Below are 52,995 nucleotides of genomic sequence, written 5' to 3'. Positions count from 1 at the left end.
GTGGATACCGCAATCGGCGAACTGCCCGGAAACCCCTGCCATCGCAGGGTCATAGCGCCAGCGCACGCGCGGATTGTCCGCATCGGTGGCATCCCCATGATGGCCGTGGCTGAAATTGGTCACCACAAGACGCACCTGTCCGATTTCGCCTGAGCGCACCATAGCGCGGGCCTGCCGCACCATCGGATAGGCGGAATAGCAGTAGTTCACCGCGCAGATCTTTCCCGATGCTTCGGCGACGCGGACTATTTCCTCACCCTCTTCTACAGTCATGGTCATCGGTTTTTCACACAAGACATTGAAGCCCGCCTCAAGATAGGCCTTGGCGATCTCGAAATGCGTCGAATTCGGAGTGGCGATTGTCACCAGATCGATCCGGTCTTCACGGTCCTTCTCACCGGCCAGCATCTCTTGCCAGTCGCCATAGGCGCGATCAGCGGCAACACCCAATCGCTGCGCGTATTCCCGGCCCGCTTCGGGCCGGTGATCCAGCGCGCCTGCGGCAAATTCAAACAGCCCGTCAGCCTGTGCCCCCAAGCGGTGCGCGGGGCCAATCTGGCTGCCTTCACCACCACCGATCATGCCCCATCTCAACTTAGCCATGGTCATCGTCTCTCATTAGAACTTTTTTGTTTGAGCGATCAGAAATCGCGGATGTCTTTCCACTGCCGCTGCTCGGACGATGCCAAGGCGGCGGCAAGCACCCGGTTGACCTCATGCCCGTCGCGAAAGGTGGGCCAAGTGGCCGTTCCGGTGTGGACGGCCTGAAGAAAGTCTTTGGCCTCGATAATGATCTGGTCCTGATAGCCCGTTCCGTGGCCCGGACCCTGGCAGAAGGGCTCGTAATCCGGATGCGCCGGTCCGGTCAGGATTTTTGTGAACCCACGGGACGCTTCGGTTCCTTCCCGCTTGTAGAGCCACAGCGCGTTCTGGTCTTCCTGATCGAACCGGATGGCGCCCTTTGTTCCCGATATTTCATAAGCATAGCCCATTTTCCGCCCCGTCGCGACGCGGCTGAAATACAGGTTGCCCATAACCCCGTTTTCAAAACGGCACATCATCTGGGCATGATCATCATTTGTCACTTCACCACCCGGTCGGGTTTTGTGAACCGTTTCAACATCCGCCATCACACGCGCGATCGGTCCAACCAGCGCCAATGCACCGTTGACCATATGCGGTGCCAGATCTCCGATGGTGCCATTGGCCATGCCCGTCGTACGCCAGGAGGCAGAAGCGTGCGGGTCGGCATAGAAATCCTCGGTATGCTCGCCCCGGAACCAGGTGATATCCCCGATTTCACCATTTGCAATAAGCTGGCGTGCGTATTGCGTCGCAGGCGTACGAACATAGTTGAACCCCACCATGTTGACCGCGCCCGACGCTTCGGCAGCAGCAACCATGGCCAGACTGTCCTCAAGCGATGCGCCCAATGGTTTTTCACACAAGACCGGTTTACCCAGTGCAAAAGCTGCTTCGGCAATCTGACGATGTGTCGATTGAGGCGAGGCGATGACAATTGCCTGAACCCTGGGATCCTCAACCAATACCCGCCAATCATCGGTCGCTCGGTCAAAACCGTAGGCCGTCCTGTAACGTTGGGCGCTTTCGGGGCTGGAGGCACAGATGACCTCGAGCCGGGGTCTCAATGCCGTGTTGAACACCGCGCCGACCGCTGACATGGCCACGGAATGGGCCTTGCCCATATAGCCGCCGCCGACGATTCCAATTCCGATTTCAGGCATCTGCAACGGCTCCGAACATATCATTTGCAACCGGTTGCAAAATCAGTATCGTGTGAATCGATTCAACGCAAGGTCCAAACTTTGCCGACCCATTCTGCCGGAGGACAAAACTTGAGCGTTTTGATGGATGGTATCAAAGGAAACCGTTTCGCCGTTCTGGGGCGTGCGGGTATGGACCTTTACGCAGACCCAATTGGCGTCAAAAGCGAGGATGCCAGCACGTTTCATGCCGACCTTGGTGGTTCTTCTGCCAACATTTGTGCCGGGCTGGTCAAGTTGGGCAGCGAGGCGTCGCTGATCACGTCCGTCTCGAACGATGCGATTGGGCGGTTCTGCCTCAACCGGTTGCGGCATTACGGGGTGGACACATCCTATATCCGCATTCTGGGCGGCGAATACCGCATGTCTTTGGCCGTGTACGAAAGCCGGATCGAGGACTTTCAGAATGTGATCTATCGCAACGGGGCCGTTGATTTCCAAGTCACGAAAGAGGATATGGACAGGGTCGATTATTCATCTTTCTCGGCAATCATCTCGGCTGGAACGGTCTTTGCGTCCGAACCGTCGCGCAGCGCCACATTCCGGGCCTTCGAGAACGCCCGAAGCGCAGGCCTGCCGATCATCTTCGACATCGATTACCGCCCATACAGCTGGCCCTCGGCCGAGGTGGCTGCCGAAGTTCTGTCGCGGGCTGGCGAAGCCAGCAACCTGATCGTCGGCAATGACGAAGAGTTCGGATTCATGGCCGGCGGCATCGAAAAGGGTTTTGCCAAAGCGCAGGAACTTGCCCAAAAACCGGGTCGGATCGTCATCTACAAGATGGGCGAAAAAGGTGCTGTCACCTTCGTGGACGGGCAAGAGCTGCGAACCGGTATTTACCCGGTTACGGCTGTCAAACCCAACGGGGCTGGCGACAGTTTCATGGCCGGGCTTCTGGCCTCGATCGCGGCGGGGCACGATCTGAAAGACGCCGTCATGCGCGGTTCGGCCTGCGCGTCGATCGTGGTGTCGCATCCCGGTTGCGCACCCGCCATGCCAACGACACCAGAACTGGACGCGTTCCTCGCTTCGCATCCCGGCCCGACCACATAGGAGAGTACCATGCATATCGCGCCCTATGACAATCGGAACAAACCCATCGTAGACGCCGATGATCCGACCGTTCCGCTGAACTATTTCAACATCGTCAAACTGAACATAGGTGAAGCGTTCGAATACCAGGTGCCGGGCTACGAGACCTGCATCGTGCCCGCCACCGGCAGCGTCGACGTGGACGTCGAAGGCGTGCGCTTTGCCCATCTGGGTAATCGGGGCGAGGATGTCTGGGATGGCGAACCCGAGGGAGCCTATGTCCCGTCGGGAGCACGGGCGCAGATGGTCTGCGTGTCAGAGGCTGCCGAGGTGTTCGTGGCAGGCGCAAAGTATGACAAGGTGCTGGATCCGTTCGACGTGCGCGAGCACGACCTGGTGCAATACGGCAGCGACGACACCAAGACCCACCGCAAAATCAAGCACATCCTCGGCCAGAAACAGCATGACAAGGTCGGTCGCCTATTGGTGAGCGAGCTGTTCACCGTCGGTCAGGGCGGCTGGTCGGGCTTTCCCAGCCACAAGCACGACACCAACCGCCTGCCGGACGAGACCCGGCATGACGAAACCTACAATTTCCGCTTCAAACCCAACTGGGGCTCGGGCCTACAGATGCTGCAACGCGAGGACAACGAGCCGGGCGATGCCTATCACATCGTCGATGGCTCCACGATCTGCATCGACAAGGGCTATCACCCGTGCTGCGTGCTGCCGGGATACGAGATGTATTACTTCACCATCCTCGGCGGGCTGACCCAGCGGTCGCTGGTACAGTATTTCCAACCCACCCATGCCTATCAGATCGAAACGATCCCGGGCATCAAAGACATGATCGCCAAATTCAAATGACCCTCGCTACGCTCAAAGACGTCCTGCAACCCGCCTACGAACAGGGCTATGCCATCGGCGGCCTGGTGACGCTGGGCTGGGAGGACATGCGCGCCTATGTCGCCGCCGCCGAGGCCGAGAACGCCCCGGTGATCCTGCAAGCCGGACCCAGCTGCCGCGAGCACACCCCGCTGCCGATCCTGGGCAAGATGTTCCGGTATCTGGCCGAAAACGCCTCGGTGCCCGTGGTGGCGCATCTGGACCACGGCTATACCTTCGAGGACTGCAAGATCGCGCTGGACAGCGGGTTCACCTCGCTGATGTTCGACGGGTCGCGCAAGCCCTTGCAGCAGAACATCGATGAAACCGCCGCGATTGCCGAAATGGCCCATGCCGCCGGGATCTCGTGCGAGGGCGAGATCGGCTTCGTCGGCTATTCCGGCGGTGAAGGTTCCAACGGCACGGATCCCGAGGAAGCCGCGAAGTTTGCCCGCGACAGCGGCGTGGACGCGATGGCAATCTCGGTCGGAAACGTCCACCTTCAGCAAAAAAAGGAAGGTGGTCTGGACGAAAACCGCATACGCCAGATCGACTCCATGACCGACGTTCCACTGGTCATCCATGGCGGATCGGGTGTGCCGGTCGAACAGCGCGCGCGGCTGGCGCGTGAAACCGCGATCTGCAAATTCAACATCGGGACCGAGCTGCGCATGGCCTTCGGCACCGCCCTGCGCGAGGCCGTAAACCGCGACCCCGACCGGTTCGACCGGGTAACGATCCTGAAGGAAACGCACGACTCGGTTGAGGCTGCTGCCCGCACGGTGATCCGCGCCTTTGGTGCGCCACCGCAGCGGTAACGCTCAGAGCGTGAATGCCGACCGGAAGGCGTTTAGCGCGTCTTCCGGGTCGCCTGCGGCGAAGGCTTCCATCCCGACCGGGCCGCGATAGCCCAATTCGTTCAACGCACGCGCCACGGCGGCATAGTTGATCTCACCGGTTCCGGGCTCGCACAGACCGGGATTGTCGGCCACCTGCACCTCTCCGATCCAGGGCAGGCATTTTTCACACCAGCGGATCAGATCCCCCTCGCCGATCTGGGTATGGTAGAGGTCGAGATTGATCCGCAACTGCGGACGATCAACCGACGAAACCAAGGAAAGCACGTCCGCCGTTGACCCGAACGGACAGCCTGGATGGTCCAGCAGGTTCAGGTTTTCAAGCGTGAACACCACATCTTCGGCCTGGGCCAGATCACAGATCCGGTTCAGGGTGTCCCTGGCCTTGAGCCACATCGGCCCTGTGACCTCGTCATGTTGCCAAATCGGTATGCCACCGTCACCCAACCCGGTGCCGTGCAGATTCAGACGCGCAACGCCCAGGCGCTTGCCGACCTGAATTGTTTCGGCCGCCGAGGCCAGCAGCATCTCGGCCCCGTCATCGTCGGCCAGCCGCCCCTGAAGATAGCCGTTCATGATGGTGAAACTGGCGCCGGTTGCGACCAGTCTGGGAATATCGAGCTCCGGCCAGTTCCACATCCCGACACCGAACCCCATCTCGGCCAGCCGGGCGGCGCGCCAATCCATCGGCCTGTCCAGCCACAGCATCTCGGCACAGGCCGCAAGTTGAAACGGTTGAGGCATTGATTTCTCTTTCGGTATGGAAAGACTTAGATCGACCCGCCTTCGACCATGAAGTTCCCGGCACTGCACATGGCCGCGTCGTTCGAGGCCAGAAACAGCACCATCCGCGCCACATAGACCGGGTCGATCGGGTCGGGCAGGCACTGACGGTCGATCTGCTTGGCCAGAGCCTCGGGGGTGACCCACAGATCTTTCTGGCGCTGGGTCATGATCCAGCCGGGCACGACCGTGTTGACGCGGATACGGTGATCGCCCAGCTCGCGCGCCATGGTGCGGGTCAGTCCATGCACAGCGGATTTGGCGGTGGCATAGGCAGGGAAACCCGCCCCGGCCTCCCACCACGAATTCGAGCCGATATTGATGATCGAACCTGCACCCCTGGCGATCATTCCGGGTGCCACCGACTGAATGGCAAAGAACATGTGGCGGATATTTGTCGCCATGCGCTCATCCCAGTAGTCAGGCGTGACGTCGCGCCAGTCGTGCCGGTCATCCCGGGCCGCGTTGTTCACCAGAACACCCGCCTCGCCCAGCTCTTCAACCAATTGCCCTATTGCGGCGTTCATCTCGTCAATGTCGCGAAGATCGCATTGGGCGAATGCATGCTCTCCGTCCAGTTCGGAAAGCAAAGCAAGCCCGGCATCGGCGTTGAGGTCCAAAAACCCAACCTTTGCCCCCTGTTCGGCAAAGGCCCGAACGGTTTCCGCGCCAATTCCGCCGGCGCCGCCGGTGATGAAAACAGTCTTCCCTGCGAGGCTTGGGTAATTGGCAAAAGTTTGGCTCATCCGTCACGCTCCATGATCCATTCGACCTCGGGGGCCGGCACGAACCGCCATTTCCGCAGCGGTCCGGCCATGACGTTCAGATAATACATCTCGAACCCATAGGGCGCACCGCAAGGGTGATGGCCACGCGGGACAGTCACAACGTCGCCATCGGATACCGCCATCGTCTCATCCAACTGGCCGTCATCGGTGTAAACCCGCTGGATCCCAAATCCGTTCGACGGGTTCAGGCGGTGGTAGTAGGTCTCTTCCAGATAGGTGATGTGGGGATAGTCATCTTCGTCGTGGCGGTGGCTGGGATAGGACGACCAGTGGCCGTTCGGCGTGAACACCTCGGTCACCAGCAGGCTGTCGGCGTAATCCTCGGCCTCCATCGCGATGTTGTTGATATAGCGTGTGTTTGCGCCCTTTCCACGTTCAGTCAGGGTTATCCCGTCCGGACCGATCCGCCGGGCCTCGTGGCCGCCCTTGCCGGGGGCTGAACACACGGCGATCACACAATCGGTTTCGGCCACGGCCTCCCATTCGGTTCCGTTCGGCAGATAAAGGCAATGCGGCGGGGTCTTTTCAAAGACGTTCATCCGCTCGCCCAACACGCCCCAGTCCTGCCCGGCCCCGGTGATCTTTGCCTTGCCTTCGACCATCACCAGAATGACCTCACGATCCGCAGTCACTTCGTTTGCGCGATCCCCGGCCTTCAGATGAAAAAGCCCAAAGCCCACGTATTTCCATCCAGCGCTTGACGGAGTGATGTCATGTACCTTGCCGCGGGTTCCGATCGGTTTCTTCAGCAGGTCTGCCATTCTTGATCTCCTTCTTGGGCGGGCCCCGAGCGCCCGCCTGTGTTGTATTCAGGCAGCTTGCCTTTGGTTCCGGGCCGATAGGGACTTGTCCAGCTGCGCCTGGGTCCATCTTTCCGCAACCGCGCGACGCAGAATATCCGCCTGGCTTTCCGGCGCATTGCCCCCGACCGGGGGGTCCGTGTCCAGATTGGTCGGGAAGGGATAGCCCTCAGCCGTGGCCGCAATTGCAGCCTCCACCTGCGCTGTGTCCAGCGCCCCGCGCTGTTTTAAGGCGATCAGTGACGGGAACACCGCCACGGACATCGCCCGCCGATCCACCGACTCCATCGCGCGCCCGAAGGCAGATGAGATTTGCAGCAGGTTTGCCATGCGATTGATGTTGGCGCTGCTGTTCGCGCCCGCCGAATGGAACAGCGCCGGATTGAAGAACACCGCGTCACCCTTTTCCAATGGCAACTGGATACAGCTGTCTTCGAAATGCGCCCGGTGTGCTTCATCGTGGAACGCCAGATAGCCCGGCGGGTAGAGCTGCGAGAACGGTAACAACTTGGTCGGCCCGCTTTCCACCGGCATGTCACAATGCGCAACCGCCCCTTGCAGGGTCAGCGAGGCCGTCACCAGATGAGCCTGTGCCGGATAACTGGCCGCGCTTTCGGCGCTTTGAAACCCAAGGTGATAATCCCGATGCGCCTGTTGCGCCTTGCCACCGGGGCGCACCTGATTGATCTGAGCGGTCACCTGATAGTTCGGGCCAAGCCATGCCTCGCAAGCCGCTGCAATGGCCACATTCCCGAAATAAAGCGCAAAGCCCTCGGGATCGCGCAAGCACTGTTTCTGCAATGCGTTCCATATCCGGTCATTCGCGCCCGAGGCTGCGAAGTGGTCACCTTCTCCGGCCCCGCCCTGACGTTCTTCCTCGATCATCTGATGGAACACAGCGGTCGCCCGGTCGATCACGGACGTATCCGCAAATGCGCCTTTTAGAACGATCACACCCGCAGATTTGTTCAGCACATACGCCCATTCCGCCAGCAGCGCTTTTCTTTGATCAGCCTTCTCCAACGCCGGGCGCAGCGCATGCATATCATAGATCGGAACGTTCTTTTGCACCGATGCGGCATGAGGCACCGCACCGGTTGTCAGGTTTTGCGAGGTCAACACCTTGAATTCGTCCAGATCACAGGATTCCCGGTCGAAATAGCCGACATATCCAAGGTCCTGTTGTACCATGACGCGCTCCTCTCTGATGGCTTCGGTGTTGCCCCGTTTGGGGTGGTGAACTATGGGGTGATCTTCAGCCCGGCCTTGCCGCAGACCTCGACGATGTGGTCATAGCCCATTTTCGAGTACTCGTAGGGCGGCGCCTTGGCCGGGTCCTGCTCTGCCTCGACCACGATCCAGCCGCTGTAATCCATTGCTTTCAGTGCATTGGCCACGGCCTGAAAGTCGATGCAACCATCGCCCGGCACGGTGAACGCGCCCGCGATCACCGCATCCAAAAAACTGCGATTGTTCTCACGCGTGACCTGTACGATTTCAGGGCGGATATCCTTGAAATGCACGTGATGCACCCGGTCGCCCCAACGGTTCAGCGTGGCCATCACATCGCCGCCGCCAAACAGCAGATGGCCGGTATCGAAACACAGGCTCAATTCGGGGCCTGACCCCTCCATCAGCCAGTTCACCTCATCTTCGCTTTCGATGATCGTGCCCATGTGATGGTGATAGGCCATCGGCATGCCCTGATCTGCCATCCATTTGGCAAGCTCGGTCAGCTTCCCCGCATAGGCCAGAACCTCGTCCCGCGACAGTTTGGGGCGATCATTGACAGGTGTTCCAATCTGTCCCTGGACGGTATTGGAGCATTCGGCATAAACGATGCACGGGCTGTTCAGCGCAACGAATTGTTCGACCTGTTCGCGCACGACGGCGATCTCGGAGTGCAGGTCGTTAACCAGCGTGCTGCCCGAGCACCACCCCCCACACAGCGCGATGTCATTTGCGTCCAGATAGGCCCGCAACCCTTCGGTGTCGGCGGGCATCCTCTGGCCGCGTTCGACACCTGTATAGCCGATCTCGCGCGCTTCTTTCAGCGCCTGCTCCATCGTGTAAGCTGCGGTCAGGTCCGGCAGGTCGTCATTCTGCCAGGCAATCGGAGAGATACCGATCTTCACGCTCATTTCGTGTTTCTTTCCTTGATGGCGACTTCATAGGCCGCGCGTTTTTCATTCACTTCGGGGCGGGTGCTGACCTCGGGCACCGCCACTTCCCACCACGTTCCGCCATACTCGGTCGATGGGTAGGGATCGGTGTCGATCACCACGACATAGGGGCCTTTGACCTCATCGCGTTTGGCCAGCGCGTCTTCAAGCTCGGCAATTGAACTGACCTTGACCGAAGTCGCCCCCATCGCTGCCGCATGGGCGGCAAAATCGATGGCTGATTTTGTCTCGTGCACAGTGTGGTCGAGAAGGTTGTTGAACTCGGCCCCGCCTGTCCCCATTTGCAGACGGTTGATGCACCCAAACCCGCGGTTGTCCGTGACGACAACAGTGAACGAAATCCCCATCATCGCCGCCGTCGCCATTTCCGAGTTGGCCATCATATAAGTGCCGTCACCGGTAAAGCAGATCACGTCGCGGTCGGGCTGGGCTATCTTGATGCCCATGGCACCGGCGATCTCATACCCCATGCAGCTGAAACCATATTCCATGTGATAGGCTCCGGGGCGTGGTGCCTTCCAAAGCTTGTGCAGCTCACCCGGCATCGTTCCGGCAGCGCACATCGCAACAGTGTTTTCCTTGGCGGCCCGCTGCACGGCGCCGATCACCTGCATATCCGTGGGAAGTGCATTGCTGTCCGCAGGGGCATCCGTCAGCGCATCAACTTTGCCGAACCAATCAGATTTCAATGCCGCGGGCAGATCCGGCGCGCGATGGCCGCCCAGCGCTTCACTGAGTTCATCCAGACCAACCCGAGCGTCGGCCTGCAACGGCATCGCTCCGTGCTTCTCGGCGTCATAGGCGGCGGTGTTCAGGCTGATCAATTCCCGCTCGGGGTTCGCAAACAACCCCCATGACCCGGTGGTGAAGTCCTGAAACCGGGTGCCGACGCCCAGCACAAGATCCGCCCTTGCGCATATGTCGTTGGCAGGTTCGCCCCCGGTCACACCAACAGGACCAAGGTTGAGCGGATGATCCCAGGCCAATGCGGACTTGCCGGCCTGTGTCTCGGCCACGGGGATATTGTGTGCCTCGGCAAAACGCTGCAACGTGGCGGTTGCGTCCGAATAATGCACACCTCCGCCGGCAACGATAACGGGGCGCTTGGCGGCCTTGATCGCGGCAACGGCGCGCGCCAGTTCCCCCTCATCCGGGCGAATGCGGCGCTGATACCAGACGCGCGGCTCAAAGAAGCTTTCAGGATAGTCATATGCTTCGGCCTGCACATCCTGACAAAAGGCCAGCGTCGCCGGGCCGCAATCCGCCGGGTCCGTCATCGTGCGGAAAGCGCGCGGCAGAGCCGTCAGCAGATGTTCCGGGCGGGTGATGCGGTCGAAATACCGGCTGACCGGTCTGAAACAATCATTCGCACTGATGGTTCCATCCGAGAACACTTCGGGTTGCTGCAAAACCGGATCGGGGCCACGCGTCGCAAATACATCGCCGGGCAGCAACAAAACAGGCAGACGGTTCACGTGGGCCAGAGCAGCGGCCGTGACCATGTTGGTGGCCCCCGGTCCGATCGACGATGTCACCGCCATGGCGCGTTGCCGACCCAACTGCTTGGCATAAGCAATAGCGCTGTGTGCCATGGTCTGTTCGTTGTGACCGCGATAGGTGGGAAGACTGTCTTTCACCCCATGCAGCGCCTCGCCCAGACCGGCCACGTTGCCATGGCCGAAGATCGCCCACACACCTGCGATGAACGGCTCTCCGGCCTCGTTCATCTGCGCGCCCAGATAGCGCACCAGAGCCTGCGCCGCGGTCAATCGGACTGTTTTGCTCATCATGATCCCTTTCAACTCGGAGCCGCCATCGGCGGTCCGCGGGTTTTCTCATTTGCGAAGGTGTCAGGCCTTTTGCCAGAGCCTGAAATCAGAGTGGCGTCAGGTGCCACCGCCCGATGGATGCCCCCGTGAGGGCATCCGAGTGTCTTGCTTTAGACAGTACCGCCCAGCGATCCCTCAAGCTCGGCCATTTCCTGACCACCGGCCATCAGGTCCTGCAACTCTTCGGGTGTGATTTCACCGCGTTTGGCAGTGCCCAGTGTTTTGCCGCGGTTCAGTACGGTAAAACGATCGCCCACCGCCAGCGCATGGCGCACGTTGTGGCTGATGAAAACCACGCCGACACCCTGGCTGCGCACCCGGTCGATCGTGGCAAGAACATTCGACGTCTGACGCACACCAAGCGCCGAGGTCGGTTCGTCGAGGATCAGGATCTTGGCGCCGAAATACACCGCCCGCGCGATGGCCACCGTCTGACGTTCGCCGCCGGACAATGTCCCAACCGCCTGATCCGGTGCGCGCAGATTGATGCCCATCTTGCGCATCTCTTCCATGCAGACTTCGTTTGCATGATCCACATCGAACCGCTTGAGCAACCCTTTGCCCTTGGTGGGTTCGCGCCCCATGAAGAAATTGCGCGTCACACTCATCAGCGGGATCATCGCAAGATCCTGAAACACGGTCGCGATGCCCGCTTCCATCGCGTCACGCGGCGTGTCGAAATGCAACGGCTGGCCTTCGAACAAAATCTCGCCCTTGGTGGGTTTGTGAACCCCTGACATGGTCTTGATGAAGGTGGACTTGCCCGCGCCGTTGTCGCCCAGCAGGCAATGGCATTCCCCGGGCTTGACGTCAAAGCTGACGCCAGCAAGTGCGATGATATTGCCAAAGTGCTTTTCGATGTCTTTCATCTGAACGATGGGCGCCTGATCGTCGACGGCATCGCCATGGTGGAACTTGGTGTCTTCGGTCATATCAGCGCTCCCCGGTTACGCGCTTGCGGATCGCGTTGTTGAACAGAACGGCAATCAACAGCATGGCACCCAGGAAGACCTGGAACCAATCCTGATCAAAGTCGGTATAGGTCAGTCCGATGACGACCATTCCAAAGATGATCGAGCCGAAGAAAGCCCCGATGGCCGAGCCGTATCCGCCGGTCAGCAGGCAGCCGCCGATCACCGCGGCGATGATCGCCTCGAATTCTTTCTGGAACCCCCGCCGCGCATCGGTCGAGCCTGCGTCCATGACGGTAATGATCGCCACAAGGGCGGCACAGCAGGCCGTCAGCATGAACAGTGAAACCTTGACGCGGTTAACCGGTACACCCGAATTGGATGCAGCCGTGCTGTCACCACCCGAGGCGAAAATCCAATTCCCCACCGGGGTACGCAGCAGCACGTAGGTCGCCGCCAGTGTAATGACGATGAACCACAGGATTTCGACCGGAATACCCGGGACCTTGGGCGCGCCGCTTTTGAATGTATCGATCATGCCGTTGGCGGCCAGCCATGCGAACAGGCTGCCGAATGCTTCGCCCGAAAAGAAGGGGGCCAGCCAGTCGTTTTCGACCGCGTCGCGCACGCCGCGCAGTTGGGTCGAACCGCCTGTCGCCATTTTCAGCCCCACCAGTGACAGGCCACGAAGGATGAACAGAAACGCCAGCGTTACAATGAACGAAGGCAGGCCCGAACGGATCACGATATTGCCGTTGACCGCACCGACACAGGCCGCAAATACGAATGTCATTGGGATGGCAAAGATCAGCGGCAATTGCCAGGTCACGACGCAGACGCCGAAAAACAGCCCCGAGAACGCGACCATCGATCCGATCGACAGGTCGAACTCTCCACCGATCATCAGCAGTGCCGCACCGATCGCCAGGATACCCAACTGTGCCGCAGGGGTCATGAAGTTCATGACACCGGCAAGAGTGAACATCGATTCATCTGCGGTGATCGCAAAGAACACGAATACCAGAACCGCCCCTGCAATGGCGCCCAGCTCGGGTCTTTTCATCAGTTTGGTCAGGAACGGTTCTTTCTTGACCCTTTCGTCCGACAGGACGGGCGCTGATTCACTCATGGTTTCCTCCCAATTCGGTGAGACCGGCGCGTTGGCGCCGATCCTGTTGTTTGTCGGATCGCGCCGAAATCAGCGGATACCCTGCGCGGACAGTTCGATGACCTGTGCGGCCTTGTCCTGAGTGATCAGGTTCGGACCCGAAGGCACGTCGCCGCCCGGCATCAGGCCGTATTTGGCGTGCAGACCCATGAAGTTCACCGACAGGTAGCCCTGAAGGTACTGCTGCTGGTCAATGGCAAAGGCCGCGTCACCATCCACGATTGACTGGAGGAAGTTGGCCGACAGGTCGAACGAGGCAACATTCAAATCCCGCCCCGAGGCTTTGGCCGCGGCGACCGAAGGCTCGCCGGCCGAGCTCGCGCCCAGCGCCATAACGGTATCGACGCTTTCGTCAGCGGCCAGCGCGGCGGCAACTTTGGACTCGATCTCGGACGGATCGTTCGAGGTCGGCAGAACGGTTACTTTACCGCCAAACCCTTCGGTGAAGCCTTCACAGCGCAGGTCAAGTGATACGTTGCCGACCTCGTGGTTGACACAGATCGCATTGGTTCCACCCATCGAGGCCAGCTTTTCACCAGCCGCCTTGCCCGCATCATATTCGTCCTGACCCACATGCAGCAGAGCGCCCAGTTCCTTGGCCACTTCCGCACCCGAGTTGATCGAAATCACCGGGATACCGGCGGCAACCGCACGTTCGATCGAGGGGCCAAGCGCATCGGCATCCGGGATCGAGACGATCAGTCCGTCAGGCTCCTGGTTCACGGCGGCGTCGATCAGCTGCGACATGGCAACCATGTCAAAGGTCTCAGGTGCACGATATTCCACATTCACACCGACATCTTTTCCGGCCTGCTCTACGCCGTTCTTCACGACGTTCCAGAATGCGTCATTGGCCTGGCCATGCGACACGACCACGATTTCCTGCGCAAATGCAGGTGTGGCCAAGGCCAGTGCCCCCGCAGCAAGCGCGCCTTTAACGAATTTCTTCATTTCAGTTTCCTCCCAATGGTTCAGTCTGATCTTCTGTCGGGGTACCGGCCCCAATCATCCGGCTGTGCCGAATCTCAGTGGCTGCGGCGCTGGGCCGAGCTGGTATTAGTTTGAAGAATTTCGATCATTTTGCAACCGGTTTCAAAATCTCTTCCATCCGAACGGGCTTTCCCGTCTGCGCTGACAGGGTCGCGGCCTCGGCCATCGCCAGCGCTGCAACACCGTCCTTCAGCGTGACCGGAACTTCGGATCCACTTTCAACAGCGTCGACAAATGCGGCCCATTCCACACGGTAAGCAGGCATGTAGCGTTCCAGGAAGAAATAGGTCGGCTTGGCCCCCACCACACCGTCCGCCGTTGACTTTACGACAGTGTTTTCCAGCATGTTCTGAGCCTGTAGCAACCCCTCGGACCCCAGCAGTTCGACCCGCTGGTCATAGCCATAGGCCGCGCGCCGCGAATTCTTGATGACCGCGATGCGGCCATCCGCGTAAGTCATTGTAACTGCCGCTGTATCCACATCCCCCGCGGCGCCGATTTCAGCATCCACAAGCGAGGACCCAACCGCCGAGATCGTTTCGGGAACGTCCCCCATCAGGAAGTTAGCCATGTCAAAATCATGGATCATCATGTCCCGAAACAAACCGCCAGACACCTTTACGTAGCTGACTGGTGGTGGCGCCGGGTCAAAAGATGTGATCGACAGGAGCTCTGCCTTGCCGATCTCACCCGCATCCAACCCCGCCTTCAAGGTCGCAAAATTGGGATCAAATCGCCGATTGAACCCTATCATGACCGGCTTGCCGCGTTCCGCGACGGTATTCAGACAATCCGAGGCGCGCTTCAGGTCCAAATCAACGGGCTTTTCACACAGGACGGCTTTTCCTGCGCCTGTCGCTGCTTCAATCAGGTTAGAATGCGTATCTGTTGGAGTTGCAATCAGAACCGCGCCGATTTCCGGATCCGCAATGATCTCTTCGGAACTGCGCGCCTCGGCCCTATAATCACTGGCAAGGCTGGCCGCGGCCTCGGTCAAGGCATCGGAAACAGCAATGAGTTTGCTGCCCGGATGCGATGCAATCGCCTGCGCATGAACACGCCCGATGCGCCCGGCACCCAACAATCCGACGTTCAACATACAGATCTCCCGAATCTTGTTGTTGCGCGCAACAATGATTCTATTTGCAACCGGTTGCAATATTTTTTTCGCTACCTTGGCGCTTTTACGGCCCAGGCCCCAAATCACCCTGAAAAATTCGCGTTATGATCCCGGATCCTGATCCGCCGGCTGCAACCCACACGCTGAAATCCGCGCATTGGCCGTCCTACGGGAATCCCCCAATTTCGGAACATGGTGAATCAGGTTAATGTTTGATTAAGGAACACACACTACCACTCTGTGACCCCTTAGAAGGGCTGGCATGACCCCCTCGTCCAGCCCTTCATACCTCACCCGACAACCGCGAAGAAACAGCCCGCATTGCGGCCTGACGTGTTCATCGAAATCGAAATTCGAGAATGGCGATCCCTGAAGGACTCGAACCCTCAACCTGCTGATTAGAAGTCAGCTGCTCTATCCAGTTGAGCTAAGGGACCGCTGCACCCTTCTTGCGGTTTTTACGAGCGGGGTTCAAGAGCCAAGCGCATGAATGCGCTGTTCGGATCGTCACTGTACCCAAAGATCGGTCCGCAATAGGAATAACCCAACGCTTCGTAAAGCTTGCGGGCGGCATCATACTCTGGAAGATGCTCTGCCCCGGTTTCCAAAACCAAAGTTTTGACGCCTTCTGCGCGCGCCAGATCGGCCAGATGAGCCATCATGACACGCGCCAGTCCGCGCCCCCGTGCCTGTGCGAGGATATGCACCGATTTCACCTCGGCCGTGCCATCGGGCAACAGCTTCAAGGCGCCGCAGCCCAAAGCCTGCTGATCGTCGTAAATCGCACAGAATCGAATGCCCGATCCGGCCAGTGATTCTGCGCTCATCGTATGGTTGCTTTCCGCAGGGCCGGCCGATTCGCTGTGAGCGAAATGAGCTTCCACAATCGGGCGCAACACGTCCGAGGTCGGGTCTGCCTCGCGAATTTCGATCATTCAGTGTGTCCAGGGCCCACGGCGGTCGGTGGCGAAGTTTTCTCCGTATCCGCGTGCGCGCAGGTTGGGTTTGCGCTTGTGCGGCTCGCTGACCTGCGCATCGATGCCATTGTCCCTGGCATAATCCATCGCCTCTTTCTTGGTGTCGAATTTCAGGCGTATCTGGGTTTGCGTGTCATTGGATGATGTCCAGCCCATCAGCGGATCAACCTCACGTGCCGAAGCGGGGGCATATTCCAGAACCCACTTGCGGGTCTTGGCCATTCCTGAAGTCATCGCATTCCTTGCAGGCTGGTAAATCCGTGCGCGCATGTCGCCTCTCCGTACTCACTTGGCTGGACCTGTTTATGCGTCAGAGCGCAGCCCGGGACAAGACAACAATTGTCGCGGATTGTCGAAGCAAGCCAATGACAGAAACTGTCATCAGGGCCAACTATGATCTTCGACAAGTCAGCCGAAGGATAAGCAGATGATCCATCGTGAATGCATTCTGGACGTCAACGCAAACCCCGGGAACAACCGGGCGATGCCCTCGACCGAAGCCCATGCCGTGATCGCCGGCAAACCGATGATGACGAAGGCTCTCATCGGCGACCTTGCCGCGTTGGCCGGCAAGGTTGGCTCGGATCACAATCCGGATGCGTATCTGCCCAGTTTCAAAACTGGGGAATTTGTACCGGATCAGCCCTTGCAGTTGGACAAAATAAGAACAAATGTAGGGGCCTGATCCGGAGCCTGCCCATGCCATACGCCCATTCCGACAAGACTCAAATGACAACCGAAGATGTTCGGGCCCGCCTGAAACTGGAAGGCGGCAAACGGTTTGTCATGCATACGGAGTTCGCCCCCGCAGGAGACCAGCCAACCGCGATCAAGGAACTTGCAGGCGGCATTCTGGATGGAGAGCGCGATCAGGTTCTGTTGGGGGCGACCGGTACGGGCAAAACCTTCACCATGGCCAAGGTGATTGAAGAAACCCAACGCCCGGCCATCATCCTCGCCCCCAACAAGACATTGGCGGCGCAGCTTTACGGAGAGTTCAAGGGGTTTTTCCCGGAAAACGCGGTCGAATATTTCGTCTCCTACTACGACTATTACCAGCCCGAGGCCTATGTCGCGCGATCGGACACGTATATCGAGAAGGAATCGCAGATCAACGAACAGATCGACCGGATGCGCCACTCGGCCACGCGGGCGCTGCTGGAACGCGACGACGTGATCATCGTGGCCTCGGTCTCGTGCATCTATGGCATCGGCTCGGTCGAGACCTACGGGGCGATGACACAGGATCTGAAGGTCGGACACGAATACGACCAGCGGCAGGTGATGGCCGATCTGGTGGCCCAGCAATACCGCCGCAACGATCAGGCCTTCCAGCGCGGCAGCTTCCGGGTGCGGGGCGACAGCCTTGAAATCTGGCCTGCCCACCTTGAGGATCGCGCCTGGAAATTCTCGTTCTTCGGTGAGGAACTGGAAAGCATCACCGAATTCGATCCGCTGACCGGCGAGCGCGCCGCGACGATGGAACAGGTGCGCGTCTATGCGAACTCGCACTATGTCACGCCGAAACCGACGATGCAGCAGGCCATCATCGGCATCAAAAAGGAACTGCGTCAGCGGCTGGATCAACTGGTGGGCGAGGGCAAGCTGCTCGAGGCGCAGCGGCTGGAACAGCGCACCAATTTTGATCTGGAAATGCTCGAGGCCACCGGCGTCTGCAACGGCATCGAGAACTACTCGCGCTATCTGACCGGCCGCGCGCCGGGCGAGCCGCCCCCGACCCTGTTCGAATTCATCCCCGACAATGCCATCGTTTTTGCCGACGAATCCCACGTCAGCGTGCCGCAGATCGGCGGCATGTATCGGGGCGACTATCGCCGCAAGTTCACGCTGGCCGAACACGGGTTCCGCCTGCCCTCCTGCATGGACAACCGCCCCCTCAAATTCGAGGAATGGGACGCCATGCGCCCGCAATCCGTCTTCGTCTCGGCCACCCCCGCGAAGTGGGAGATCGAACAGACCGGCGGCGTCTTTACCGAACAGGTGATCCGCCCAACGGGCCTCTTGGACCCCGAGGTCGAAATCCGCCCCGTCGAGATGCAGGTCGACGACCTGCTGGACGAGGTGCGCAAGGTCGCCGCCAACGGCTTCCGCACGCTGGTCACCACGCTCACCAAACGCATGGCCGAGGACCTGACCGAATATCTGCACGAACAGGGCATCAAGGTCCGCTATATGCATTCGGATATCGACACGCTGGAACGCATCGAGATTCTGCGCGACCTGCGGCTGGGCGCATTCGACGTGCTGGTCGGCATCAACCTGCTGCGCGAGGGGCTGGACATCCCCGAATGCGGGCTGGTCGCCATTCTGGATGCGGATAAAGAGGGCTTCCTGCGGTCCGAGACCTCGCTGATCCAGACCATCGGCCGCGCCGCCCGCAACGCCGAGGGCCGCGTGATCATGTATGCCGACCGTATCACCGGCAGCATGGAGCGCGCGCTGAACGAAACCAACCGCCGCCGCGCCAAGCAGATCGCCTATAACGAAGAACACGGCATCACGCCCGAGACGGTGAAGAAGAATGTCGAGGACGTTCTGGCCGGGCTCTATCAGGGCGACGTGGACATGAACCGCGTCACCGCCACCATCGACAAACCGATGCACGGCGCCAATCTTGAGGCGCATCTGGACGGGTTGCGCGAGAAGATGCGCAAGGCGGCCGAGAACCTGGAATTCGAAGAGGCCGCCAACATCCGGGATGAGATCAAACGTCTGGAAGCGGTCGATCTCGCCGTCGCCGACGACCCCATGGCGCGCCAATGGGCGGTCGAGAAAGCCTCGGAAGACGCGGTGAAGTCGCGCGGGCGGTCAACGGCTGGCAGGCCGGGGCAGCGGGGTGGGAATGTGAAGCGGCGGAAGCGGTAGCACGATCGCTTTGTTCATGCTTGACGAGAAGCTTTCTCATGAGACACAACCATTGCGCCCGGGAAGTCACATGTCTGCCCGCGCCGGTTAATCCGTTCATAAATTGCTACAAATGGTAAAAAATGCTAAAACAACTGGAACCAATTTCACTAGCCGACTCCCCAAATTTTGATGAGCGTGTAGTTCAAGACTTTATCGCAGAGGATCCAAGCGTACTGGGACTTGGACCGCTGCTTTATGTTGGTCGAGAACGCCAACAACATAGCGGCGGTCGGTTAGATTTGCTCCTTTCGGACGAAGAAGGTGAAGACAGGTATTGTGTTGAGGTGCAGCTGGGTAAAACTGATCCGTCTCATATCATTCGAACAATTGAGTATTGGGATTCAGAGCGAAAGAAAAATCGAGCCTACGACCATATTGCTGTGATTATCGCCGAAGATATTACGAACAGATTTTTCAATGTTATTTCCATTCTTGCGAACTCTATTCCACTAATTGCGCTCCAGATGACCGCTACGCGCGGGGAAGGTGCAACCCCAATTTTGTTCTCTACTGTGCTGGACACGACTGAAGAGTATTTTGCGACAGATGAAGACGAAGAAGAAGAACTCGTTACGGATCGAGAATACTGGATAGAGCGAGCTTCTAAGTCCACAGTGGGTGTTGCAGACCGTCTTTTAAGTTTGATGCAAGAGGCAATGCCCAGCGCCGAGTTGAATTACAATAAACACTACATTGGCATTCGAATTGAAGGCAGATCGCGTAATTTTTGTGTTTTTCATCCAAGGAAGACTACCATTGTACTTGAGATAAAGCTGCCACAGGATTCGAGGACAGTGGAAGCAATTGAACACTCCGGCACTAATTACCTTGGGTATAATTCCAGAAATGGAATGTACAAGTTTGGTTTAAAGTCCGGGGATAACGGTAAGAATGACGCTTTTTTTGTTGATTTGATAAGCAAAGCTCACGATTACATGTTGAAATAATACTTGTAGGGTGGGTGCTTGCATCCATCCTACCCGATTGACCTTAAAGCTGCCCCGCACTCCACCCTTGCAGCCCAGCGCGCACTCCTCCACGTTTGAAATCACAGAATGTGATTCCAAACGGTTGCCATGACGAACCCGAACACCCTGCCCAGCACGCATGAGGTCCAAAGCGCCATTCACCGGGTGCGCGGTACCCGTGTGGTGCTGGCCGAGGATCTGGCGCGGTTCTACGGAAAGTCCGTCAGCGCCTTCAATCAGGCCGTCTCGCGCAACAAGGATCTGTTCGAGGGCTATCGCTTTCAGCTGACCGACGACGAGGTGGCCGATTTGATATCACGGAATGTGATCTCAAAGCCCAAAGGCCGCGGTGGGCGGCGGGTCAATCCGTGGGTCTATACCGATTACGGCGTGGCCATCGCCTCGACCCTGTTCAAGGACCCGCGCGCGATCAAGATCACCCGGATGATCACCGAGGCCTTCGTCGACGGCGCCAACGCCCTGACTGAGACCCCGCGCAGCGCGCCCGAGATCCTGCCGCCCGAAGGCACCCCCGCCCCGCTGCTGCCCAATGGCGAGCAGTTGCGGGCGCTGGCCGAAAACATCCTCGATTCCGGGCAGCAAAGCCTTGTCGATTATATCGCCAACCCCACCACCAAGCGCCAACAGGCCGTGGCCGTGATCATGAAGACCCTGGCCGAAACCGCCGGCGAAGAGGTGCGCACCCAGCACGAGCGTCTGCGCCTGCGCATCGCTGAACGGTTGGCTGCGGGCGATTATGCCGATGATGACGACCGCAAGGGGTTGCTGGACCTGCTGAATGCGATGAAAGGCTGACGCAGCCCTTGCCCCGGACCTTTCGGCCGCTAGACTCGGCACCATGCGCGTTGTCCTGTTATCATTGATCCTCGGAACACCCGCCGCCGCGTGGGAAGCAACGGTGGGCCAGATCTGCACCCTGTCACACGTTACGGACACGGCAGAGATATTCCTGACCTATGACCCCGCAAAGCCGCTCTATACCCTGTCCGTTACCCGCAAGACCGAAGGTTGGACCAATACCCCATGGTTCGCGATGCGGTTCCAGGGGCCAAACCCTATCGAAATCGCCACTCCGCATCATGTCCTATCTGACGGTGCATCGATGCTGACGGTTACCGATACCGGATTTGGAAACGTGCTGGACGGGCTGGAGTACAACCTGACCGCCTATGCGTTTACGCAGGACAGGGTGAGTGAATTTCCCTTGGACGGTGCAGCGCCCCAGGTTCGCATTTTCCGCGAATGTGCCGGGGCCCAGCTGTCCTAACCGGGTCAGAAATCGAACAGATCTTCCAGAAAACCGCCACGCTTCTTTTTCTTGCGATAGCCGTGATCCGCCCGGTCATCGTAGCCGGGTTGTGGCGGAGAATACGCTGTCGAACGCTCGATGATCTTGTCCAGTTCGCCCCGATCCAGCCAGACACCTCGGCATTGCGGACAATAGTCGATTTCAACCCCGTTTCTGTCCGTGATGACCAGTTGAGTTCCGTCAATCGGGCATTGCGTCATACGATCTCCTGTTTTGCCATCCATATGAGATGGGGTTGATCCGCTGCATTGCCATCCCACTGTGACATGACGCCCGTTCGCTTGAGGCTAACTGGATGACACAGGCAACCGGCCCCGGCCCGAGCAGATTTTCTGGACTTCGCGATTACAACCGTCAGGGGCGCACGAACTTGGCCGTTCCAAGAGACCGCTGTTGCGGTTCGGGATTGTTGTGAACTGGCGGCGCAGTTGCCCGGGGCGGGCTGGTAGCGCCACAGGCGACCCCGTCGCCATCCGGGTCATTACGCTTGTGATAACCCGCCTGCCCCTCGTAAAACGGCCCCACCCCCAGCGACTGCGTTGCATCGCACCCTGCCAATGCGATCAGGTGGATCACCGCCTCTTCCCGCTCAAATTCGGACAGGCGCAGAAAAACACCCGTGGCGATCAGCACGGTGGTCAGCGGCAACAACAGAACCATGACCAGAATGCGTATCGGAGACAGCGCATGCCTGCGCGTCGCCTCTGCGCGCCGGTGTCGTCTGGACGGCCGCGGCTTCGGATCAGGCGTATCCTGCGAGGGTTTCTTGAACAGCATTGTCTGATCTGTAACGTCGATTTGTGGCAAAGCCGAGGCAATCCCATATCGCTGAGGTAAAACAAATGGCGCAATCCATTTCAGGCACTTAAAATGACAGGGAACCGTCATCTGCCCGATTTTTTGCTGCCGAACCGATATCGTGACCCAATCCGATCCTTATCAGACGCCCGACGCAGCGGCGCGCTTGCAAGCACAGGACCTTCTCTTTCAGGCCAAATTTGCCGCACTGGCCTTTCTGCGCCCTGACACCGGGTTGCCGTCTGTCTCGCGGATCGCGCTGGCCACGGATGAAGCAGGTTGCCCTGTTTCGCTGATTTCAACCCTTGCGGAACACACGCGCGCGCTGAGCGCTTGTCCCAACTGCGCCCTTCTGATCGGAGAGCCCGCAGACAAGGGCGACCCGCTGACCCATCCGCGCCTGACATTGCACGTGATCGCTCAGCCAGTTCACCGGGACATGGCAGGCTATGGTGACTTGCGCGACCGGTACTTGGCGCGACGGCCCAAAGCGAAACTCTATATCGATTTCGCCGATTTCGGACTGGTCCGGTTCGCAATCCAGGGCGGTCTTTTGAACGCCGGATTTGGCAGGGCCTGCCGCCTTACCGCACAGGATTTCTAGCCATCAGCGGACCACATGTACGGCACATCCCGCATGACGAACGACATGAGATGCGGTTGAGCCCAACAGCAGGTCCTGCATCCCCGGCCGGTGGGACGCAATTATGATCAGATCGGGTTTGTTCGCCTCGGCCCAATCCAGAATGGTCCGGCCGGAATGTCCTTCGATCACCAAACCCTTTGCATTCGGCAGCTGCGATGCCAGTTCATCCAGTTCTGCCTGAATCGCCTTGCGCGCCTCTGTCAGGTATTCGGACGGCATGTACGAGATTGCATAGTTGGGAATATGCTCAACCACATGCAACAATGTCACCTGCGCGTCTGGCGTGGCCAGAATCCGGGCCAGCTTCAAAGGCCCGGATGTATCTCTTTCAACATCGAACGAGATGGGGACCAGAATGTTGTGATACATGATGTGAGCCTCCGTTTTTGCAGGCTAACTTTGAAACAGATACGAATTGCAGGCTTTGATTCAGGTCAGGAACTGCCGAATGTCTCAGCGACGTCATACATGACCGGTTCAAAGCTTTTGCAGAGTTCGTTGATCTTGCGGTTGCGATCGCGCATTTCAGGCGTGCGCAGCATGGCAAGGAAATCTTCGCGGCGTTCCCATTGCGAATAGTTTGCTATTCGGGTTTGCGCGTCATTGACGTGCAGCCCGGCGGAAACGAAACCTGGCTGCTTCGAAATGAATTCGGCATAGGCATCCGTCAGAGCTTCCAGAAGGTCCTGACAGGTGCCGGGCGTCATTTCAAAGGTCGTGATAACTGTTTGAACACTGGCGTTTTTGGCGATTTTCAGCATCGGGATTCTCCACTTTCTGTCCCAAGCCTAACACATCAAAATGAAACGTCGCCTTTTTCCTGCCGTCCTTGCAAACCGGGTCTGTTATTTTACGGTCAGATCAGAGTGAAATGGCCACCCGTTTCGGGGTGGCCAGACAGCCTTTTAAAGTTCCATGCGCATCAGAACCGAGGCCGTACCCTTCACATGCTCTGGCCAACGCAACAGAAAACTGTCGCCTGTCGCCCCCTGTTCGACCTCAACATGAGGCGCACTGAAGACGTGGTTGTTGAACACCCCCGAGAGCACACCGATCGTCGCAACCCCATCGCAGCTTCTTGCTTTGCCGTCGAAAGGCAACTGCCCGTTTGCCGAAACAGGCCAAAGATTGGACACCGAGTTCTGCGTATAACGAACCCTCAACGGGTTTGCGGATTTCCTTGTTACGCCATGATACGTATTGTTCTGGAAGGTCACGTTCGAGTGCCTGTCTTTGTTCAAGTCGGCAAAGCTTGTATCCACCCGATCCGCTCGAAAGATTTCACCGCTCGTGGCACGGAACTTGTTGCCGGTCACGACCAGGCCATTGAGAAAATGCCCGGGCCCATAGGGACGAATGACGATGAAACTGAACCAGGACGGGGCCTGACTGGAATAAAAGATGTTGTCCGTGATGCTCATTGCACTGAACGAAAAGCCACTCGTGTAGGTCGGCGACGGGTCGCGTTCATTCGTCCATTCGACGAAACAGTTGTCGACATAATTCTCGGCGATAGTGGAACTGTTGTAGGTGCCGATCATGATCAAACCGGCCGTACGCACACCTTGCGGGATGCTATCGCCCTGAAAGACATGGTTGCCCAGGATCATGTTGTTGTCACCACCCAGAACGGCGAAATGTCTGAAACGCACCGCTCGGTTGTGGCGCAACTTCACATCGTTTGAATTGGTATTCAACGCAATGGAATACCGGTCCGTTACGACAAGGGATTCTTCTGCTGACAGGAACTGGCAATTATCGATCAGCATACCCTTGCACCCCGTTCCGGTCGACGTGATCCCCCGGTTTTTCGGGCGGCTGATAAAACAGTCGCTCAACGAAAACGTACTGCCGGAGGCCGCCAAACGAATTCCGCTGCATCGGCTGTTGCACTGAAATTCGATCTGTTCCATGCCGAATTTCCGAAGCGTGCTGAAGCCGCTGAAATCCAGCAGGTACTTGAGTGAATAGAATGTGAAAGACTGGGTCCCCGAAGCCCCCACAAGAGGCGCACTCAGTGTGATCTCACCCGCACCGACATTCTTTGACCGTACATAGATTTCGCGCCCGACTCCGCTGCCGGCAACGTAGGACCCAACAGGAATGTTGGCGACATTCGCGACATTGGTCAGACGCGTTTTATCCGACGGATCATAGGTTGCAGTCGAGGTGAACGTTTCGGTATCCCACGCCGAACTGCTTTTGACATCAAACTGACCATTCCGGATCACGCGACGGGTTGAAAAACCACTCTGCTTGTTGGGAACCGCTGCGGCCATGTCGATCGGCGCGGTGACGGAAATCTTGCGACCACCCAAATCCAGCGAGTCATGATCCGAATTGTTCAGAAGGGCCTGAAACGCTTTTTTGAACGCCAGTTCTTCGTCTCCGAAAGCCGAGATGTAAGCCGGCAGATGGAAATCCTTTGTCAGCAACAGCATCTTGTCATCCGGCATGGTGACTGTGCCTTCAAAGTCCATTTCGGACGTCATACTGGTGTTTTCGGCCAGATGATAAGTCCCTTGCGGAACGTAAACCCGACGGCCACCCGCCGCCTGATCGGCCGCTTCAAACGCAGCTGAATCATCCGTCACACCGTCGCCGATGGCCCCATAGTCGCGCACATCCACAACACTGATCATCTCACGCAGGAAGACACCGGTGACATCCGTGATCTCCAGGTCGTCCACACGCACCAGCGCCCCATTCGCGCCCTCAATATCCAGACCAAAATGGCCATACAGGGCGGCCAGCCCCCAAGGCATGTCCACGCCGGGGCGTTTGCCGGTTCCGACAATCGCCGTTATTTCATGCACTCCTCCATAGCCTGACAGCTGTGTTGCAGGCCCCTGCTCCACAACACCTGACACATGCGTGTCCCCCGCGCCCCCGGCCCAGGCCGCTATGCGCACCGACGGCAAAGGGCCGCTGATCGCCTTGACCCGCGCTTTGATCTGCAAATAGCAACCAGGCAAAATCGGCGTCTGGCCCATGTATCGAAGCTGTTGGGTGGTTTGGACTTTCAGGATCTCCAGACAGCCACCAAAATCGGCATCCGCAGGCACGAAAACCCCCGTGCCGGATCCACCATATGTGGGCGAGCCGGGCGTTCCGTCCCCCGCAGACCAAACGTTCAGGCCATTCGCGAATTGAGGCGGCATGAAGACGATGCCGTCAGTGATTGCCTTGTTCATTGAAAACCCTTTCTAAATCGCGCCACGCCAATCTGGCGACGCGTCCAAACCCCGTGTCCAGGTCCGCCCCGAACGCGTCAGTCTGAATACCGAAAGAGAATTAACCACGGCTCATATCACCGTGACGGTGGTGTTGCCTCAGGCCGCAGGGTCAGCGTTGCCCAACAATTGGACGCCATTGATTTTCCAACCGCCTTCCAGAGGGATCATCTGATAGTCCAATATGTGCACACGCCCGTTTGCATCCGTGATCATCACCTTCTGCCACAAGGCTCCTGCAATTTCACGCAACTCCAGAAAACGTATGTCGGCAGGACGCCAGACCATCGGATATCCACTGCGCACCATCTGTCCGAAATTGTCGGGGTTCTGAAAAAGGCGCTGGATGCTGGGGCTGGCAAAGGTGAAGGCCGTGGCAAAATCATCCGCCTTGAAGGCCTGTATCTGCGCCGAAATGTTTGCTTCGATCTCTGCGTTTTGCGCAAACGCGCCCGACCCCAGCCCAACACTCAGGGATACAGCAAGCAAAAATCGACGCATGGGGCCACCTCCTGCAAAAAAGAGTAGCCCCATAGGGGATCAGGTCAAATCAGACCAGCTCTCCGGCCAGCGCCTTGTCGATCAGGCCAATTGTCTCTGGCACACCGTACAGCGCGATAAAGCCGCCAAAACGCGGGCCCTGCGATGCACCCAGAAGCACTTCGTACAACGCCGTGAACCAACCGCGCATGGGGTCGAACCGCTCACGCCCGATGGAATAGACCACTGATTGGAGCGCCTCGTCCTCGGTCGGGCCATCATAAGCCTCAAGCGCGGCTTTCAGCGCTTCCAGCGCCTCGCGCTCCTGATCCGTGGGTGCGCGATGTTTGCGCGTTGGTTTGACGAAATCGTTGAAGTAGCGAACCGCAAAGCCCGCGGCCTGATCCAGATCGGGATGGCTTTCAGCCGTTGCTTCCGGCGCATAGCGGCGAATAAAGCCCCACAGCGTCTCCTTGTCTTCCGCGCCCGAGACCGACGCCAGGTTCAGCAACATCGCAAACGGTACGATCAGGGTCGATTCTGGAACGTCGCCACCGTGAATGTGCCAGACCGGATTGTTCAACTGAGCTTTCAGGTCCTGCCCCGGATAGGCGCGCAGCTGCTGATGATACTCATCATAGGCTCTCGGGATCACGTCGAAATGCATCCGCTTGGCCGTCTTGGGCTTTTGGTACATGAAATACGCTAGGCTTTCAGTCGGCGCATAGGTCAGCCATTCGTCAATCGAGACACCATTGCCCGACGATTTCGAGATCTTCTGGCCATTCTCATCCAGAAACAGCTCATAGCTGAAATGCTCGGGCGCGCGGCCGCCCAATGCACGGCAGATCGCGTCATAGATCTTTTCGTTGGTAGCATGTTCTTTGCCGTACATCTCAAAATCGACACCCAGCGCTGCCCAGCGCGCCCCGAAATCCGGCTTCCATTGCAGCTTCACGTTGCCACCGGTGACGGGAACGGTCCATTCCTTGCCGTCTTCATCATCGAATGTGACGGTATAGGTCTCTGCACACACTTTCTTCATCGGCACATACAGAACCCGACCGGTTTCCGGGTGGATCGGCAGGAAGATCGAATAGGTCTGCTGGCGTTCTTCCCGCAGGCTTTTCAACATGATGGCCATCACGTCGTCATAGCGTTCAACTGCACGCTTCAGAATCTCGTCGAATTGGCCCGAGCGATAGAAATCACGCGCCGAATAGAACTCATATTCGAATCCGAAGGTATCGAGGAACCGGCGCAGCATCGCGTTGTTGTGCTCGCCGAAGCTGGGGTATTCGCCAAACGGATCGGGAACCGAAGTCAACGGGCGCTGCAAATGTTCCTCAAGCGCCTCCGGGTTGGGCACGTTGCTGGGCACCTTGCGCATCCCGTCCAGATCGTCTGAAAAACAGATCAACTTGGTCGGCATGTCCGAAAGCGCCTCGAACGCGCGCTTGACCATCGTGGTCCGCGCGACCTCGCCGAACGTTCCGATATGCGGCAAGCCAGACGGGCCGTAACCAGTTTCGAACAGCACATACCCCTTTTCCGGAGCACCCTTCTGATAGCGTTTGAGCAACCGGCGCGCCTCTTCAAAAGGCCAGGCCTTGGACGACATCGCGGTTTCACGCAGTTCAGACATTTCAATGTGCTCCATCGGGGAAAGTGCCGCGGTCACCCCATGCAACCGGACCGGCCCCTCCTATTGTGCCAGTGCAGCATGAGTCAATAAAGCAGTGGCGCAATTCGCGACACACTGCGCCAAAAAACAGTCGCCCTCGGGCAGGTAGGGAAACGTTCCATGGCCCGCAAACACTCTGCCCGGGATATCTGCGCTGCATTTTCACCGGCCAGCCTTGCTCAGGCCACAATGGTGGGCCGATTGTTCACCCGAAACAAAAAAGACACGGGCGCGGGCGCAAACTTGACCCGGTTGTTTCGCACGCTCACCGGGCAGTGTTAGACAAAGGCGACACGGGGGGTTCCCCGGACCAGAGGAAACGGGATGCGACGCGAAACCACCAACCGTATACGCTTTGTACTCGAAGATATCGTGCCGCCTATCCTGCGTGACAGCGCCGCCTTTCATTGGCTGGCATGCAGGGTTTGGGGCGACCATATCACGCGCCTTGCCGAATTCCGTGAACGTGCAACCTATCTGACGGATGACGAATACGAAAGACTCTACCGCGATCATCCGCGCGTACATCAGGGCACCGACAATTCCGAAGCCTGCATCAAGCGGATTGCCAAGGATATCGTCGGGCAAAGCATCTGCGATGTCGGCTGCGGCACCGGAGTTCTTTTGCAACGCATAAAGGCCGCCCGACCCGACATCACGCAACTGACAGGAGTGGATTTCGTCGTCGATGATGCGGCAGCCATCGACAATATCGACTATGTCGCAGCTCGGATCGAAGAACTGCCGTTCGAAGACAACAGCTTTGACACCGTAATCTGCACCCACGTGATCGAGCATCTTCTGGATTACCGGCAAGCAATCGCTGAACTGCGTCGTGTCGCGCGAAAACGCGTCATTATCGTCGTCCCGCGTGAACGCGAAAGCAGGTACACCTTCAATCCGCATTTCAACTTTTTCCCCTACACCCACAGCTTTCTGCGCGCGGTGCATCCCAGCCCGGACATCCATGTCTGCGAAGATCTGGGGCGCGACATCTACTATTGCGAAGACCGCCCCGGGGAAAAACCGGAACCGGAGCATCAAGGATGACTCCGCCCGCCCCAACGACACTGGTCTGGGTTGGTTTGCTGTGCACACCAGTTATGATCTCGGCCGGGCAAATCCTGTTCAAACTGGCAGGAAACCGGATTGACGGGCGCGAAGCCACCGGAATTGCGGGCCTCATCCAGACGCTGTTCGATCCTTTCCTTCTGACAGCCTTTGCCATCTATGGCTCGGCTACGGTGCTGTGGGTGTATGTCCTGCGGTATCTGACCCTGTCCCAGGCCTACCCTTTCATGGCCCTCAGTTTCGTTCTTGTGCCACTGGCCTCGCACGTCTTCTTCGGCGAAACACTTGGGCTGCGCTACTGGCTGGGGGCCGCGCTTTTGATTTCGGGAATGATGGTCATGAATACCTGATCGCGCGGGGGTGGATGAAACAAGGTGTTGAACCTGACCCGCTGCGCTCATATCGTGCGTCCTCGAACGACCCCAATCAGGACCATCCCATGACCGAGCAAGTGCCCCACCCGATGTCCCCGCAGGATTGCCTTGTGGCGATCATGGTTGCAGTCTCGGCGTCTGACGAAAACATCCGAACCGCCGAGCTGGTCAAGATCGAAGTCGCCGTGAACATGCTGCCGGTCTTTGCCGGGTATGACATCGATCGGACCCGTCGTGTATCACAGATTGTTTTTGACCTGTTCGAACAAGAAGACGGTTTGGATGCGCTGTTTGGCCTGATCCGTGAAAACCTGCCCGAGCGTCTGAACGAAACGGCCTATGCGCTGGCTTGCGATGTTGCAGCCGCCGACGGTTCGCTCGCTGAAACGGAACTGCGCCTGCTGGAAGAAATCCGGTACGAACTGAATATCGACCGGCTGCATGCCGCCGCAATCGAACGCGGGGCACGCGCGCGCCACACGGTCTGATCTGGGCAATCTACGGGTTTCAGCTTCCGTAGAGCGAACCCCAACGTTCCAGCAAGGCCCGTTGCAGTTTCCGCGACCTGCGGTTCCAGCTGCGCGCGCCTTCAGGCCGTTCGCGTTGTGCGCGAGGAATCTTGGCGCGGTGGGCCACGTCCGCCGTAAAAATGGCAAAGGCAAGATCGACCCCGTCCGCCGTTGTCAGGAAACCGCCCAACCCGGATACGAAGTTCAATGTGCCTGTCTTGGCATCGACCTTGATCGGGTGGTTCTTGACCGGCCGCCCATTGCGATCCGTCAAGGCAAAAGGCTTCATCAATGGGCGCAATGCGCCCATTTTCCGGGCCGCGACCAGGGCCGCAACCAGATCCGCCGGCACCATACGCGAGGCATCGCCAAGACCGGAATGATCGACCATCGCGATCCCGTTCACGCCAAAGCTCTGAGACGCCCAACGGTTCATCTCGGCCGCCGACTCCGCCAGGTTGCGCGGGTCAACGCCCCGCGCTTTGGTTGCGGCCAGCCCAACCATCTCGGCCGTCAGGTTCGTCGAGTATTTCAGCATCCCGCGCAAAATACTGTTCAATGGATCGCTGCGATGCACCACAAGGTCGACGTCTTTTGGCGTCTCTCGTGTCACTTGCACCCGATTCAAAACGATTCCATTGGATCGGGCTAAAGTACGAAACACATCACCCGCGTACAATGCGGGCTTGCGCACAGGCAGCCAGCGCGCCCCGCCATTGCCCAGCGCGCCCTTGGCCACGGTCCAGCGGTCCTGCCGCGCACTTGGCTGATAGGTATAGATAGGCAAGCTGCGGTTCTCGACCCGCATGGCTGCCACATCCACTGCCGGCACATATCGTGCGCTGCGTGCATCCATGGTCACATCGTACCCCTTGCCGGCACGCTTCCACTCGAAATGGACCCGATTGAAATTCAACGATATCCCGCTTACCGCCGGGCTGTACCCCACATGATCCGGCTGTCCGGGATCAATGCTGAACACGAAGGGCAGCGCCCCGTCATAGACCTTGAAAGCTCCTCGAACCTCGGTGATTCCGGCCTCGCGCAGGTTGGCCGCCATCGTGGCCAGCGCATCCGTATCCAACAGCGGGTCACCCCCGCCTGCCAGTATCAGATCGCCATGCAGAATCCCGTTTTCAATTGGCCCATCTGCGATCAAACGGGTTTCGAACCGGTGGTCAGGCCCCAGAACGTCCAGCGCGTAAAGCGCGGTCATCGCCTTGCCGACACTGGCCGGGGGCAAGCCCGCACCTTCACCAAAAACCTCCAGCGGCTTTCCGGTCTCCACATCCGCGACGGCGAAAACAACATCGCCCGTCAACCCTGCGGCTGCAACCAAACGCTCGGCACCACTCAACAGCGCCGCACGCGCGCGCGGTCTGAGCGAGACCAGCGGCGCCTGCGCCAAACCAGTTGCCGGGATCAGAGACGCCCCCAATCCTCCCAGAAACTCACGACGTGAAAAACGACCAGCCATAGTTGGAATAAAATCCCACAGATCAAATGCGCGCAACCACTCGCTGCGATTATGCGCCGGGCAAGGCTATTCCGGCAACACTTCCGCGCGCCATTCGCCGCGCGTCCGAATCTCAGTGGAACTGACATCAACCATCGGCACATTCACGAAACACCAGGCCGGAGCCTGCGCCCGCCCCAAAAGATGCCGCGCCTGCCCGTCGATCCTGTACTTGGCATAGACCCGTGCCGCCCTGGACATCCGGGCAGATATCCGGTCGCCGGGCCGCGCGACCACACCGACAGGGACACTGTCCATGATCCATCGCCAGTCTTTCCAGCGGTGAAACTGCGCCAGATTGTCCGCCCCCATCAGCCACACAAATCGGACCTGTGGATACAATCGCTGCAACACTGTCAGAGTATCCGCAGTCGCGCGTGTACCTGTGAGCGCCTCGATGTCCGTCACTTCGACACGCGGATGCTGCATCACATTCCGCGCTGCCGCCATTCGCTTGTCCATGGGCGCGGGCCCGCGTTCCTTCAACGGATTGCCCGGCGATACCAGCCACCAAACCCGATCCAGCCCGAACGCCTTTATCGCTTGAAGCGTGACATGCACATGGCCCTGATGCGGTGGATCAAACGACCCGCCGAACAGACCGACGACCTGCCCAGGTCGCGCATAGGGTATGCCGTACCGCTCCATACCCTGCTGATGTTCAGAACTGCGAGGCGTTGTCAATCAACAGGTTGCACCACATCACCCAGCCGAACCCGCCCGGGTCGCACGACTTCGGCGCACCATCCTCCGTGCCCACGCACGGAGGAATAGCCACCTTTGCCCAGCGCTTCTTCCATCCGGCTGCACGGTGCACAAATCACGGTGAGGCGCAAAATTGCCTCGCCCACCTGCACCTCGCGCCCTTTGAGCGCCGTCAGATTGATCCCCGAAACCACCAGGTTGCGCCGCAGGATTTCAGGCGCAACCGGCCCCTGCCCCAGATACGACCCAATCGCCGCCAGATGCTCCTGCTGGATCAAAGTCACTGCTCTCTTGCCAACGCGGGCGCGGTCACTGATCAGACCGGCCTCAGTAATCACGGATTCCTCCAGTGACACCATCTCGGCCCGGCGCTCTGGTCGCGCTCCGATCCAAGTCACGCAACCGGGCTGCGCCCAACCCGCAATCAACTCGGCCAGTTCCGACATAACACCCCCATTTACAACGCACCCACACTATGCCGCCCGACCCAAAGACGAAATTCACAAAACCACCAGCTTGCCCCGCCCGTCCCGCTCGGATATCCAGCGTTTCAACCAAATTCCCCGACCCAGAGGACGCGACATGGCTGCCTATCAATATGTCTACCACATGCAGGGTGTCTCCAAGACCTATCCCGGTGGCAAGAAGTGTTTTGAAAACATCCACCTCAGCTTTCTGCCCGGCGTGAAAATCGGTGTCGTCGGCGTCAACGGCGCCGGTAAATCGACGCTGATGAAGATCATGGCCGGCCTCGACACCGACTTCACCGGCGAGGCATGGGCCGCCGAGGGGGCCAAGGTCGGCTATCTGCCGCAGGAACCGCAACTGGACGAATCCCTGACCGTTCGCGAAAACGTCATGCTGGGCGTGGCCGGGAAAAAGGCCAAGGTCGACCGCTTCAACGAGATCGCGATGGAGATCGCCGAGAACTACTCGGACGAGCTGATGGAGGAAATGACCACCCTGCAGGACGCGATCGACGCGGAAAACCTGTGGGATCTGGACAGCCAGATCGATGTCTCGATGGAGGCGCTGCGCTGCCCGCCGGACGATGCCAACATCGCCAACCTCTCGGGTGGTGAGAAACGCCGCGTGGCGCTCTGCAAACTGCTGCTCGAAGCGCCCGACATGCTGCTTCTGGACGAACCGACCAACCACCTGGACGCCGAGACCATCGCCTGGCTGCAACAGCACCTGATCGACTACAAGGGCACCATCCTGATCGTCACCCACGACCGCTATTTCCTGGATGACATCACCGGCTGGATCCTCGAACTCGACCGAGGTCGCGGCATTCCCTACGAGGGCAACTATTCCGCATGGCTGGAACAAAAGGCCAAACGGCTGGAACAGGAAGCGCGCGAGGACAAATCCAAGCAGAAGACCCTGCAACGCGAACTGGAATGGATGCGTCAGGGCCAGAAGGCCCGTCAGGCCAAATCCAAGGCCCGGATCAACGCCTATAACGAGTTGGCGGAACAGTCCGAACGCGAAAAGCTGACCCGCGCCCAGATCGTCATCCCCAACGGCCAGCGCCTCGGCGGCAAGGTGATCGAGGTCGAGGGCCTGTCGAAACACATGGGCGACAAGCAACTGATCGAAGGGCTGGATTTCGCCCTGCCCCCCGGCGGCATCGTCGGCGTCATCGGCCCCAACGGCGCGGGCAAATCGACGCTGTTCAAGATGCTCACCGGTCAGGAACAGCCCGACAGCGGCACGATCACGCTGGGCGACACGGTCGAGCTGTCTTATGTCGACCAGTCCCGCGACGACCTGAAAGACAACGACACAGTATGGGAGGCGATCACCGGCGGCGCCGAGATCATCCAGCTGGGCGACGCGCAGGTCAATTCCCGCGCCTATTGCTCGTCCTTCAACTTCAAGGGCGGCGACCAGCAGAAAAAGGTCTCGCTGCTGTCAGGCGGTGAGCGCAACCGCGTCCACATGGCCCGCCTGTTGAAAGAGGGCGGCAACGTCCTGCTGCTGGACGAACCGACCAACGATCTTGACGTCGAAACCCTGCGCGCGCTGGAAGATGCGCTTGTCGATTTCGCCGGCTGCGCCGTGGTGATCTCGCACGACCGTTTCTTCCTCGACCGGATCTGTACGCACATCCTGGCCTTTGAAGGTGATGCCCATGTGGAATGGTTCGAGGGCAACTTCGAGGATTACGAAGAGGATAAAAAGCGGCGGTTGGGGCCGGATGCGCTGGAGCCCAAGCGGTTAAAGCATAAGAAGTTTGCGAGGTAACTACTACATTTTGTAGCGCGCGGTGTTGCTTGTACAAAGTGGCACCAAGCTCATCTTTAATTCACTTGAAAGGTATGGTTCTTAATGCTAAGTGCGATTCAGGAGATGCGGAATCCTTTCCGCGCTCGTTCCAGGGCCCGCACTTTAGGTGCGGGCTTCTGAGTTAATGTACTTCGTCTACCTCGATGAGTTTGGGCATATTGGCCCATACATAGAAAGATCGTCCAGAAAACACAATGAAAGCCCAGTTTTTGGGCTAGCCGGGATAATACTGCCGGAGGAAGCCGTTCGCCCTTTTGCGAGCTATTTTCTTAAGCAAAAGGGGCTGAACTTCAAAGCCGAAATCGATAGCACTGGCAAGATGGCCGCGAAGTGGGAGAAGAAAGGCACCTCATTTATTCGACCAAAGCCGATGCGGCAATACACGGAAGCTCGTCGCTTGTTACATCGCGTAATGAAAAAAGTCGGCGATTCTGGGGGACATCTATTCTACTACGGGCGAGAGAAAAAGCGCGGGCTACACGAGGACCTGAACTCAATAGGTCTTTACACTACCTGCTTCGCTCATACGCTGCGGCAACTTGATCGTTTTTGCCATGCGCGCAATAGCAGTTTCGTAGTTATCGTCGACCAACATTCAGCACGTAAAGAACTGTTAGAATGTGCCGCAAAAACAATGTTCGGGCATAAACCGTGTATTCACCTTGCAAGCCCGCCATTTGAAGTGGAGAGTTACCTCAACCAGAACATTCAAGCCGCAGATTGGATTGCGACGTTGGTAGGCCGCTTGGCCGCATATGAAGTTTGCCCAGAAGAGTACCAAGACTACGCTTATCTGCGAGAGATCTTTTCGGACCGCCTGAACGACTTAAAAAAGAACAGTCTATTGGACAAAAGACCTCGCAGAGAGGTAAAATCTCCAGCTAGCGGACCATTTGCAAGTTTGGCCGTTCTGCGCGACAGCATGAAGTGACCAACAAGCGTAGGATGGGGTTTTACCCCATCTTTCACCCAACGACCCTACTCGAACACCCGCACGATCTGTTCCCGCGCACCAAATCACCTCCAAAACCCGACCTTCCGCATGATGGGGTGAAACCCCATCCTACAGCTCTCCGAATGCGCCGTCCGTCACACCGTCACTCCAACCCGGATCAACCCGACCCACAATAATACCGCGATAGATTGACGATTGCGGTCACTCGGTAGTGTGCTTCCCCAACCCGCTCATGAATGCGGCCGCCAAGCAGCAGCGGCTCAATACAAAGTACATTGGACTGATTGCAGGGGCAGCACCTTTCCAGATCGGTTTCCGCGAAACCTTCCGACCCGACACCAATAAACCCGGTCCCCGAGCCTTCCGATCGGGGCTCACTGCACCAGAGTTCAAAGGAAACGATTTCAACCTTTTCTGCCAGGTCCTGTTCACGCTCTGAGAGTTCCAGCAACAGTTCGTGCTTTTCTGGGTTTAACATCCCGGCCGCAAACCACGACGCGTTTGGCCAGGGTGCGGTTTTCACGGCCACAGAATTAGTTTGACACTCTCTCTTGTCACCCGGTCCCAACACTGCTAAACGCACCCAATCTTGCGGCCTCGGATTCGTTCCGGGGCCTTAGATATTTTGAACCGGGGACCTTCGGGGCCCTATACCCTTGGCACCTACGGGGGCCTCTCACATAGCGGGGAAATCCCCTGCACTTGCTAAACGGAAGACAGAAAGCATGGCACTCAAGTCGTACAAGCCGACGACGCCGGGCCAGCGCGGGCTGGTGCTGATCGACCGTTCGGAGCTTTGGAAAGGACGTCCGGTCAAGTCTCTCACTGAGGGTTTGACCAAATCGGGCGGCCGGAACAACACCGGACGGATCACTTCACGCCGCCGCGGCGGTGGCGCAAAGCGTCTCTACCGGATCGTTGACTTCAAACGGAACAAATTTGATGTCGCGGCAACCGTCGAGCGGATCGAATACGACCCGAACCGGACCGCATTCATCGCACTGGTAAAATACGAAGACGGCGAGCAGGCATACATCCTGGCTCCGCAGCGTCTGGCTGTTGGTGACAAGGTCATCGCGTCGGCAAAAGCTGACATCAAGCCGGGCAACGCAATGCCGTTCTCGGGCATGCCGATCGGTACCATCGTCCACAACATCGAGATGAAGCCTGGCAAAGGCGGTCAGATCGCACGTGCGGCCGGTACTTACGCTCAGTTCGTTGGTCGCGATGGCGGCTACGCTCAGATCCGTCTGAGCTCGGGCGAGCTGCGCATGGTCCGTCAGGAATGCATGGCCACCGTTGGTGCCGTGTCCAACCCCGACAACTCGAACCAGAACCTCGGTAAAGCCGGTCGTATGCGCCACAAAGGCGTACGTCCGTCGGTTCGTGGTGTTGCAATGAACCCGATCGATCACCCGCACGGTGGTGGTGAAGGTCGTACCTCGGGTGGCCGTACACCGGTTACACCGTGGGGTAAGGACACCAAGGGTAAGCGTACCCGCAACAAGAACAAAGCGTCCCAGAAGCTGATCATCCGCTCGCGGCACGCCAAGAAGAAGGGACGTTAATCTATGTCTCGCTCTGTTTGGAAGGGTCCTTTCGTCGATGCTTATGTGCTTAAAAAAGCCGAAGCAGCGCGCGAGTCGGGCCGCAACGAAGTCATCAAGATCTGGTCACGTCGTTCCACCATTCTGCCCCAGTTCGTGGGTCTGACCTTTGGTGTGTACAATGGCCAGAAGCATATCCCGGTAAACGTCACGGAAGACATGATTGGTCAGAAGTTCGGTGAGTACTCGCCGACCCGGACCTATTATGGTCACGCCGCAGACAAAAAAGCGAAGCGGAAGTAAGTCATGGGCAAGGAAAAGAACCCCCGCCGCGTGGCTGAAAACGAAGCAATGGCGAAAACCCGCATGCTTCGCACCAGCCCGCAGAAACTGAACCTGGTTGCGCAAATGATCCGCGGCAAGAAAGTCGAGAAGGCTCTGACCGACCTGACTTTCTCGAACAAGCGTGTCGCGCAGGACGTCAAAAAGTGCCTGCAGTCCGCAATCGCGAATGCCGAAAACAACCACAACCTGGACGTTGACGAGCTGATCGTCGCCGAAGCATGGGTTGGCAAGAACCTGGTCATGAAGCGCGGTCGCCCGCGTGCCCGTGGCCGTTTCGGCAAGATCATGAAGCCGTTCTCGGAGATCACCATCAAGGTGCGTCAAGTTGAGGAGCAAGCCTAATGGGACATAAAGTCAATCCGATCGGCATGCGCCTGCAGGTCAACCGCACCTGGGACAGCCGCTGGTACGCTGACACCAAGGATTACGGTGATCTTCTGCTGGAAGACATCAAGATCCGTGAGTTCATCCAGAAAGAGTGCAAGCAGGCCGGTGTTGCACGTGTGATCATCGAACGTCCGCACAAGAAGTGCCGCGTCACGATCCACACCGCACGTCCGGGTGTCATCATCGGCAAGAAAGGTGCAGACATCGAAGTTCTGCGCAAGAAGCTGGCCCAGATGACCGACAGCGAACTGCACCTGAACATCGTCGAAGTGCGCAAGCCCGAGCTTGACGCGCAGCTGGTTGCCGAGTCGATCGCTCAGCAGCTGGAACGTCGTGTTTCGTTCCGTCGCGCAATGAAGCGCTCGGTTCAGAACGCCATGCGCATGGGTGCCCTGGGTATCCGGGTGAACGTCGCTGGCCGTCTGGGCGGCGCCGAAATCGCACGGACCGAATGGTACCGCGAAGGCCGCGTGCCTCTGCACACCCTGCGTGCCGACATCGATTACGCACATGCCGAAGCGATGACCCCCTACGGGATCATCGGGATCAAGGTCTGGATCTTCAAAGGTGAGATCATGGAGCACGATCCGCAGGCACGTGACCGTAAAGCACAGGAACTCCAGGACGGCCCTGCACCTCGTGGTGCTGGTGGCGGTCGTCGCTAAGGAGGGAAAGATATGCTTCAACCAAAGCGTACTAAATTCCGCAAGATGCACAAAGGCCGGATCAAGGGCGAAGCCAAGGGCGGCTCTGATCTGAACTTTGGCACCTACGGTCTGAAAGCCCTGCAGCCCGAGCGCGTCACCGCACGCCAGATCGAAGCTGCACGTCGTGCCATGACCCGTCACATGAAACGTCAGGGTCGTGTCTGGATCCGTATCTTCCCCGACACTCCGGTCACTGCAAAGCCGATCGAAGTTCGTATGGGTAAAGGTAAGGGTTCGGTGGACCGCTGGGTTTGCAAGGTCAAGCCCGGTCGCGTGATGTTCGAAATCGACGGCGTCAATGACGACATCGCCCGCGAGGCCCTGCGCCTGGCCGCGATGAAGCTGCCGATCAAGACCCGCGTCGTGGTTCGCGAAGACTGGTAAGCGATCCGGGGGTTTCCCCGTTCGTGATATATTTGACCCCCGTCGGGAAACCGGCGGGGGTTATCATTTGGGGGCGCTGCCCCCGCCGCGGCAAGCCGCGACTCCCCCGGGATATTTATGGCCAGATGAAGCAGGGGATCCGGATTTCATCTGGCAAAAAATATCCCGGAGCGCGAGGCAGAGCCTCGCAAAAGAGCCATCGCAATCGCGGTGAAGCTGGGTTAAGAGGGCGCTATGGCACAGATTGAATCACTCTTCGTAACCCGTCTCTACCGCGCTGCATTGTCTGAGTTTGATCCCAGGATCGACCCGGAAGAACTGGAAAACTCGTGCCTTGTCATTGCCGCGGACGATGAGGCCGGGCAGGATTGGTGTGAGGAAAACGGCTATCCCGGTTATACCAGTTATGCCTCGCTGACTGATCTGCCATGGCGGTTCCCGATCTTTGCCGATTTGGTCAAAGTGCTGGATCAGCATGTGGCGGCCTTCGCCAAGGATCTGGAATTCGATCTGGGCGAGGGAGAGTTGAAGCTCGAGGACCTCTGGATCAATATCCTGCCCGAGGGCGGCATGCACTCCAGCCACCTGCACCCGCACAGCGTGATCTCGGGCACGACGTACGTGTCGATGCCCGAGGGGGCAAGTGCGCTGAAGCTGGAAGACCCCCGCTCGGGCCGTATGATGGCGGCCCCAACGCGGATCAAAGGTGGGCGGCGCGATTTGCAGCCCTTTATCTATATGAAGCCTCAGGTCGGCGACGTGCTGCTGTGGGAAAGCTGGCTACGCCACGAGGTGCCGATGAACATGGCCGAGGAAGAGCGGATATCGGTCAGTTTCAACTATCGGTGGGACTGAACGCTCCCACCGAATACCGGCATCTTGAATGTCAGCGAACACCGTTGGTACTTCGCTCAGAATGAGCTTACGCCCTGTCAGCTGGCAGGTGAAGGCCAAGCAAATTCTGGACGAAGCGCTTCATATACCGGTCGTCCGTCATCAGGCTTGGGGTACCCTTTGCTGTCATCATAGAACGCGTGGTAAGTCGCTGCCGGAAACTGGCTGTCATCATACCCCATCACGTTGGGTACAGCCACGCGTATGCGCTTTTGCTTATCATCAAGCATCAGCGCGGCCCCGCACTCTGAACATGTGCAAAGCTCTAAAGGGCCATCGGGATTGTTGGCGTTGAATGGTTGACGGTTCATCTTATCTTCGGGGTCTGCTGACAGGTCTGAGTAGTTAAAAAACGCAACATGGGTTGTGTGCTGTCCGGTCACGGACTTACAGACATCACAATGGCATTCATGGTTGTCTATCGGTTCTGCCGCTGCGACTATCTTGACGTGTTCACATCCTCCTGAATAAGGACTGGTCATTTTCTTACCTCCTCTGTGAACTTCAGGCTTTTGGGCCTTCTCTATTGGGCGCCGAACGCGGCCTGTTGGCAATACAGACCTTGGCCTGAGTTTGGAGGAGGAATACTTCGCGGAACCTTTGTGGTTGGCCACCCGCTCAGCGACCGGGAGCAACTTATTCCCTTGGCGTAAAGAAGACGTCAAACTTACCCTTGCCACCCACCCCCTAAACCCTTATACGACGGCATCCTGCAAGTCCCCCGGCCGAGTCGGGGGGTTCGTATGTCTATCATTCATCCACCAGGTCCAAGGTGACCCTGCAAGGGGGCCTTCTGGTGTTTTGAGCAAAGGAAAAAGGCGATGAACGCCCAAGAACTGCGTGACAAGACCCCGGACCAGCTCCGCGAGGAACTGGCCAACCTGAAGAAAGAAAGCTTTAACCTGCGCTTTCAACAGGCAACCGGTCAGCTGGAAAATACAGCTGGTATCAAAGCGGCCCGCCGCAATGCTGCCCGCGTCAAAACCATTCTGAACGAAAAGGCCGCTGCCGCGGCATCGGAGGAGTAATCCTATGCCCAAGCGTATCCTGTCCGGAGTAGTAACCAGCGACGCCAACGAGCAGACCGTGACTGTTTCGGTTGAACGCCGTTTCAAGCACCCGCTGCTGCAAAAAACCGTTCGTAAGTCCAAGAAATACCGGGCTCATGACGAAAAGAACGCCTTCAAGGTCGGCGACACTGTACGCATCATCGAATGCGCGCCGAAATCGAAGACGAAACGTTGGGAAGTTCTGGAGGCGTAAGCCCCCAGACCTTTCCATTTGTCGAAACCCTGGGGGAATTAACAAGACCAGCCCCCACAGGTCGGGAGAAACCACATGATCCAGATGCAGACCAATCTGGATGTCGCTGACAACTCCGGCGCACGCCGAGTTCAGTGCATCAAGGTCCTGGGTGGTTCCAAGCGTAAATACGCCTCCGTCGGCGACATCATTGTCGTCTCGGTGAAGGAAGCCATCCCACGCGGCCGCGTAAAGAAAGGTGACGTCCGCAAGGCCGTCGTCGTGCGCACCGCCAAAGAAGTCCGTCGCGAAGACGGCACCGCGATCCGTTTTGATCGCAACGCCGCCGTCATCCTGAACAACAACAACGAGCCAGTCGGTACCCGTATCTTTGGCCCCGTTGTTCGCGAACTGCGCGGCAAGAACTTCATGAAAATCATCTCGCTGGCTCCGGAGGTGCTGTAATCATGGCTGCTAAACTCCGCAAAGGCGACAAGGTCGTCGTGCTGGCCGGCAAGGACAAGGGCAAAGAGGGAACCATTTCCTCGGTTGACCCCAAGGCCGGTAAAGCTGTTGTCGATGGCATCAACATCGCCATCCGCCACACCCGTCAGTCGCAGAACTCGCAAGGTGGTCGCCTGCCTCAGGCAAACCCGATCGACCTGTCGAACCTGGCACTGCTGGACAAGAACGGCAAAGCAACCCGCGTTGGCTTCCGCATGGAAGGTGACAAGAAGGTGCGCTTCGCCAAGACCACAGGGGACGTGATCGATGCTTGATTCCGCAACCTACACCCCGCGTCTGAAAGCTCAGTACGTCGAAACCATCCGTGCCGCTCTGAAAGAAGAGTTCGGTTACAAGAACGACATGCAGCTGCCCAAGCTGGATAAGATCGTTCTGAACATCGGTTGTGGTGCCGAGGCCGTCAAAGACTCGAAGAAAGCAAAAGCTGCGGTCGAGGATCTGACTGCGATTGCCGGTCAAAAGGCCGTTGCAACCAAGGCGAAGAAGTCGATCGCGGGTTTCCGCGTCCGTGAAGACATGCCGCTGGGTGCGAAAGTGACCCTGCGCGGTGACCGGATGTACGAATTCCTGGATCGTCTGATCACCATCGCGCTGCCGCGCGTTCGTGACTTCCGCGGTGTAAAGCCTTCTTTCGATGGTCAGGGCAACTTTGCCATGGGCATGAAAGAGCACATCGTGTTCCCGGAAATCGATTTCGACAAGGTCGACGAGGTCTGGGGCTTGGATATCGTAATTGCCACCACAGCGAAAACCGACGCTGAAGCAAAGGCACTGTTGAAAGCGTTCAACATGCCGTTCAACGCATAAGCGCCGGGAGGATTGAGACATGGCTAAAAAAGCAATGATCGAACGCGAAAAGAAGCGCGAACGCCTGGTGGCCAAATATGCCGCAAAGCGTGCCGAGCTGAAAGAAATCGCGAATGACGAGAGCAAGCCGATGGAAGAGCGCTTCAAGGCGCGTCTGAAACTGGCGAAACTGCCGCGCAACAGCTCGGCCACTCGTCTGCACAACCGCTGTCAGCTGACAGGTCGTCCCCACGCTTACTACCGTAAGCTGAAGGTCAGCCGTATCGCGCTGCGCGAGCTGGGTTCTGCTGGTCAGATCCCCGGCATGGTGAAATCGAGCTGGTAAGGGAGACATAGATATGAATGATCCTATCGGCGATATGCTCACCCGTATCCGCAACGCGCAAATGCGCGGCAAGTCCACCGTTTCCACCCCGGCTTCCAAGCTGCGCGGTTGGGTTCTGGACGTGCTGGCGGACGAAGGCTACATCCGTGGCTATGAAAAGACGACCGGTGAAAACGGTCATCCGGCCATCGAAATCAGCCTGAAGTACTACGAAGGCACCCCTGTTATTCGCGAACTGAAGCGGGTCTCGAAGCCCGGCCGTCGCGTATACATGGGCGTCAATGACATCCCGCAGGTCCGTCAGGGACTGGGTGTGTCGATTGTCAGCACTCCGAAAGGTGTGATGTCGGACGCAAACGCTCGCTCCAACAATGTTGGCGGCGAAGTGCTCTGCACCGTCTTCTAAGGAGGTCTGCAATGTCTCGTATTGGTAAAAAGCCGGTCGAGCTGCCCAGCGGCGTTACTGCCACTGTGTCGGGTCAGACCATCGAAGTGAAAGGTCCGAAAGGCACCCGCAGCTTTACCGCCACCGACGACGTAACGTTGTCGGTTGAAGACAACGTGGTCAAGATCGACCCCCGCGGCATGTTCAAACGTGCCCGCCAGCAGTGGGGCATGAGCCGCACCATGGTTGCCAACCTGGTAACCGGTGTGACGACCGGCTTCAAAAAAGAGCTGGAGATCCAGGGTGTTGGTTACCGGGCTCAGATGCAGGGCAACACCCTGAAGCTGAACCTGGGCTACAGCCATGATGTTGATTTTACTGCTCCGGAAGGTGTCACCATCACCGCCCCGAAGCAGACCGAGATCGTTGTGGAAGGTATCGACCAGCAGTTGGTGGGCGAAACCGCGGCCAAAATCCGCGAGTGGCGCCGCCCCGAGCCTTACAAAGGCAAAGGCATCCGCTACAAGGGCGAGTTCATCTTCCGCAAGGAAGGCAAGAAGAAGTAAGGACGAACACAATGGCAAACAGCAAAAGAACCCTGTTTCTGAAGCGCCGCCTGCGCGTTCGGAACAAACTTCGCAAGGTCAACGCGGGTCGTCCGCGTTTGTCCGTACACCGTTCGAACAAGAACATCTCTGTTCAGCTGATCGACGACGTGCGTGGCGTGACCCTGGCCTCGGCCTCGACCCTGGAAAAAGATCTGGGTGTAGTTGGCAAGAACAACGTCGAAGCGGCCACCAAAGTGGGCGCGGCCATCGCCGAGCGTGCCAAGAAGGCAGGCGTCGAAGAGGCCTATTTCGATCGTGGCGGCTTCCTGTTCCACGGCAAAGTGAAGGCTCTGGCCGACGCTGCGCGTGAAGGCGGCCTGAAGATCTAAGACTTGCGGGCAGCTTTGCGGCTGCCCCGATGATCCGGGGGCCTCGGCAACAGTCGGGGCTCACTTGGATTGAAGAAACGGCGCCGTATGCGCCACATGAGAAAAGGGATGCCAAATGGCAGAACGTGAAAACCGTCGGGGCCGTGGCCGCGACCGTGAAGAAGCACCGGAATTTGCAGATCGTCTGGTTGCGATCAACCGCGTGTCGAAAACCGTAAAAGGTGGTAAGCGCTTTGGCTTCGCCGCTCTGGTGGTTGTCGGCGATCAGAAAGGCCGCGTCGGCTTTGGCAAAGGTAAAGCGAAAGAAGTACCTGAAGCCATCCGTAAGGCGACCGAGCAAGCCAAGCGTCAGATGATCCGCGTGCAACTGCGCGAAGGTCGGACCCTGCACCACGACATCGAGGGCCGTCACGGCGCTGGTAAAGTGGTAATGCGCACCGCGCCTGAAGGTACTGGTATCATCGCCGGTGGTCCGATGCGTGCTGTGTTCGAAATGCTGGGTGTCAAGGACGTTGTGTCCAAATCGCTGGGCTCGCAGAACCCGTACAACATGATCCGCGCCACCATCAACGGCCTGCAGAAAGAGCAGAGCCCGCGTTCGGTTGCCGCACGTCGTGGTAAAAAAGTTGCCGACATCCTGCCCAAGCGGGACGAAGCACCGGCTGCTGAAGCCGAAGCGTAAGGAGAGCGACCCATGGCAAAAACCATCGTCGTCAAGCAGATCGGTTCTCCGATCCGCCGCCCCGCCGAACAGCGCGCAACCCTGATCGGCCTGGGCCTGAACAAGATGCACAAAACCCGTGAGCTGGAAGATACCCCTTCGGTCCGCGGCATGATCCGCAAGATCCCGCATCTGGTAGAGATCGTCGAAGAGCGCGGCTAATCCCGCAGCTTCGAAGACTTAGAAACGCCTCCGACCTCGGTCGGGGGTGTTTTTGTTTAATGGCTTGCCTGCCGGTGCCGTAAACTGATCCTCTTTCAATTCACCTTGAGCGCATGCCGCCTATGACTCGACGCATGTAGTTCATGAATTGTGTGCGCTCAGGGTCATTCAAGACCTGTAATGCATCGGCATTCACGTTCTGAGCTGCCTCGTAGGCGCTGTTGCGAAGTGCTGTGGCCTTCTCGGTCAACCAAATCAATTGAGCCCTAGCGTCAGCAGGGTTCTTCGTTCTTTTGATCAAGCCATCACGTTCCATACGGTTGAGCGTGTTGGCCAATGTCGCCTGTTCGACGTCAATTTTGGTCAGCAGATCCTTTTGCGTCACACCGTCTTTGAGCCAGAGTTCCAGCAAGATTGGGAATTGTCCGACGACGATGCCAAAGGGCGCAATGCGTTGCTGCAACTCCTTTGCGAACAATCGTGCCATGTGATTAACCAGATACCCGGCCGAGTTTTCTTTTTCGAAGTCCATGTCCTAGATTTACACTTGAATAGCATGCTATGCAATTTTATATAGCTTGCTATATTTCAGAATCGAAGGGAATCGAAATGGCTCGTATCAAAGAGTTGGACACGATCGTCACGCTGGCAGATCAGATGCAGACCGAGGAAGGACCGGTGGTGCTGATCAACCTGTTTACGGTGGACGCCGAAGACGAAAAGGCGCTGCTTCGGGCATGGGCGCATGATGTGGATTTCATGAAATCGCAACCGGGATATATCTCGACCCAACTCCATCAGGGTATCGCGGGCAGTTCGACCTTTGTGAACTACGCGATCTGGCGGAACGTGCAAAGCTTTCGCGACGCATTCACTCATCCCGAGTTCCAGCGTCGGATCGCGGACTATCCAGCAAACGCAGTGGCCAGGCCACATCTTCTTCGCAAGCTCGCAGTCGAAAACCACTGCGTCGCCTGACCCTCATTTGGGAGTAGCAACATGTTAAGAACCATCCACCCCATCGCCGGAGTAGTAGGCTTTCTTACGATCCTCGTATTCTGGACATCCACTTTGTACAGTGAGTTATTTGCAAACCATGCGACCATCGCGGCAGTAAAGTCCATGATCGTCAGCGGGCTCTTTGTTCTGGTGCCTGCAATGGTGATTGTCGGTGCATCCGGGGCGACACTTGGGCGTCGTCGAAAAGATGCCCCTACGCTCACCAAAAAGAAACGGATGCCGATCATTGCTATGAACGGTCTCATCGTCCTTGTTCCAGCCGCCGTCTACCTGAGCGCAAAGGCAAACGCGGGCTCGTTTGATACCAGCTTCTATATTGTACAGATCATCGAACTGATTGCCGGGGCGACCAATCTGACACTGATGGGGCTGAGCATACGTGATGGTCGGGCGATGGCCGCCCGCAATAAAACGCGCGAAAGAAATGAAAGCGGCGTGTGATTGACGTGGCCCACGACATGTATAGCCATTCAACAGATGCATATCGGCTAGACCAAAATCTGCGTTGTTAGCGATAGCAAACGCTCCTATCTCTGCCTTGTCCAATGAAGGAACTCAAAAGGAAACGTCAGGGAATACGCCCTGATACGAGAAAGGAATACAGAGATGACAACTGCAACACTGACCCATACCGGCTTCAACTTCGGCACCCGGATCGCTGACATGGTCACACGGATCAAAACAGCCCGTGCACGTGCTGCTGAGTATCAGCGCACCTATACCGAGTTGCAGCGCCTGACCAACCGCGAACTCGATGACATCGGCATCCGCCGCTGCGACATTGCAGATATTGCGCACAAGCATGTTTACTGCTCGTGATCGCGGATATCCCAGTGCAAGACACAAAGGCGCCGCACGGCGCCTTTTCTGTTTCCGGGAGAAGCCCGCAGAACGGCCACAGAGCACCTGAGCGCCCCCTCACTCATTCTGCCGAATTACGCTACCCCTACTGTGTGACGCTAATATCGGGTCCATGCCCCCTGCTGGATGTCGGGGACTATGGCACCATCTCAAAGCTCGTGACTCGACCGAACATGGCAAGGCCGCAATATGCGTGTGCGCTCTGCTGACGCGCCGGAGGCCACCAGACCCTATGGTCGCCTGCGGCAGCTGCTGGCGCATGACGCGGGCCGAAACGTCTTGAAACACACGGTGTCCGGATTGGCATTCCACACTTGAACAGGTTGATCGGGTGGTTTGTCATCTGCACCTTTATCTTCTGCAACGCGCAGTCCTGGTCGCAGTGATCCACGAACCGACGGGCCACGTGCGTTAAGCTGAGCAGGCAATGCCCTTGCGGACGATTCTCGATGTAACAGGCAGCTCAAAAGGGGACGTGGCCGGTGCATGAAACCTGGAGATACGCAGGCGCAGATCTGCCGTTGCGTGTTCCAACAACGTGCCAGACGTCTGGGCGACCCGGACGAATCGGTCTTTCAGACCGCATGGCGACCCATCGTCAAAGAAACCGTATCCACATCGGCACGGTCCTATTTAAGGCCATCGGAAACGGACAACGGCCCCATCTTTTTATCGGCAACCTGAAAACGGGCTCGGCGCTGACACCGCGCATTTGTTTCCAACGCCAGACGGCGCAGAATTTCGGGGCTGAAATGAAATCGGCGCCGACGGGTGAAGCCGCCGGGGCCGTGATCAGCCGCTCATGTTGGGTCAAAAACCGGTGCTCAGAACGATTTCTTTGCTCTTTTTCAGCACTGCATCTGACGTCCAGCCGTCTTTGCGGCGATCAAAAATATCGCGCTTATACGACTTGAGTGCCATGCTTTCTGTCTTCCGTTTAGCAAGTGCGAGGGGGTTTCCCGCTATGTGAGAGGCCCCCGCAGGTGCCAAGGGTATAGGGCCCCGAAGGTCCCCGGTTCAAAAAATCTAAGGCCCCGGAACGAATCCGAGGCCGTAAGATTGGGTGCGTGAAACAGGGTTGGGAGTGGGTGTCTATAGGGGAAAGTTTCTTACCCTCAGACTAACGGTCCGAATTAACACGCCAGATTGTGCGACATTAAATCCCGTCTACGGAACCAGTCTCAAGTTGAACTTTCGGCTTCCGACTGCTCCTCTTTGTACAAGAGCATTGGAGAAACCATTTTGACTACGGCAAAACTACTGGACTTAAGTGCGGCTGAAGCCAAAGCGCATTTCTTAAAGGGCAGCAGCTACTTCAATGGAGATTTCCCCAATTACATAAGCTTCGAGCCAATATTAGCCGGCGTTTCGGAAGTTCTAGGTAATCAGCTCTACTCGGCCTTTAAGGCGAGTAACCCGGACGCGCTTTCAGATGTAAACTATAGCTTTGTTGCAAACAAAGATGGGCGCTTCGCGTGGCGACCCTATGAGTTGATGCACCCAGCAATATACGTTTCACTTGTCAATTTGATTTGTTCAGAAGAAAACTGGCCGCATATCACCGCACGTATGTCAGCATTTGATCAAGGCGTCGTCACATGCTGCAGTTCTCCTGTTGTTTCAAAAGACAAGCAATCTGATCAAGCGGCTCAAGTAAGGAATTGGTGGCAAAAGGTCGAGCAGCGATCCATCGCTTACTCACTGGAGTTTAGTCACGTTCTTCACACCGACGTCGTCGATTGTTATGGTTCGCTCTATACCCATAGCATCGCATGGGCACTGCACGGCCTAGAGGACGCGAAGAAGTCCAAGGGGAACGGAAAACTACTCGGCGACAAGATTGATGCTCACATTCGGGCCGGGCGCTACGGGCAAACCAACGGGATTTCCCAAGGTTCCGTTCTAATGGACTTTGTCGCAGAGCTGGTCCTAGGCTACGTAGATGAACAAATTACGAGTGAGCTTGGTTCCGCAAACGACTTCCGAATACTCCGATACCGAGACGACTATCGCATATTCGCCAACAGCGATGGTAGAGCAGAAGAGATACTAAAGGCTGTGAGCGACGCCCTCCGAGCCGTAGGGATGAGGCTGGGAACCGCGAAAACCATCCTCAGCACAAATGTTGTCGAGGGCTCTATTAAGGCGGACAAGCTCGCAGGTATAGATCTGCAAGACCTCGGGACTTCTAACGCGCAAACCTTCCAGAAGCAGCTGCTTCGATTACACTCTTTTGGTCGCAAATATCCTAACAGCGGCGCGTTACGGCGATTGCTGGGTGAGCTCCATACGGAAATCATCAAACAAAAGGTCGAACCAGATGACCTCGAAGTACAGGTAGCTATTGCAACAGATATCGCTGTCGTTTCACCACTGACGTTTCCAGCCATTGCCGGAATCCTAAGCCACTTGATTTCACTCCAAAACAAAGAACAGAAAGAAGCGCTTTGGAACAAGGTATATGAAAAGATGAACAAGGTACCCCACAATGGGTATTTAGAAGTCTGGCTTCAAAGGGTCACAAAGCCCAATGAAGTCGGGATCGAGTTCTTGAGTGGCGAAAACATTTGTCGAATTGTAAATGGCGAAAAGGTCGAACTTTGGAACGACTCTTGGATTTCAGCACCAAAACTAAAGAGCGCGTTAGACGTAACAAAGATACTGGTCAAAGAGGCCAAAGAAACTCCAGAAGTCATGACGCCCGAAGAAGTCGAACTGTTTAAGAAAAATGCGTGGCAATACTGAGCCCTGAAGGCGGCAAACAAAAAAACCCCCGCTTTCGCGGGGGCCTTCATCTCTCTCCAAAGACGGGTTCGATCAGAGACCGGTGGACACGTCGATGGTGTTGCCCTCTTCCAGGGTCACGTATGCTTTTTTGACGTCTTTCCGACGACCCAGCTGGCCGCGGAACCGCTTGACCTTGCCTTTGGTCACGGTGGTGTTCACCGCTTTGACCTTCACACCAAACAGCGCCTCAACGGCCTCTTTGATCTGCGGCTTGTTGCTGTTGATCGCTACTTCAAAGACAACCGCGCCGTTCTCAGACGCCATGGTCGACTTCTCAGTAATGATCGGCTTGCGGATCACGTCGTAGTGTTCTGCCTTCGCACTCATTTCAGACGAGCCTCCAGTGCTTCGACAGCCGCTTTGGTGAGCACCAGGGTGTCACGCTTGAGGATGTCATAAACGTTTGCACCCATCGACGGCAGGATATCCAGACCTTCGATGTTGCGCGACGCCTTCAGGAAACCTTCGTTCACGGTCGCGCCGTCGATGACCAGAGCGCGTTTCCAGCCCAGGTTTGCAACCTGTTTGGCCAGTGCGGCGGTCTTGCCTTCGGCTTCGGCGTTCTCGATCACAACCAGTTCACCTGCTTTGGCTTTGGCCGACAGAGCGTGGCGCAGGCCAAGCTTGCGGAACTTCTTCGGCAGGTCGTGGCCGTGCGAACGCGGGGTCGGGCCCTTGTAGATACCACCCTTGCGGAAGATCGGCGCGTTACGGTCACCATGGCGTGCGCCACCGGTGCCCTTCTGGCGATAGATCTTCTTGGTCGAGTAGCTGGTTTCCGAGCGGGTCTTGACCTTGTGGGTGCCGGCTTGCGCGTTGTTGCGCTGCCAACGGACCACACGGTGCAGGATGTCCGCGCGCGGCTCGAGGCCGAACAGGTCTGCATCCAGCTCGATGTCGCCGGCCTTGCCGCCGTCCAGTTTGATTACATCAAGTTTCATGCTTCACCACCTTCCGCGGATACTTCTTCCGCAGGTGCTTCGGTTGCAGCCGATTTCACAGCAGCCGGGAAAGGCAGGCCTTCCGGTGCTTTCTTCTTCACGGCGTCCTTGACGGTGACCCAGCCCGATTTCGGTCCGGGAACGGCGCCTTTGATGAAGACCAGACCACGGTCGGCGTCGGTTTTGACAACCTCGAGGTTCTGGGTGGTAACACGGGCAGCACCCATGTGACCGGCCATCTTCTTGCCTTTGAACACCTTGCCCGGGTCCTGACACTGACCGGTCGAACCGTGCGAACGGTGGCTGATCGAAACACCGTGCGAGGCGCGCAGACCACCGAAGTTGTGGCGCTTCATTGCACCGGCAAAGCCTTTACCGATCGAGGTACCCGAAACGTCAACCTTCTGACCAGCCAGGAAGTGTTCTGCCGAAATCTCGGCGCCCACTTCGATCAGGCCATCTTCGGAGACGCGGAACTCAGCCAGCTTACGCTTGGGCTCGACCTTGGCAGCGGCATAGTGACCGCGCATGGCTTTCGAGGTGCGTTTTGCCTTGGCAGCACCGGCGCCCAGCTGAACGGCGGTGTAGCCGTCTTTGTCAGAGGTCCGCTGTGCAACGACCTGCAGGTTGTCCAGGTGAAGAACGGTCACAGGGATCTGCTTGCCGTCTTCCATGAACAGGCGGGTCATGCCAACTTTTTTTGCGATAATACCAGAGCGCATTCTCATACCCTCCGATTACGACTGCAACTTGATCTCGACGTCCACACCAGCAGCGAGGTCGAGCTTCATCAGCGCGTCAACGGTCTGGGGGGTCGGATCAACGATGTCGAGAAGACGCTTGTGCGTGCGGATCTCGAACTGGTCGCGGGATTTCTTGTCAACGTGAGGGCCACGGAGAACCGTGAACTTCTCGATCTTGTTCGGCAGCGGGATCGGGCCGCGCACGTTCGCGCCGGTCCGCTTGGCAGTGTTGACGATCTCTTGCGTGCTGGCATCCAGAACGCGATAGTCAAATGCCTTCAGCCGAATACGGATGTTTTGGCTTTGCATATTAACAGCCTTTTATTCAGGCGTTGGAGTTGAGAGGAGGACAGACGCGCATCGCCAACCCTCATCGAACCCAAAAGGCGGGAATCACCCCGCCTTGACGTTCTTATTGAGAACTCGCGCGAAATACAGGGGTTGGTGGGGTTTGGCAAGGGGCTAAAGTCGTAAACCGCGTGGTCTCTCCACCAAGGGATAATTTCAAACGGTATTATATTGAAGACTCAACTTTAGATTGAAATTCTTAGCATGTGAGATATTGCTGGTGCAGCAACGGCTTAATAGGGATTATCCAAAAAATAGGCCGCTCAATTGAGCGGCCTTTTCTTATAGCGTCGGGGGTCCGTCACGAAAGTCGCGCTGCCGACCATGTATCCCGACGTTTCAAGACTGTATGTAGTAAAGGAAAATACTAATGTCAAGGTTTCTATCCCCTTCGGATACAAACGAAATTTCAGGTTTTCTTTCTGCCCCTCGGCTGGGAACCTTCCAAGCGCTGACAAAGCAGCAAAAACCAGAGGATGCCATCGAGCTACATCAAGCGACGATGAGTTTAGGTGTCTCGATCATGGCTGTTACAGGGTTAATTGAGGTCGCAATCCGAAACTCAGCCTGCAACGCTTTGAACGATGCTTTCCAGGTTTCCGATTGGCTCACAAACCCACCTACCTCACTCAACTGGTCCGCCATAGAAATAAGCTCAATCAAAAAAGCTGCAAAAAATGCCCAAAGAGCAAAGTACTCCAAACTCACCGGTCAGCAAAAGTCGGCGTTAGACGCAGTAGCGTTCCCAAATGGCAAACCGCAAGGTATTAAACACAGGAAGATTGCGGAAAAAAGACAATCAACGATAGCGGTCTCTGAAGGAGAAATCGTTGCGCAACTCACAATGCACTTTTGGAAGCGTCTTTTTTCTGACAACTACGAAAACACCCTTTGGAAAAGAGGACTCAAGCGCGTTTTTCCTAATAAGCAACTTAGCCGCGCTGCAATTGCGAAGGAACTCGAAGTAATTTACCAGACACGCAACCGGCTGGCACATCACGAGCCCGTCTACGGTGGGAGGTTATCGGAAACGCTCTATGCTATAGATTTTGTATCAAAGAATCTCGGCAGTCGCAAACCAAGTACTGAAAGCCCTTTCCATAAGCTGGTTTTGCCCCAACTGGATATTTTGGCAGGCCAAGTCGCGATTTTTCGGTCAACCTTTACAAGGCTTTCTTAACACAGTTGTCTCCTGAACAAGAAAAAGGGCGTCCCGAGGGACGCCCTTTCTTTGAGTATTGGCAAAGCCGACTTACTCGATGATTTTCGACACGACGCCGGCGCCGACGGTGCGGCCGCCTTCGCGGATGGCGAAGCGCAGGCCGTCTTCC

Annotated in this window: 68 protein-coding genes and 1 tRNA gene (1 of these 69 only partly in view); 37 read left to right on the top strand and 32 right to left on the bottom strand. The window is 57.5% G+C overall.

The features are described from left to right. Both ACR0LI_RS19555 and ACR0LI_RS19550 read right to left on the bottom strand, forming a co-directional pair. Positions 1 to 603, bottom strand: the 5' portion of a protein-coding gene (locus tag ACR0LI_RS19555; RefSeq protein ID WP_480719083.1) for a Gfo/Idh/MocA family protein. The gene continues 531 nt to the left of window position 1, outside the view; 603 of the gene's 1,134 nt are visible here — the first part of the coding sequence; it begins with the start codon at positions 601 to 603; its stop codon lies beyond the left edge, outside the window. A gap of 38 nt (positions 604 to 641) precedes the next feature. Beyond that, positions 642 to 1,745: a Gfo/Idh/MocA family protein gene (locus ACR0LI_RS19550; RefSeq protein WP_480719082.1), complete on the bottom strand. Its 1,104-nt coding sequence runs from the start codon at positions 1,743 to 1,745 to the stop codon at positions 642 to 644. A 123-nt stretch (positions 1,746 to 1,868) separates the two neighbouring features. Here ACR0LI_RS19550 and iolC point away from each other — a divergent pair, with 123 nt between their 5' ends. From iolC to ACR0LI_RS19535, 3 genes are read left to right on the top strand one after another with little or no spacing between them, the layout of a single operon-like run. After that, a complete protein-coding gene (gene iolC / locus ACR0LI_RS19545) occupies positions 1,869 to 2,837 on the top strand; it encodes a 5-dehydro-2-deoxygluconokinase (protein ID WP_480492505.1) in 969 nt (322 codons plus the stop codon). Between the two features lie 9 nt (positions 2,838 to 2,846). Beyond that, complete coding sequence (locus ACR0LI_RS19540; protein ID WP_171638014.1) at positions 2,847 to 3,683, top strand: 5-deoxy-glucuronate isomerase; 837 nt, start codon at positions 2,847 to 2,849, stop codon at positions 3,681 to 3,683. After that, positions 3,680 to 4,519, top strand: a complete 840-nt coding sequence (locus tag ACR0LI_RS19535) for a class II fructose-bisphosphate aldolase (RefSeq protein WP_171638016.1) — start codon at positions 3,680 to 3,682, stop codon at positions 4,517 to 4,519. Before ACR0LI_RS19540 ends, ACR0LI_RS19535 begins: the two co-directional genes overlap by 4 nt. 3 nt (positions 4,520 to 4,522) lie before the next feature. Here ACR0LI_RS19535 and ACR0LI_RS19530 read toward each other — a convergent pair whose 3' ends face one another. The 13 genes from ACR0LI_RS19530 to ACR0LI_RS19470 form a co-directional block, all read right to left on the bottom strand. After that, positions 4,523 to 5,302, bottom strand: coding sequence for a TIM barrel protein (locus ACR0LI_RS19530; protein WP_480719081.1), 780 nt, complete (start codon positions 5,300 to 5,302; stop codon positions 4,523 to 4,525). Between the two features lie 26 nt (positions 5,303 to 5,328). Further along, positions 5,329 to 6,087, bottom strand: coding sequence for an SDR family NAD(P)-dependent oxidoreductase (locus ACR0LI_RS19525; protein ID WP_171638020.1), 759 nt, complete (start codon positions 6,085 to 6,087; stop codon positions 5,329 to 5,331). After that, positions 6,084 to 6,890, bottom strand: coding sequence for a 5-deoxy-glucuronate isomerase (gene iolB, locus ACR0LI_RS19520; RefSeq protein WP_480719080.1), 807 nt, complete (start codon positions 6,888 to 6,890; stop codon positions 6,084 to 6,086). The genes ACR0LI_RS19525 and iolB overlap by 4 nt, the downstream gene beginning before the upstream one ends. Positions 6,891 to 6,938: 48 nt before the next feature. Beyond that, positions 6,939 to 8,120 carry a phytanoyl-CoA dioxygenase family protein gene (locus ACR0LI_RS19515; RefSeq protein ID WP_480719079.1) on the bottom strand — a complete coding sequence of 394 codons (1,182 nt, stop codon included), beginning with the start codon at positions 8,118 to 8,120 and terminating at the stop codon, positions 6,939 to 6,941. 50 nt (positions 8,121 to 8,170) lie between these two features. Next, positions 8,171 to 9,070 (bottom strand): myo-inosose-2 dehydratase, encoded by a 900-nt coding sequence (iolE, locus tag ACR0LI_RS19510; protein WP_171725071.1) that lies wholly within the window; start codon positions 9,068 to 9,070, stop codon positions 8,171 to 8,173. Continuing rightward, positions 9,067 to 10,899 carry a 3D-(3,5/4)-trihydroxycyclohexane-1,2-dione acylhydrolase (decyclizing) gene (gene iolD / locus ACR0LI_RS19505; protein ID WP_480719078.1) on the bottom strand — a complete coding sequence of 611 codons (1,833 nt, stop codon included), beginning with the start codon at positions 10,897 to 10,899 and terminating at the stop codon, positions 9,067 to 9,069. The genes iolE and iolD overlap by 4 nt, the downstream gene beginning before the upstream one ends. A 152-nt stretch (positions 10,900 to 11,051) precedes the next feature. Then, entirely contained in the window at positions 11,052 to 11,873 is an 822-nt protein-coding gene (locus ACR0LI_RS19500) for an ATP-binding cassette domain-containing protein (RefSeq protein ID WP_152459131.1), read from the bottom strand. A 1-nt stretch (position 11,874) separates the two neighbouring features. Further along, positions 11,875 to 12,981: an ABC transporter permease gene (locus tag ACR0LI_RS19495; protein ID WP_171118992.1), complete on the bottom strand. Its 1,107-nt coding sequence runs from the start codon at positions 12,979 to 12,981 to the stop codon at positions 11,875 to 11,877. Between the two features lie 69 nt (positions 12,982 to 13,050). After that, on the bottom strand, positions 13,051 to 13,971 hold the full coding sequence (locus ACR0LI_RS19490; protein ID WP_171638033.1) for a sugar ABC transporter substrate-binding protein: 921 nt from the start codon (positions 13,969 to 13,971) through the stop codon (positions 13,051 to 13,053). Between the two features lie 124 nt (positions 13,972 to 14,095). After that, positions 14,096 to 15,109, bottom strand: coding sequence for an inositol 2-dehydrogenase (gene iolG / locus ACR0LI_RS19485; RefSeq protein WP_480719077.1), 1,014 nt, complete (start codon positions 15,107 to 15,109; stop codon positions 14,096 to 14,098). Between the two features lie 381 nt (positions 15,110 to 15,490). Next, positions 15,491 to 15,567 (bottom strand) — tRNA-Arg (locus ACR0LI_RS19480). 21 nt (positions 15,568 to 15,588) lie between these two features. Continuing rightward, a complete protein-coding gene (locus ACR0LI_RS19475) occupies positions 15,589 to 16,065 on the bottom strand; it encodes a GNAT family N-acetyltransferase (RefSeq protein WP_480719076.1) in 477 nt (158 codons plus the stop codon). Next, positions 16,066 to 16,377 carry an ETC complex I subunit gene (locus tag ACR0LI_RS19470; RefSeq protein ID WP_152459136.1) on the bottom strand — a complete coding sequence of 104 codons (312 nt, stop codon included), beginning with the start codon at positions 16,375 to 16,377 and terminating at the stop codon, positions 16,066 to 16,068. A 157-nt stretch (positions 16,378 to 16,534) separates the two neighbouring features. Here ACR0LI_RS19470 and ACR0LI_RS19465 point away from each other — a divergent pair, with 157 nt between their 5' ends. The 5 genes from ACR0LI_RS19465 (at position 16,535) to ACR0LI_RS19445 (ending at position 21,291) form a co-directional block, all read left to right on the top strand. Continuing rightward, positions 16,535 to 16,792 carry a hypothetical protein gene (locus tag ACR0LI_RS19465; protein WP_171638041.1) on the top strand — a complete coding sequence of 86 codons (258 nt, stop codon included), beginning with the start codon at positions 16,535 to 16,537 and terminating at the stop codon, positions 16,790 to 16,792. Between the two features lie 14 nt (positions 16,793 to 16,806). After that, positions 16,807 to 18,993, top strand: a complete 2,187-nt coding sequence (uvrB, locus tag ACR0LI_RS19460; RefSeq protein ID WP_480719075.1) for an excinuclease ABC subunit UvrB — start codon at positions 16,807 to 16,809, stop codon at positions 18,991 to 18,993. Between the two features lie 122 nt (positions 18,994 to 19,115). Beyond that, a complete protein-coding gene (locus ACR0LI_RS19455; RefSeq protein WP_480719074.1) occupies positions 19,116 to 19,982 on the top strand; it encodes a hypothetical protein in 867 nt (288 codons plus the stop codon). A gap of 129 nt (positions 19,983 to 20,111) precedes the next feature. Further along, entirely contained in the window at positions 20,112 to 20,819 is a 708-nt protein-coding gene (locus ACR0LI_RS19450) for an ORF6N domain-containing protein (protein ID WP_480719073.1), read from the top strand. A gap of 43 nt (positions 20,820 to 20,862) precedes the next feature. Next, positions 20,863 to 21,291, top strand: a complete 429-nt coding sequence (locus tag ACR0LI_RS19445; protein WP_210093745.1) for an excinuclease ABC subunit B — start codon at positions 20,863 to 20,865, stop codon at positions 21,289 to 21,291. Positions 21,292 to 21,296: 5 nt separating this feature from the next. Here ACR0LI_RS19445 and ACR0LI_RS19440 read toward each other — a convergent pair whose 3' ends face one another. Further along, complete coding sequence (locus ACR0LI_RS19440) at positions 21,297 to 21,533, bottom strand: TFIIB-type zinc ribbon-containing protein (protein ID WP_480719072.1); 237 nt, start codon at positions 21,531 to 21,533, stop codon at positions 21,297 to 21,299. 154 nt (positions 21,534 to 21,687) lie between these two features. After that, complete coding sequence (locus tag ACR0LI_RS19435) at positions 21,688 to 22,110, bottom strand: excalibur calcium-binding domain-containing protein (protein WP_480486616.1); 423 nt, start codon at positions 22,108 to 22,110, stop codon at positions 21,688 to 21,690. A gap of 142 nt (positions 22,111 to 22,252) precedes the next feature. Here ACR0LI_RS19435 and ACR0LI_RS19430 point away from each other — a divergent pair, with 142 nt between their 5' ends. Next, positions 22,253 to 22,735, top strand: a complete 483-nt coding sequence (locus ACR0LI_RS19430; protein ID WP_480621632.1) for a HugZ family pyridoxamine 5'-phosphate oxidase — start codon at positions 22,253 to 22,255, stop codon at positions 22,733 to 22,735. Positions 22,736 to 22,738: 3 nt separating this feature from the next. Here ACR0LI_RS19430 and ACR0LI_RS19425 read toward each other — a convergent pair whose 3' ends face one another. The 5 genes from ACR0LI_RS19425 to ACR0LI_RS19405 form a co-directional block, all read right to left on the bottom strand. After that, positions 22,739 to 23,146, bottom strand: a complete 408-nt coding sequence (locus ACR0LI_RS19425) for a universal stress protein (RefSeq protein WP_171638057.1) — start codon at positions 23,144 to 23,146, stop codon at positions 22,739 to 22,741. 65 nt (positions 23,147 to 23,211) lie between these two features. After that, complete coding sequence (locus ACR0LI_RS19420) at positions 23,212 to 23,538, bottom strand: antibiotic biosynthesis monooxygenase family protein (RefSeq protein WP_152459145.1); 327 nt, start codon at positions 23,536 to 23,538, stop codon at positions 23,212 to 23,214. A 144-nt stretch (positions 23,539 to 23,682) separates the two neighbouring features. Then, complete coding sequence (locus ACR0LI_RS19415; RefSeq protein WP_480719071.1) at positions 23,683 to 25,971, bottom strand: glycosyl hydrolase family 28-related protein; 2,289 nt, start codon at positions 25,969 to 25,971, stop codon at positions 23,683 to 23,685. A 138-nt stretch (positions 25,972 to 26,109) separates the two neighbouring features. Next, positions 26,110 to 26,511 carry a DUF4864 domain-containing protein gene (locus tag ACR0LI_RS19410; RefSeq protein ID WP_480719070.1) on the bottom strand — a complete coding sequence of 134 codons (402 nt, stop codon included), beginning with the start codon at positions 26,509 to 26,511 and terminating at the stop codon, positions 26,110 to 26,112. Between the two features lie 49 nt (positions 26,512 to 26,560). Next, positions 26,561 to 28,135 carry a lysine--tRNA ligase gene (locus ACR0LI_RS19405; protein ID WP_480486608.1) on the bottom strand — a complete coding sequence of 525 codons (1,575 nt, stop codon included), beginning with the start codon at positions 28,133 to 28,135 and terminating at the stop codon, positions 26,561 to 26,563. 363 nt (positions 28,136 to 28,498) lie between these two features. Between ACR0LI_RS19405 and ACR0LI_RS19400 the strand changes: the two genes are divergently transcribed. From ACR0LI_RS19400 to ACR0LI_RS19390, 3 genes are all read left to right on the top strand, one after another. Beyond that, a complete protein-coding gene (locus ACR0LI_RS19400; RefSeq protein WP_171725084.1) occupies positions 28,499 to 29,224 on the top strand; it encodes a class I SAM-dependent methyltransferase in 726 nt (241 codons plus the stop codon). Continuing rightward, the gene (locus tag ACR0LI_RS19395) at positions 29,221 to 29,595 is read left to right on the top strand and encodes an EamA family transporter (protein ID WP_216600271.1); all 375 of its coding nucleotides are present in this window, start codon (positions 29,221 to 29,223) and stop codon (positions 29,593 to 29,595) included. Before ACR0LI_RS19400 ends, ACR0LI_RS19395 begins: the two co-directional genes overlap by 4 nt. An 89-nt stretch (positions 29,596 to 29,684) precedes the next feature. Beyond that, positions 29,685 to 30,107, top strand: coding sequence for a tellurite resistance TerB family protein (locus ACR0LI_RS19390; RefSeq protein ID WP_152459150.1), 423 nt, complete (start codon positions 29,685 to 29,687; stop codon positions 30,105 to 30,107). Positions 30,108 to 30,126: 19 nt separating this feature from the next. Here ACR0LI_RS19390 and dacB read toward each other — a convergent pair whose 3' ends face one another. The 3 genes from dacB to ACR0LI_RS19375 form a co-directional block, all read right to left on the bottom strand. Further along, positions 30,127 to 31,605, bottom strand: a complete 1,479-nt coding sequence (gene dacB, locus ACR0LI_RS19385) for a D-alanyl-D-alanine carboxypeptidase/D-alanyl-D-alanine endopeptidase (RefSeq protein WP_480719069.1) — start codon at positions 31,603 to 31,605, stop codon at positions 30,127 to 30,129. Between the two features lie 66 nt (positions 31,606 to 31,671). Next, positions 31,672 to 32,292, bottom strand: coding sequence for a nicotinate-nucleotide adenylyltransferase (locus ACR0LI_RS19380; protein ID WP_480719068.1), 621 nt, complete (start codon positions 32,290 to 32,292; stop codon positions 31,672 to 31,674). A gap of 32 nt (positions 32,293 to 32,324) precedes the next feature. After that, positions 32,325 to 32,795: an MOSC domain-containing protein gene (locus tag ACR0LI_RS19375; protein WP_171638071.1), complete on the bottom strand. Its 471-nt coding sequence runs from the start codon at positions 32,793 to 32,795 to the stop codon at positions 32,325 to 32,327. Between the two features lie 136 nt (positions 32,796 to 32,931). Here ACR0LI_RS19375 and ettA point away from each other — a divergent pair, with 136 nt between their 5' ends. From ettA to ACR0LI_RS19335, 8 genes are all read left to right on the top strand, one after another. Next, complete coding sequence (gene ettA, locus ACR0LI_RS19370) at positions 32,932 to 34,599, top strand: energy-dependent translational throttle protein EttA (protein WP_480492520.1); 1,668 nt, start codon at positions 32,932 to 32,934, stop codon at positions 34,597 to 34,599. Positions 34,600 to 34,765: 166 nt separating this feature from the next. Next, positions 34,766 to 35,572, top strand: coding sequence for a DUF3800 domain-containing protein (locus tag ACR0LI_RS19365; protein WP_152459154.1), 807 nt, complete (start codon positions 34,766 to 34,768; stop codon positions 35,570 to 35,572). Between the two features lie 749 nt (positions 35,573 to 36,321). Continuing rightward, positions 36,322 to 37,164 carry a 50S ribosomal protein L2 gene (rplB, locus tag ACR0LI_RS19360; protein ID WP_170356688.1) on the top strand — a complete coding sequence of 281 codons (843 nt, stop codon included), beginning with the start codon at positions 36,322 to 36,324 and terminating at the stop codon, positions 37,162 to 37,164. Positions 37,165 to 37,167: 3 nt separating this feature from the next. After that, positions 37,168 to 37,446 (top strand): 30S ribosomal protein S19, encoded by a 279-nt coding sequence (rpsS, locus tag ACR0LI_RS19355; protein ID WP_068348022.1) that lies wholly within the window; start codon positions 37,168 to 37,170, stop codon positions 37,444 to 37,446. 3 nt (positions 37,447 to 37,449) lie between these two features. Next, the gene (rplV, locus tag ACR0LI_RS19350) at positions 37,450 to 37,830 is read left to right on the top strand and encodes a 50S ribosomal protein L22 (RefSeq protein ID WP_039538267.1); all 381 of its coding nucleotides are present in this window, start codon (positions 37,450 to 37,452) and stop codon (positions 37,828 to 37,830) included. Next, positions 37,830 to 38,540: a 30S ribosomal protein S3 gene (gene rpsC / locus ACR0LI_RS19345; RefSeq protein WP_171638079.1), complete on the top strand. Its 711-nt coding sequence runs from the start codon at positions 37,830 to 37,832 to the stop codon at positions 38,538 to 38,540. The genes rplV and rpsC overlap by 1 nt, the downstream gene beginning before the upstream one ends. A gap of 12 nt (positions 38,541 to 38,552) precedes the next feature. Continuing rightward, positions 38,553 to 38,966, top strand: coding sequence for a 50S ribosomal protein L16 (gene rplP, locus ACR0LI_RS19340; protein ID WP_117872242.1), 414 nt, complete (start codon positions 38,553 to 38,555; stop codon positions 38,964 to 38,966). A gap of 234 nt (positions 38,967 to 39,200) precedes the next feature. Further along, positions 39,201 to 39,821: a 2OG-Fe(II) oxygenase family protein gene (locus ACR0LI_RS19335; protein ID WP_171725088.1), complete on the top strand. Its 621-nt coding sequence runs from the start codon at positions 39,201 to 39,203 to the stop codon at positions 39,819 to 39,821. 77 nt (positions 39,822 to 39,898) lie between these two features. Here ACR0LI_RS19335 and ACR0LI_RS19330 read toward each other — a convergent pair whose 3' ends face one another. Next, the gene (locus ACR0LI_RS19330; protein ID WP_209835310.1) at positions 39,899 to 40,342 is read right to left on the bottom strand and encodes a GFA family protein; all 444 of its coding nucleotides are present in this window, start codon (positions 40,340 to 40,342) and stop codon (positions 39,899 to 39,901) included. A gap of 339 nt (positions 40,343 to 40,681) precedes the next feature. Between ACR0LI_RS19330 and rpmC the strand changes: the two genes are divergently transcribed. From rpmC to rpmD, 11 genes are all read left to right on the top strand, one after another. After that, positions 40,682 to 40,888, top strand: coding sequence for a 50S ribosomal protein L29 (gene rpmC / locus ACR0LI_RS19325; RefSeq protein WP_010437082.1), 207 nt, complete (start codon positions 40,682 to 40,684; stop codon positions 40,886 to 40,888). 4 nt (positions 40,889 to 40,892) lie between these two features. Next, on the top strand, positions 40,893 to 41,123 hold the full coding sequence (rpsQ, locus tag ACR0LI_RS19320) for a 30S ribosomal protein S17 (protein ID WP_171638085.1): 231 nt from the start codon (positions 40,893 to 40,895) through the stop codon (positions 41,121 to 41,123). Positions 41,124 to 41,198: 75 nt separating this feature from the next. Next, positions 41,199 to 41,567: a 50S ribosomal protein L14 gene (gene rplN, locus ACR0LI_RS19315; RefSeq protein WP_008757934.1), complete on the top strand. Its 369-nt coding sequence runs from the start codon at positions 41,199 to 41,201 to the stop codon at positions 41,565 to 41,567. A 2-nt stretch (positions 41,568 to 41,569) separates the two neighbouring features. Then, a complete protein-coding gene (rplX, locus tag ACR0LI_RS19310; RefSeq protein ID WP_152459159.1) occupies positions 41,570 to 41,881 on the top strand; it encodes a 50S ribosomal protein L24 in 312 nt (103 codons plus the stop codon). Continuing rightward, a complete protein-coding gene (rplE, locus tag ACR0LI_RS19305) occupies positions 41,874 to 42,434 on the top strand; it encodes a 50S ribosomal protein L5 (protein WP_171638087.1) in 561 nt (186 codons plus the stop codon). Before rplX ends, rplE begins: the two co-directional genes overlap by 8 nt. Before the next feature lie 19 nt (positions 42,435 to 42,453). Further along, positions 42,454 to 42,759, top strand: a complete 306-nt coding sequence (gene rpsN / locus ACR0LI_RS19300) for a 30S ribosomal protein S14 (RefSeq protein WP_010437098.1) — start codon at positions 42,454 to 42,456, stop codon at positions 42,757 to 42,759. 13 nt (positions 42,760 to 42,772) lie between these two features. Next, positions 42,773 to 43,165, top strand: coding sequence for a 30S ribosomal protein S8 (rpsH, locus tag ACR0LI_RS19295; protein WP_068340741.1), 393 nt, complete (start codon positions 42,773 to 42,775; stop codon positions 43,163 to 43,165). A gap of 11 nt (positions 43,166 to 43,176) precedes the next feature. Further along, entirely contained in the window at positions 43,177 to 43,710 is a 534-nt protein-coding gene (gene rplF / locus ACR0LI_RS19290; protein WP_480719067.1) for a 50S ribosomal protein L6, read from the top strand. A gap of 11 nt (positions 43,711 to 43,721) precedes the next feature. Continuing rightward, positions 43,722 to 44,081 (top strand): 50S ribosomal protein L18, encoded by a 360-nt coding sequence (gene rplR, locus ACR0LI_RS19285; protein WP_058283506.1) that lies wholly within the window; start codon positions 43,722 to 43,724, stop codon positions 44,079 to 44,081. Between the two features lie 115 nt (positions 44,082 to 44,196). Continuing rightward, positions 44,197 to 44,763: a 30S ribosomal protein S5 gene (gene rpsE, locus ACR0LI_RS19280; RefSeq protein WP_170328768.1), complete on the top strand. Its 567-nt coding sequence runs from the start codon at positions 44,197 to 44,199 to the stop codon at positions 44,761 to 44,763. A 12-nt stretch (positions 44,764 to 44,775) separates the two neighbouring features. Further along, positions 44,776 to 44,964 carry a 50S ribosomal protein L30 gene (gene rpmD, locus ACR0LI_RS19275; protein ID WP_050605831.1) on the top strand — a complete coding sequence of 63 codons (189 nt, stop codon included), beginning with the start codon at positions 44,776 to 44,778 and terminating at the stop codon, positions 44,962 to 44,964. A 100-nt stretch (positions 44,965 to 45,064) separates the two neighbouring features. On the opposite strand, the gene ACR0LI_RS19270 is transcribed toward rpmD, so the two are convergent. Then, a complete protein-coding gene (locus ACR0LI_RS19270; RefSeq protein ID WP_480719066.1) occupies positions 45,065 to 45,496 on the bottom strand; it encodes a MarR family winged helix-turn-helix transcriptional regulator in 432 nt (143 codons plus the stop codon). Between the two features lie 77 nt (positions 45,497 to 45,573). Here ACR0LI_RS19270 and ACR0LI_RS19265 point away from each other — a divergent pair, with 77 nt between their 5' ends. The 5 genes from ACR0LI_RS19265 to ACR0LI_RS19245 all read left to right on the top strand — a co-directional run bounded on the left by ACR0LI_RS19265 (position 45,574) and on the right by ACR0LI_RS19245 (position 49,590). Further along, a complete protein-coding gene (locus tag ACR0LI_RS19265; protein ID WP_171725091.1) occupies positions 45,574 to 45,942 on the top strand; it encodes an antibiotic biosynthesis monooxygenase family protein in 369 nt (122 codons plus the stop codon). A 21-nt stretch (positions 45,943 to 45,963) separates the two neighbouring features. Then, entirely contained in the window at positions 45,964 to 46,425 is a 462-nt protein-coding gene (locus tag ACR0LI_RS19260; protein WP_171725092.1) for a hypothetical protein, read from the top strand. Positions 46,426 to 46,590: 165 nt separating this feature from the next. Then, positions 46,591 to 46,803, top strand: a complete 213-nt coding sequence (locus tag ACR0LI_RS19255; protein WP_171638095.1) for a DUF1127 domain-containing protein — start codon at positions 46,591 to 46,593, stop codon at positions 46,801 to 46,803. 626 nt (positions 46,804 to 47,429) lie between these two features. Next, positions 47,430 to 47,759 carry a hypothetical protein gene (locus tag ACR0LI_RS19250; RefSeq protein ID WP_480719065.1) on the top strand — a complete coding sequence of 110 codons (330 nt, stop codon included), beginning with the start codon at positions 47,430 to 47,432 and terminating at the stop codon, positions 47,757 to 47,759. Between the two features lie 328 nt (positions 47,760 to 48,087). Beyond that, entirely contained in the window at positions 48,088 to 49,590 is a 1,503-nt protein-coding gene (locus tag ACR0LI_RS19245) for an RNA-directed DNA polymerase (protein ID WP_480719064.1), read from the top strand. Positions 49,591 to 49,662: 72 nt separating this feature from the next. Here the strand turns inward: ACR0LI_RS19245 and ACR0LI_RS19240 are convergent, their stop codons facing one another. Genes ACR0LI_RS19240 through rpsJ form a run of 4 tightly spaced genes read right to left on the bottom strand, consistent with a single transcriptional unit; the run spans position 49,663 to position 51,625 of the window. Continuing rightward, entirely contained in the window at positions 49,663 to 49,959 is a 297-nt protein-coding gene (locus ACR0LI_RS19240) for a 50S ribosomal protein L23 (RefSeq protein ID WP_480719063.1), read from the bottom strand. Continuing rightward, positions 49,956 to 50,573: a 50S ribosomal protein L4 gene (rplD, locus tag ACR0LI_RS19235; RefSeq protein WP_171638100.1), complete on the bottom strand. Its 618-nt coding sequence runs from the start codon at positions 50,571 to 50,573 to the stop codon at positions 49,956 to 49,958. The genes ACR0LI_RS19240 and rplD overlap by 4 nt, the downstream gene beginning before the upstream one ends. After that, the gene (gene rplC / locus ACR0LI_RS19230; RefSeq protein WP_480719062.1) at positions 50,570 to 51,295 is read right to left on the bottom strand and encodes a 50S ribosomal protein L3; all 726 of its coding nucleotides are present in this window, start codon (positions 51,293 to 51,295) and stop codon (positions 50,570 to 50,572) included. Before rplC ends, rplD begins: the two co-directional genes overlap by 4 nt. Positions 51,296 to 51,310: 15 nt before the next feature. Then, entirely contained in the window at positions 51,311 to 51,625 is a 315-nt protein-coding gene (gene rpsJ / locus ACR0LI_RS19225; protein ID WP_008756422.1) for a 30S ribosomal protein S10, read from the bottom strand. A gap of 409 nt (positions 51,626 to 52,034) precedes the next feature. On the opposite strand from rpsJ, the gene ACR0LI_RS19220 reads away from it, so the two are divergent. Further along, positions 52,035 to 52,844, top strand: coding sequence for a hypothetical protein (locus ACR0LI_RS19220; protein ID WP_480719061.1), 810 nt, complete (start codon positions 52,035 to 52,037; stop codon positions 52,842 to 52,844). 72 nt (positions 52,845 to 52,916) lie between these two features. Here the strand turns inward: ACR0LI_RS19220 and ACR0LI_RS19215 are convergent. After that, positions 52,917 to 52,995, bottom strand: a 79-nt coding sequence (locus ACR0LI_RS19215; RefSeq protein WP_371832347.1) for an EF-Tu C-terminal domain-related protein, incomplete at its 5' end; no start/stop codon positions are given.

It is taken from the genome of Ruegeria sp. CL7 (assembly GCF_056536445.1).
This window is presented reverse-complemented; position numbering and strand designations above follow the sequence as displayed.

Excerpts from the sequence above, each read along its gene's own strand:
- ACR0LI_RS19550 (WP_480719082.1), bottom strand. The coding sequence starts at position 1,745 with ATGCCTGAAATCGGAATTGGAATCGTCGGCGGCGGCTATATGGGCAAG.
- iolC (WP_480492505.1), top strand. The coding sequence starts at position 1,869 with ATGGATGGTATCAAAGGAAACCGTTTCGCCGTTCTGGGGCGTGCGGGT.
- ACR0LI_RS19540 (WP_171638014.1), top strand. The coding sequence starts at position 2,847 with ATGCATATCGCGCCCTATGACAATCGGAACAAACCCATCGTAGACGCC.
- ACR0LI_RS19535 (WP_171638016.1), top strand. The coding sequence starts at position 3,680 with ATGACCCTCGCTACGCTCAAAGACGTCCTGCAACCCGCCTACGAACAG.
- ACR0LI_RS19530 (WP_480719081.1), bottom strand. The coding sequence starts at position 5,302 with ATGCCTCAACCGTTTCAACTTGCGGCCTGTGCCGAGATGCTGTGGCTG.
- ACR0LI_RS19525 (WP_171638020.1), bottom strand. The coding sequence starts at position 6,087 with ATGAGCCAAACTTTTGCCAATTACCCAAGCCTCGCAGGGAAGACTGTT.
- iolB (WP_480719080.1), bottom strand. The coding sequence starts at position 6,890 with ATGGCAGACCTGCTGAAGAAACCGATCGGAACCCGCGGCAAGGTACAT.
- ACR0LI_RS19515 (WP_480719079.1), bottom strand. The coding sequence starts at position 8,120 with ATGGTACAACAGGACCTTGGATATGTCGGCTATTTCGACCGGGAATCC.
- iolE (WP_171725071.1), bottom strand. The coding sequence starts at position 9,070 with ATGAGCGTGAAGATCGGTATCTCTCCGATTGCCTGGCAGAATGACGAC.
- iolD (WP_480719078.1), bottom strand. The coding sequence starts at position 10,899 with ATGAGCAAAACAGTCCGATTGACCGCGGCGCAGGCTCTGGTGCGCTAT.
- ACR0LI_RS19500 (WP_152459131.1), bottom strand. The coding sequence starts at position 11,873 with ATGACCGAAGACACCAAGTTCCACCATGGCGATGCCGTCGACGATCAG.
- ACR0LI_RS19495 (WP_171118992.1), bottom strand. The coding sequence starts at position 12,981 with ATGAGTGAATCAGCGCCCGTCCTGTCGGACGAAAGGGTCAAGAAAGAA.
- ACR0LI_RS19490 (WP_171638033.1), bottom strand. The coding sequence starts at position 13,971 with ATGAAGAAATTCGTTAAAGGCGCGCTTGCTGCGGGGGCACTGGCCTTG.
- iolG (WP_480719077.1), bottom strand. The coding sequence starts at position 15,109 with ATGTTGAACGTCGGATTGTTGGGTGCCGGGCGCATCGGGCGTGTTCAT.
- ACR0LI_RS19475 (WP_480719076.1), bottom strand. The coding sequence starts at position 16,065 with ATGATCGAAATTCGCGAGGCAGACCCGACCTCGGACGTGTTGCGCCCG.
- ACR0LI_RS19470 (WP_152459136.1), bottom strand. The coding sequence starts at position 16,377 with ATGCGCGCACGGATTTACCAGCCTGCAAGGAATGCGATGACTTCAGGA.
- ACR0LI_RS19465 (WP_171638041.1), top strand. The coding sequence starts at position 16,535 with ATGATCCATCGTGAATGCATTCTGGACGTCAACGCAAACCCCGGGAAC.
- uvrB (WP_480719075.1), top strand. The coding sequence starts at position 16,807 with ATGCCATACGCCCATTCCGACAAGACTCAAATGACAACCGAAGATGTT.
- ACR0LI_RS19455 (WP_480719074.1), top strand. The coding sequence starts at position 19,116 with ATGCTAAAACAACTGGAACCAATTTCACTAGCCGACTCCCCAAATTTT.
- ACR0LI_RS19450 (WP_480719073.1), top strand. The coding sequence starts at position 20,112 with ATGACGAACCCGAACACCCTGCCCAGCACGCATGAGGTCCAAAGCGCC.
- ACR0LI_RS19445 (WP_210093745.1), top strand. The coding sequence starts at position 20,863 with ATGCGCGTTGTCCTGTTATCATTGATCCTCGGAACACCCGCCGCCGCG.
- ACR0LI_RS19440 (WP_480719072.1), bottom strand. The coding sequence starts at position 21,533 with ATGACGCAATGCCCGATTGACGGAACTCAACTGGTCATCACGGACAGA.
- ACR0LI_RS19435 (WP_480486616.1), bottom strand. The coding sequence starts at position 22,110 with ATGCTGTTCAAGAAACCCTCGCAGGATACGCCTGATCCGAAGCCGCGG.
- ACR0LI_RS19425 (WP_171638057.1), bottom strand. The coding sequence starts at position 23,146 with ATGTATCACAACATTCTGGTCCCCATCTCGTTCGATGTTGAAAGAGAT.
- ACR0LI_RS19420 (WP_152459145.1), bottom strand. The coding sequence starts at position 23,538 with ATGCTGAAAATCGCCAAAAACGCCAGTGTTCAAACAGTTATCACGACC.
- ACR0LI_RS19415 (WP_480719071.1), bottom strand. The coding sequence starts at position 25,971 with ATGAACAAGGCAATCACTGACGGCATCGTCTTCATGCCGCCTCAATTC.
- ACR0LI_RS19410 (WP_480719070.1), bottom strand. The coding sequence starts at position 26,511 with ATGCGTCGATTTTTGCTTGCTGTATCCCTGAGTGTTGGGCTGGGGTCG.
- ACR0LI_RS19405 (WP_480486608.1), bottom strand. The coding sequence starts at position 28,135 with ATGTCTGAACTGCGTGAAACCGCGATGTCGTCCAAGGCCTGGCCTTTT.
- ACR0LI_RS19400 (WP_171725084.1), top strand. The coding sequence starts at position 28,499 with ATGCGACGCGAAACCACCAACCGTATACGCTTTGTACTCGAAGATATC.
- ACR0LI_RS19395 (WP_216600271.1), top strand. The coding sequence starts at position 29,221 with ATGACTCCGCCCGCCCCAACGACACTGGTCTGGGTTGGTTTGCTGTGC.
- ACR0LI_RS19390 (WP_152459150.1), top strand. The coding sequence starts at position 29,685 with ATGACCGAGCAAGTGCCCCACCCGATGTCCCCGCAGGATTGCCTTGTG.
- dacB (WP_480719069.1), bottom strand. The coding sequence starts at position 31,605 with ATGGCTGGTCGTTTTTCACGTCGTGAGTTTCTGGGAGGATTGGGGGCG.
- ACR0LI_RS19380 (WP_480719068.1), bottom strand. The coding sequence starts at position 32,292 with ATGGAGCGGTACGGCATACCCTATGCGCGACCTGGGCAGGTCGTCGGT.
- ACR0LI_RS19375 (WP_171638071.1), bottom strand. The coding sequence starts at position 32,795 with ATGTCGGAACTGGCCGAGTTGATTGCGGGTTGGGCGCAGCCCGGTTGC.
- ettA (WP_480492520.1), top strand. The coding sequence starts at position 32,932 with ATGGCTGCCTATCAATATGTCTACCACATGCAGGGTGTCTCCAAGACC.
- ACR0LI_RS19365 (WP_152459154.1), top strand. The coding sequence starts at position 34,766 with ATGTACTTCGTCTACCTCGATGAGTTTGGGCATATTGGCCCATACATA.
- rplB (WP_170356688.1), top strand. The coding sequence starts at position 36,322 with ATGGCACTCAAGTCGTACAAGCCGACGACGCCGGGCCAGCGCGGGCTG.
- rpsS (WP_068348022.1), top strand. The coding sequence starts at position 37,168 with ATGTCTCGCTCTGTTTGGAAGGGTCCTTTCGTCGATGCTTATGTGCTT.
- rplV (WP_039538267.1), top strand. The coding sequence starts at position 37,450 with ATGGGCAAGGAAAAGAACCCCCGCCGCGTGGCTGAAAACGAAGCAATG.
- rpsC (WP_171638079.1), top strand. The coding sequence starts at position 37,830 with ATGGGACATAAAGTCAATCCGATCGGCATGCGCCTGCAGGTCAACCGC.
- rplP (WP_117872242.1), top strand. The coding sequence starts at position 38,553 with ATGCTTCAACCAAAGCGTACTAAATTCCGCAAGATGCACAAAGGCCGG.
- ACR0LI_RS19335 (WP_171725088.1), top strand. The coding sequence starts at position 39,201 with ATGGCACAGATTGAATCACTCTTCGTAACCCGTCTCTACCGCGCTGCA.
- ACR0LI_RS19330 (WP_209835310.1), bottom strand. The coding sequence starts at position 40,342 with ATGACCAGTCCTTATTCAGGAGGATGTGAACACGTCAAGATAGTCGCA.
- rpmC (WP_010437082.1), top strand. The coding sequence starts at position 40,682 with ATGAACGCCCAAGAACTGCGTGACAAGACCCCGGACCAGCTCCGCGAG.
- rpsQ (WP_171638085.1), top strand. The coding sequence starts at position 40,893 with ATGCCCAAGCGTATCCTGTCCGGAGTAGTAACCAGCGACGCCAACGAG.
- rplN (WP_008757934.1), top strand. The coding sequence starts at position 41,199 with ATGATCCAGATGCAGACCAATCTGGATGTCGCTGACAACTCCGGCGCA.
- rplX (WP_152459159.1), top strand. The coding sequence starts at position 41,570 with ATGGCTGCTAAACTCCGCAAAGGCGACAAGGTCGTCGTGCTGGCCGGC.
- rplE (WP_171638087.1), top strand. The coding sequence starts at position 41,874 with ATGCTTGATTCCGCAACCTACACCCCGCGTCTGAAAGCTCAGTACGTC.
- rpsN (WP_010437098.1), top strand. The coding sequence starts at position 42,454 with ATGGCTAAAAAAGCAATGATCGAACGCGAAAAGAAGCGCGAACGCCTG.
- rpsH (WP_068340741.1), top strand. The coding sequence starts at position 42,773 with ATGAATGATCCTATCGGCGATATGCTCACCCGTATCCGCAACGCGCAA.
- rplF (WP_480719067.1), top strand. The coding sequence starts at position 43,177 with ATGTCTCGTATTGGTAAAAAGCCGGTCGAGCTGCCCAGCGGCGTTACT.
- rplR (WP_058283506.1), top strand. The coding sequence starts at position 43,722 with ATGGCAAACAGCAAAAGAACCCTGTTTCTGAAGCGCCGCCTGCGCGTT.
- rpsE (WP_170328768.1), top strand. The coding sequence starts at position 44,197 with ATGGCAGAACGTGAAAACCGTCGGGGCCGTGGCCGCGACCGTGAAGAA.
- rpmD (WP_050605831.1), top strand. The coding sequence starts at position 44,776 with ATGGCAAAAACCATCGTCGTCAAGCAGATCGGTTCTCCGATCCGCCGC.
- ACR0LI_RS19270 (WP_480719066.1), bottom strand. The coding sequence starts at position 45,496 with ATGGACTTCGAAAAAGAAAACTCGGCCGGGTATCTGGTTAATCACATG.
- ACR0LI_RS19265 (WP_171725091.1), top strand. The coding sequence starts at position 45,574 with ATGGCTCGTATCAAAGAGTTGGACACGATCGTCACGCTGGCAGATCAG.
- ACR0LI_RS19260 (WP_171725092.1), top strand. The coding sequence starts at position 45,964 with ATGTTAAGAACCATCCACCCCATCGCCGGAGTAGTAGGCTTTCTTACG.
- ACR0LI_RS19255 (WP_171638095.1), top strand. The coding sequence starts at position 46,591 with ATGACAACTGCAACACTGACCCATACCGGCTTCAACTTCGGCACCCGG.
- ACR0LI_RS19250 (WP_480719065.1), top strand. The coding sequence starts at position 47,430 with ATGGCGACCCATCGTCAAAGAAACCGTATCCACATCGGCACGGTCCTA.
- ACR0LI_RS19240 (WP_480719063.1), bottom strand. The coding sequence starts at position 49,959 with ATGAGTGCGAAGGCAGAACACTACGACGTGATCCGCAAGCCGATCATT.
- rplD (WP_171638100.1), bottom strand. The coding sequence starts at position 50,573 with ATGAAACTTGATGTAATCAAACTGGACGGCGGCAAGGCCGGCGACATC.
- rplC (WP_480719062.1), bottom strand. The coding sequence starts at position 51,295 with ATGCGCTCTGGTATTATCGCAAAAAAAGTTGGCATGACCCGCCTGTTC.
- rpsJ (WP_008756422.1), bottom strand. The coding sequence starts at position 51,625 with ATGCAAAGCCAAAACATCCGTATTCGGCTGAAGGCATTTGACTATCGC.
- ACR0LI_RS19220 (WP_480719061.1), top strand. The coding sequence starts at position 52,035 with ATGTCAAGGTTTCTATCCCCTTCGGATACAAACGAAATTTCAGGTTTT.